This window comes from Pseudomonas sp. AB6 (assembly GCF_034314105.1).
Classification (GTDB): Bacteria; Pseudomonadota; Gammaproteobacteria; order Pseudomonadales; family Pseudomonadaceae; genus Aquipseudomonas.
Window position 1 is genome coordinate 2,501 of record NZ_JAVIWJ010000001.1, and the last position, 55,379, is coordinate 57,879.

At 55.4% G+C, this 55,379-nt stretch carries 59 protein-coding genes, 1 tRNA gene, 2 rRNA genes, 1 pseudogene and 1 riboswitch (1 of these 64 cut by a window edge); of the genes and pseudogenes, 23 read left to right on the top strand and 40 right to left on the bottom strand.

The window, feature by feature from the left end; translation table 11 throughout:
* Positions 1-55: 55 nt before the first annotated feature.
* Both RGW60_RS00020 and rrf read left to right on the top strand, forming a co-directional pair.
* A 23S ribosomal RNA gene (locus tag RGW60_RS00020) occupies positions 56-2,946 on the top strand.
* A 144-nt stretch (positions 2,947-3,090) separates the two neighbouring features.
* Positions 3,091-3,206: ribosomal RNA gene (gene rrf, locus RGW60_RS00025) — 5S ribosomal RNA — on the top strand.
* A 192-nt stretch (positions 3,207-3,398) separates the two neighbouring features.
* Here the strand turns inward: rrf and mksF are convergent.
* From mksF to mksB, 3 genes are read right to left on the bottom strand one after another with little or no spacing between them, the layout of a single operon-like run.
* Positions 3,399-6,227, bottom strand: a complete 2,829-nt coding sequence (gene mksF, locus RGW60_RS00030) for an Mks condensin complex protein MksF (protein WP_322200965.1) — start codon at positions 6,225-6,227, stop codon at positions 3,399-3,401.
* Positions 6,224-6,934 (bottom strand): Mks condensin complex protein MksE, encoded by a 711-nt coding sequence (gene mksE, locus RGW60_RS00035; RefSeq protein ID WP_322200967.1) that lies wholly within the window; start codon positions 6,932-6,934, stop codon positions 6,224-6,226. Before mksE ends, mksF begins: the two co-directional genes overlap by 4 nt.
* Complete coding sequence (gene mksB, locus RGW60_RS00040; RefSeq protein WP_322200969.1) at positions 6,924-8,204, bottom strand: Mks condensin complex protein MksB; 1,281 nt, start codon at positions 8,202-8,204, stop codon at positions 6,924-6,926. The genes mksE and mksB overlap by 11 nt, the downstream gene beginning before the upstream one ends.
* 144 nt (positions 8,205-8,348) lie before the next feature.
* On the opposite strand from mksB, the gene RGW60_RS00045 reads away from it, so the two are divergent.
* Positions 8,349-9,149, top strand: a complete 801-nt coding sequence (locus RGW60_RS00045) for an energy transducer TonB (RefSeq protein WP_322200971.1) — start codon at positions 8,349-8,351, stop codon at positions 9,147-9,149.
* Positions 9,146-9,628 (top strand): ribosomal protein S18-alanine N-acetyltransferase, encoded by a 483-nt coding sequence (gene rimI / locus RGW60_RS00050; protein WP_322200973.1) that lies wholly within the window; start codon positions 9,146-9,148, stop codon positions 9,626-9,628. The genes RGW60_RS00045 and rimI overlap by 4 nt, the downstream gene beginning before the upstream one ends.
* A gap of 3 nt (positions 9,629-9,631) precedes the next feature.
* Here the strand turns inward: rimI and RGW60_RS00055 are convergent, their stop codons facing one another.
* Entirely contained in the window at positions 9,632-10,054 is a 423-nt protein-coding gene (locus RGW60_RS00055; RefSeq protein WP_322200975.1) for a serine kinase/phosphatase, read from the bottom strand.
* 151 nt (positions 10,055-10,205) lie between these two features.
* Here RGW60_RS00055 and can point away from each other — a divergent pair, with 151 nt between their 5' ends.
* Positions 10,206-10,847 (top strand): carbonate dehydratase, encoded by a 642-nt coding sequence (can, locus tag RGW60_RS00060; protein WP_322200977.1) that lies wholly within the window; start codon positions 10,206-10,208, stop codon positions 10,845-10,847.
* 48 nt (positions 10,848-10,895) lie between these two features.
* Here the strand turns inward: can and RGW60_RS00065 are convergent, their stop codons facing one another.
* Complete coding sequence (locus RGW60_RS00065; RefSeq protein WP_322200979.1) at positions 10,896-12,065, bottom strand: hypothetical protein; 1,170 nt, start codon at positions 12,063-12,065, stop codon at positions 10,896-10,898.
* A gap of 309 nt (positions 12,066-12,374) precedes the next feature.
* The gene (locus RGW60_RS00070) at positions 12,375-13,250 is read right to left on the bottom strand and encodes a Kdo hydroxylase family protein (protein ID WP_322200981.1); all 876 of its coding nucleotides are present in this window, start codon (positions 13,248-13,250) and stop codon (positions 12,375-12,377) included.
* 408 nt (positions 13,251-13,658) lie between these two features.
* On the opposite strand from RGW60_RS00070, the gene RGW60_RS00075 reads away from it, so the two are divergent.
* The 5 genes from RGW60_RS00075 (at position 13,659) to RGW60_RS00095 (ending at position 17,913) form a co-directional block, all read left to right on the top strand.
* Positions 13,659-13,967, top strand: coding sequence for a hypothetical protein (locus tag RGW60_RS00075; protein ID WP_322200983.1), 309 nt, complete (start codon positions 13,659-13,661; stop codon positions 13,965-13,967).
* An 83-nt stretch (positions 13,968-14,050) separates the two neighbouring features.
* On the top strand, positions 14,051-14,527 hold the full coding sequence (locus RGW60_RS00080; RefSeq protein WP_322200985.1) for a WbuC family cupin fold metalloprotein: 477 nt from the start codon (positions 14,051-14,053) through the stop codon (positions 14,525-14,527).
* Positions 14,528-14,704: 177 nt separating this feature from the next.
* Positions 14,705-15,739, top strand: coding sequence for an FtsH protease activity modulator HflK (hflK, locus tag RGW60_RS00085; protein ID WP_322200987.1), 1,035 nt, complete (start codon positions 14,705-14,707; stop codon positions 15,737-15,739).
* A complete protein-coding gene (locus tag RGW60_RS00090; RefSeq protein ID WP_322200989.1) occupies positions 15,736-16,620 on the top strand; it encodes a protease modulator HflC in 885 nt (294 codons plus the stop codon). Before hflK ends, RGW60_RS00090 begins: the two co-directional genes overlap by 4 nt.
* 18 nt (positions 16,621-16,638) lie before the next feature.
* Entirely contained in the window at positions 16,639-17,913 is a 1,275-nt protein-coding gene (locus RGW60_RS00095; RefSeq protein WP_322200991.1) for a TerC family protein, read from the top strand.
* A 19-nt stretch (positions 17,914-17,932) separates the two neighbouring features.
* Here RGW60_RS00095 and RGW60_RS00100 read toward each other — a convergent pair whose 3' ends face one another.
* Positions 17,933-19,600 (bottom strand): SulP family inorganic anion transporter, encoded by a 1,668-nt coding sequence (locus RGW60_RS00100; protein WP_322200993.1) that lies wholly within the window; start codon positions 19,598-19,600, stop codon positions 17,933-17,935.
* 247 nt (positions 19,601-19,847) lie between these two features.
* Between RGW60_RS00100 and RGW60_RS00105 the strand changes: the two genes are divergently transcribed.
* The 3 genes from RGW60_RS00105 to ampC all read left to right on the top strand — a co-directional run bounded on the left by RGW60_RS00105 (position 19,848) and on the right by ampC (position 22,571).
* Positions 19,848-20,156, top strand: coding sequence for a DUF1272 domain-containing protein (locus tag RGW60_RS00105; protein ID WP_322200995.1), 309 nt, complete (start codon positions 19,848-19,850; stop codon positions 20,154-20,156).
* A gap of 122 nt (positions 20,157-20,278) precedes the next feature.
* On the top strand, positions 20,279-21,385 hold the full coding sequence (locus RGW60_RS00110; protein WP_322200997.1) for a DUF2817 domain-containing protein: 1,107 nt from the start codon (positions 20,279-20,281) through the stop codon (positions 21,383-21,385).
* 22 nt (positions 21,386-21,407) lie between these two features.
* Positions 21,408-22,571 carry a class C beta-lactamase gene (gene ampC, locus RGW60_RS00115; RefSeq protein ID WP_407074117.1) on the top strand — a complete coding sequence of 388 codons (1,164 nt, stop codon included), beginning with the start codon at positions 21,408-21,410 and terminating at the stop codon, positions 22,569-22,571.
* A gap of 33 nt (positions 22,572-22,604) precedes the next feature.
* Here the strand turns inward: ampC and RGW60_RS00120 are convergent.
* The 5 genes and pseudogenes from RGW60_RS00120 to RGW60_RS00140 form a co-directional block, all read right to left on the bottom strand.
* A pseudogene (locus RGW60_RS00120) lies at positions 22,605-22,928 on the bottom strand (DUF190 domain-containing protein).
* A gap of 11 nt (positions 22,929-22,939) precedes the next feature.
* Complete coding sequence (gene crcB / locus RGW60_RS00125) at positions 22,940-23,323, bottom strand: fluoride efflux transporter CrcB (RefSeq protein ID WP_322201002.1); 384 nt, start codon at positions 23,321-23,323, stop codon at positions 22,940-22,942.
* 136 nt (positions 23,324-23,459) lie between these two features.
* A riboswitch (Fluoride riboswitch) is annotated at positions 23,460-23,520 on the bottom strand.
* An 84-nt stretch (positions 23,521-23,604) separates the two neighbouring features.
* A complete protein-coding gene (locus tag RGW60_RS00130) occupies positions 23,605-23,913 on the bottom strand; it encodes a hypothetical protein (protein ID WP_322201004.1) in 309 nt (102 codons plus the stop codon).
* Positions 23,914-23,925: 12 nt separating this feature from the next.
* The gene (locus RGW60_RS00135) at positions 23,926-24,480 is read right to left on the bottom strand and encodes a sigma-70 family RNA polymerase sigma factor (RefSeq protein WP_322201005.1); all 555 of its coding nucleotides are present in this window, start codon (positions 24,478-24,480) and stop codon (positions 23,926-23,928) included.
* Between the two features lie 519 nt (positions 24,481-24,999).
* Positions 25,000-25,233: a hypothetical protein gene (locus RGW60_RS00140; protein ID WP_322201007.1), complete on the bottom strand. Its 234-nt coding sequence runs from the start codon at positions 25,231-25,233 to the stop codon at positions 25,000-25,002.
* A 344-nt stretch (positions 25,234-25,577) separates the two neighbouring features.
* On the opposite strand from RGW60_RS00140, the gene RGW60_RS00145 reads away from it, so the two are divergent.
* The 3 genes from RGW60_RS00145 (at position 25,578) to RGW60_RS00155 (ending at position 27,391) form a co-directional block, all read left to right on the top strand.
* Entirely contained in the window at positions 25,578-25,904 is a 327-nt protein-coding gene (locus RGW60_RS00145; RefSeq protein ID WP_322201009.1) for a hypothetical protein, read from the top strand.
* A 311-nt stretch (positions 25,905-26,215) separates the two neighbouring features.
* A complete protein-coding gene (gene mobV / locus RGW60_RS00150) occupies positions 26,216-26,803 on the top strand; it encodes a MobV family relaxase (protein WP_322201011.1) in 588 nt (195 codons plus the stop codon).
* Positions 26,804-27,097: 294 nt separating this feature from the next.
* Positions 27,098-27,391, top strand: a complete 294-nt coding sequence (locus tag RGW60_RS00155) for a DUF1652 domain-containing protein (protein WP_322201013.1) — start codon at positions 27,098-27,100, stop codon at positions 27,389-27,391.
* A 92-nt stretch (positions 27,392-27,483) separates the two neighbouring features.
* On the opposite strand, the gene RGW60_RS00160 is transcribed toward RGW60_RS00155, so the two are convergent.
* On the bottom strand, positions 27,484-27,816 hold the full coding sequence (locus RGW60_RS00160; protein ID WP_322201015.1) for a helix-turn-helix transcriptional regulator: 333 nt from the start codon (positions 27,814-27,816) through the stop codon (positions 27,484-27,486).
* 138 nt (positions 27,817-27,954) lie between these two features.
* A complete protein-coding gene (locus RGW60_RS00165) occupies positions 27,955-28,200 on the bottom strand; it encodes a DNA-binding protein (RefSeq protein ID WP_322201017.1) in 246 nt (81 codons plus the stop codon).
* Between the two features lie 189 nt (positions 28,201-28,389).
* On the opposite strand from RGW60_RS00165, the gene RGW60_RS00170 reads away from it, so the two are divergent.
* On the top strand, positions 28,390-28,674 hold the full coding sequence (locus RGW60_RS00170; RefSeq protein WP_322201019.1) for a hypothetical protein: 285 nt from the start codon (positions 28,390-28,392) through the stop codon (positions 28,672-28,674).
* A gap of 371 nt (positions 28,675-29,045) precedes the next feature.
* Here the strand turns inward: RGW60_RS00170 and RGW60_RS00175 are convergent, their stop codons facing one another.
* The 6 genes from RGW60_RS00175 to RGW60_RS00200 all read right to left on the bottom strand — a co-directional run bounded on the left by RGW60_RS00175 (position 29,046) and on the right by RGW60_RS00200 (position 33,312).
* Complete coding sequence (locus tag RGW60_RS00175) at positions 29,046-29,252, bottom strand: helix-turn-helix transcriptional regulator (RefSeq protein WP_322201021.1); 207 nt, start codon at positions 29,250-29,252, stop codon at positions 29,046-29,048.
* 1,041 nt (positions 29,253-30,293) lie between these two features.
* On the bottom strand, positions 30,294-30,884 hold the full coding sequence (locus RGW60_RS00180) for a hypothetical protein (RefSeq protein WP_322201023.1): 591 nt from the start codon (positions 30,882-30,884) through the stop codon (positions 30,294-30,296).
* Positions 30,885-31,027: 143 nt separating this feature from the next.
* Positions 31,028-31,939, bottom strand: coding sequence for a hypothetical protein (locus tag RGW60_RS00185; protein ID WP_322201025.1), 912 nt, complete (start codon positions 31,937-31,939; stop codon positions 31,028-31,030).
* A gap of 156 nt (positions 31,940-32,095) precedes the next feature.
* A complete protein-coding gene (locus tag RGW60_RS00190; RefSeq protein WP_322201027.1) occupies positions 32,096-32,800 on the bottom strand; it encodes a hypothetical protein in 705 nt (234 codons plus the stop codon).
* Positions 32,801-32,850: 50 nt separating this feature from the next.
* On the bottom strand, positions 32,851-33,045 hold the full coding sequence (locus RGW60_RS00195) for a hypothetical protein (RefSeq protein ID WP_322201029.1): 195 nt from the start codon (positions 33,043-33,045) through the stop codon (positions 32,851-32,853).
* A 57-nt stretch (positions 33,046-33,102) separates the two neighbouring features.
* Positions 33,103-33,312, bottom strand: a complete 210-nt coding sequence (locus RGW60_RS00200; RefSeq protein WP_322201031.1) for a hypothetical protein — start codon at positions 33,310-33,312, stop codon at positions 33,103-33,105.
* A 199-nt stretch (positions 33,313-33,511) separates the two neighbouring features.
* On the opposite strand from RGW60_RS00200, the gene RGW60_RS00205 reads away from it, so the two are divergent.
* Positions 33,512-33,973, top strand: coding sequence for a hypothetical protein (locus tag RGW60_RS00205; RefSeq protein WP_322201033.1), 462 nt, complete (start codon positions 33,512-33,514; stop codon positions 33,971-33,973).
* Between the two features lie 1,266 nt (positions 33,974-35,239).
* On the opposite strand, the gene RGW60_RS00210 is transcribed toward RGW60_RS00205, so the two are convergent.
* From RGW60_RS00210 to RGW60_RS00275, 14 genes are all read right to left on the bottom strand, one after another.
* Complete coding sequence (locus tag RGW60_RS00210) at positions 35,240-35,467, bottom strand: helix-turn-helix domain-containing protein (protein WP_322201035.1); 228 nt, start codon at positions 35,465-35,467, stop codon at positions 35,240-35,242.
* A complete protein-coding gene (locus RGW60_RS00215) occupies positions 35,464-35,760 on the bottom strand; it encodes a hypothetical protein (RefSeq protein WP_322201037.1) in 297 nt (98 codons plus the stop codon). Before RGW60_RS00215 ends, RGW60_RS00210 begins: the two co-directional genes overlap by 4 nt.
* Positions 35,757-37,001, bottom strand: coding sequence for an AAA family ATPase (locus tag RGW60_RS00220; RefSeq protein ID WP_322201039.1), 1,245 nt, complete (start codon positions 36,999-37,001; stop codon positions 35,757-35,759). Before RGW60_RS00220 ends, RGW60_RS00215 begins: the two co-directional genes overlap by 4 nt.
* On the bottom strand, positions 36,985-37,869 hold the full coding sequence (locus RGW60_RS00225; protein ID WP_322201041.1) for a toprim domain-containing protein: 885 nt from the start codon (positions 37,867-37,869) through the stop codon (positions 36,985-36,987). Before RGW60_RS00225 ends, RGW60_RS00220 begins: the two co-directional genes overlap by 17 nt.
* On the bottom strand, positions 37,862-38,140 hold the full coding sequence (locus tag RGW60_RS00230; protein WP_322201043.1) for a hypothetical protein: 279 nt from the start codon (positions 38,138-38,140) through the stop codon (positions 37,862-37,864). The genes RGW60_RS00225 and RGW60_RS00230 overlap by 8 nt, the downstream gene beginning before the upstream one ends.
* A gap of 2 nt (positions 38,141-38,142) precedes the next feature.
* Positions 38,143-38,394, bottom strand: coding sequence for a hypothetical protein (locus RGW60_RS00235; RefSeq protein WP_322201045.1), 252 nt, complete (start codon positions 38,392-38,394; stop codon positions 38,143-38,145).
* Positions 38,391-38,627 carry a hypothetical protein gene (locus tag RGW60_RS00240; RefSeq protein ID WP_322201047.1) on the bottom strand — a complete coding sequence of 79 codons (237 nt, stop codon included), beginning with the start codon at positions 38,625-38,627 and terminating at the stop codon, positions 38,391-38,393. The genes RGW60_RS00235 and RGW60_RS00240 overlap by 4 nt, the downstream gene beginning before the upstream one ends.
* Positions 38,624-38,800, bottom strand: a complete 177-nt coding sequence (locus RGW60_RS00245; RefSeq protein WP_322201048.1) for a hypothetical protein — start codon at positions 38,798-38,800, stop codon at positions 38,624-38,626. Before RGW60_RS00245 ends, RGW60_RS00240 begins: the two co-directional genes overlap by 4 nt.
* A gap of 281 nt (positions 38,801-39,081) precedes the next feature.
* Complete coding sequence (locus RGW60_RS00250; RefSeq protein ID WP_322201050.1) at positions 39,082-39,348, bottom strand: helix-turn-helix transcriptional regulator; 267 nt, start codon at positions 39,346-39,348, stop codon at positions 39,082-39,084.
* Between the two features lie 160 nt (positions 39,349-39,508).
* Complete coding sequence (locus RGW60_RS00255; RefSeq protein WP_322201052.1) at positions 39,509-40,246, bottom strand: hypothetical protein; 738 nt, start codon at positions 40,244-40,246, stop codon at positions 39,509-39,511.
* 2 nt (positions 40,247-40,248) lie between these two features.
* On the bottom strand, positions 40,249-41,493 hold the full coding sequence (locus tag RGW60_RS00260; RefSeq protein WP_322201054.1) for a tyrosine-type recombinase/integrase: 1,245 nt from the start codon (positions 41,491-41,493) through the stop codon (positions 40,249-40,251).
* A 167-nt stretch (positions 41,494-41,660) separates the two neighbouring features.
* Positions 41,661-41,737 (bottom strand) — tRNA-Met (locus RGW60_RS00265).
* Between the two features lie 156 nt (positions 41,738-41,893).
* Positions 41,894-43,666 (bottom strand): acyl-CoA dehydrogenase C-terminal domain-containing protein, encoded by a 1,773-nt coding sequence (locus RGW60_RS00270; RefSeq protein ID WP_322201056.1) that lies wholly within the window; start codon positions 43,664-43,666, stop codon positions 41,894-41,896.
* A gap of 22 nt (positions 43,667-43,688) precedes the next feature.
* On the bottom strand, positions 43,689-45,311 hold the full coding sequence (locus RGW60_RS00275) for an acyl-CoA synthetase (RefSeq protein WP_322201058.1): 1,623 nt from the start codon (positions 45,309-45,311) through the stop codon (positions 43,689-43,691).
* Positions 45,312-45,539: 228 nt separating this feature from the next.
* Here RGW60_RS00275 and RGW60_RS00280 point away from each other — a divergent pair, with 228 nt between their 5' ends.
* The 3 genes from RGW60_RS00280 (at position 45,540) to RGW60_RS00290 (ending at position 49,851) form a co-directional block, all read left to right on the top strand.
* Positions 45,540-47,018, top strand: a complete 1,479-nt coding sequence (locus RGW60_RS00280) for a sensor histidine kinase (protein WP_322201060.1) — start codon at positions 45,540-45,542, stop codon at positions 47,016-47,018.
* The gene (locus RGW60_RS00285) at positions 47,015-47,662 is read left to right on the top strand and encodes a response regulator transcription factor (RefSeq protein WP_322201062.1); all 648 of its coding nucleotides are present in this window, start codon (positions 47,015-47,017) and stop codon (positions 47,660-47,662) included. The genes RGW60_RS00280 and RGW60_RS00285 overlap by 4 nt, the downstream gene beginning before the upstream one ends.
* A 131-nt stretch (positions 47,663-47,793) precedes the next feature.
* A complete protein-coding gene (locus tag RGW60_RS00290; protein WP_322201064.1) occupies positions 47,794-49,851 on the top strand; it encodes a methyl-accepting chemotaxis protein in 2,058 nt (685 codons plus the stop codon).
* A 99-nt stretch (positions 49,852-49,950) separates the two neighbouring features.
* On the opposite strand, the gene nhaA is transcribed toward RGW60_RS00290, so the two are convergent.
* The 5 genes from nhaA to RGW60_RS00315 all read right to left on the bottom strand — a co-directional run bounded on the left by nhaA (position 49,951) and on the right by RGW60_RS00315 (position 53,738).
* A complete protein-coding gene (gene nhaA / locus RGW60_RS00295) occupies positions 49,951-51,186 on the bottom strand; it encodes a Na+/H+ antiporter NhaA (RefSeq protein WP_322201066.1) in 1,236 nt (411 codons plus the stop codon).
* 127 nt (positions 51,187-51,313) lie between these two features.
* Entirely contained in the window at positions 51,314-51,787 is a 474-nt protein-coding gene (locus RGW60_RS00300) for a DoxX family protein (RefSeq protein ID WP_322201068.1), read from the bottom strand.
* Positions 51,788-51,830: 43 nt separating this feature from the next.
* On the bottom strand, positions 51,831-52,586 hold the full coding sequence (locus RGW60_RS00305) for a DNA-binding domain-containing protein (RefSeq protein ID WP_322201070.1): 756 nt from the start codon (positions 52,584-52,586) through the stop codon (positions 51,831-51,833).
* The gene (locus tag RGW60_RS00310; protein ID WP_322201072.1) at positions 52,583-53,437 is read right to left on the bottom strand and encodes a DUF692 domain-containing protein; all 855 of its coding nucleotides are present in this window, start codon (positions 53,435-53,437) and stop codon (positions 52,583-52,585) included. The genes RGW60_RS00305 and RGW60_RS00310 overlap by 4 nt, the downstream gene beginning before the upstream one ends.
* A gap of 28 nt (positions 53,438-53,465) precedes the next feature.
* Complete coding sequence (locus RGW60_RS00315) at positions 53,466-53,738, bottom strand: DUF2282 domain-containing protein (protein WP_322201074.1); 273 nt, start codon at positions 53,736-53,738, stop codon at positions 53,466-53,468.
* Positions 53,739-53,988: 250 nt separating this feature from the next.
* Here RGW60_RS00315 and RGW60_RS00320 point away from each other — a divergent pair, with 250 nt between their 5' ends.
* Together RGW60_RS00320 and RGW60_RS00325 are read left to right on the top strand one after the other, a co-directional pair.
* Complete coding sequence (locus RGW60_RS00320; RefSeq protein ID WP_322201076.1) at positions 53,989-54,561, top strand: sigma-70 family RNA polymerase sigma factor; 573 nt, start codon at positions 53,989-53,991, stop codon at positions 54,559-54,561.
* Positions 54,558-55,199: a DUF1109 domain-containing protein gene (locus tag RGW60_RS00325; protein WP_322201078.1), complete on the top strand. Its 642-nt coding sequence runs from the start codon at positions 54,558-54,560 to the stop codon at positions 55,197-55,199. The genes RGW60_RS00320 and RGW60_RS00325 overlap by 4 nt, the downstream gene beginning before the upstream one ends.
* Positions 55,200-55,277: 78 nt before the next feature.
* Here RGW60_RS00325 and ychF read toward each other — a convergent pair whose 3' ends face one another.
* Positions 55,278-55,379: the final stretch of a redox-regulated ATPase YchF gene (ychF, locus tag RGW60_RS00330; RefSeq protein WP_322201080.1), read on the bottom strand. It continues 999 nt past the right edge of the window; the window shows 102 of its 1,101 coding nt (coding positions 1,000-1,101); its start codon lies beyond the right edge, outside the window; its stop codon occupies positions 55,278-55,280.

Genomic DNA, 55,379 nt, shown 5'->3' on the forward strand with positions numbered 1-55,379 from the left:
CGAATTTTCGGCGAATGTCGTCTTCATAGTATAACCAGATTGCTTGGGGTTATATGGTCAAGTGAAGAAGCGCATACGGTGGATGCCTTGGCAGTCAGAGGCGATGAAAGACGTGGTAGCCTGCGAAAAGCTTCGGGGAGTCGGCAAACAGACTGTGATCCGGAGATGTCTGAATGGGGGAACCCAGCTGTCATAAGACAGTTACCTTACACTGAATACATAGGTGTATGGAGCGAACCAGGGGAACTGAAACATCTAAGTACCCTGAGGAAAAGAAATCAACCGAGATTCCCTTAGTAGTGGCGAGCGAACGGGGACCAGCCCTTAAGTTGCATTGAGATTAGCGGAACACTCTGGAAAGGGTGGCCATAGTGGGTGATAGCCCTGTACGCGAAAATCCCTTTGCAATGAAATCGAGTAGGACGGGGCACGAGAAACCTTGTCTGAATATGGGGGGACCATCCTCCAAGGCTAAATACTACTGACTGACCGATAGTGAACTAGTACCGTGAGGGAAAGGCGAAAAGAACCCCGGAGAGGGGAGTGAAATAGATCCTGAAACCGTATGCGTACAAGCAGTGGGAGCCCACATTGTTGGGTGACTGCGTACCTTTTGTATAATGGGTCAGCGACTTATTTTCAGTGGCGAGCTTAACCGAATAGGGGAGGCGTAGCGAAAGCGAGTCTTAATAGGGCGTCTAGTCGCTGGGAATAGACCCGAAACCGGGCGATCTATCCATGGGCAGGTTGAAGGTTGGGTAACACTAACTGGAGGACCGAACCGACTACCGTTGAAAAGTTAGCGGATGACCTGTGGATCGGAGTGAAAGGCTAATCAAGCTCGGAGATAGCTGGTTCTCCTCGAAAGCTATTTAGGTAGCGCCTCATGTATCACTGTAGGGGGTAGAGCACTGTTTCGGCTAGGGGATCATCCCGATTTACCAACCCGATGCAAACTCCGAATACCTACAAGTGCCGAGCATGGGAGACACACGGCGGGTGCTAACGTCCGTCGTGAAAAGGGAAACAACCCAGACCGTCAGCTAAGGTCCCAAAGTCATGGTTAAGTGGGAAACGATGTGGGAAGGCTTAGACAGCTAGGAGGTTGGCTTAGAAGCAGCCACCCTTTAAAGAAAGCGTAATAGCTCACTAGTCGAGTCGGCCTGCGCGGAAGATGTAACGGGGCTCAAACCATGCACCGAAGCTACGGGTATCACTTAGGTGATGCGGTAGAGGAGCGTTCTGTAAGCCTGTGAAGGTGAGTTGAGAAGCTTGCTGGAGGTATCAGAAGTGCGAATGCTGACATGAGTAACGATAATGGGTGTGAAAAACACCCACGCCGAAAGACCAAGGTTTCCTGCGCAACGTTAATCGACGCAGGGTTAGTCGGTCCCTAAGGCGAGGCTGAAAAGCGTAGTCGATGGAAAACAGGTTAATATTCCTGTACTTCTGGTTATTGCGATGGAGGGACGGAGAAGGCTAGGCCAGCTTGGCGTTGGTAGTCCAAGTTTAAGGTGGTAGGCTGGAATCTTAGGTAAATCCGGGATTCTAAGGCCGAGAGCTGATGACGAGTGTGCTTAGGCACATGAAGTGGTTGATGCCATGCTTCCAAGAAAAGCTTCTAAGCTTCAGGTAACCAGGAACCGTACCCCAAACCGACACAGGTGGTTGGGTAGAGAATACCAAGGCGCTTGAGAGAACTCGGGTGAAGGAACTAGGCAAAATGGCACCGTAACTTCGGGAGAAGGTGCGCCGGTGAGGGTGAAGCATTTACTGCGTAAGCCCACGCCGGTCGAAGATACCAGGCCGCTGCGACTGTTTATTAAAAACACAGCACTCTGCAAACACGAAAGTGGACGTATAGGGTGTGACGCCTGCCCGGTGCCGGAAGGTTAATTGATGGGGTTAGCTAACGCGAAGCTCTTGATCGAAGCCCCGGTAAACGGCGGCCGTAACTATAACGGTCCTAAGGTAGCGAAATTCCTTGTCGGGTAAGTTCCGACCTGCACGAATGGCGTAACGATGGCGGCGCTGTCTCCACCCGAGACTCAGTGAAATTGAAATCGCTGTGAAGATGCAGTGTATCCGCGGCTAGACGGAAAGACCCCGTGAACCTTTACTATAGCTTTGCACTGGACTTTGAATTTGCTTGTGTAGGATAGGTGGGAGGCTTTGAAGCGTGGACGCCAGTCTGCGTGGAGCCAACCTTGAAATACCACCCTGGCAACTTTGAGGTTCTAACTCAGGTCCGTTATCCGGATCGAGGACAGTGTATGGTGGGTAGTTTGACTGGGGCGGTCTCCTCCTAAAGAGTAACGGAGGAGTACGAAGGTGCGCTCAGACCGGTCGGAAATCGGTCGTAGAGTATAAAGGCAAAAGCGCGCTTGACTGCGAGACAGACACGTCGAGCAGGTACGAAAGTAGGTCTTAGTGATCCGGTGGTTCTGTATGGAAGGGCCATCGCTCAACGGATAAAAGGTACTCCGGGGATAACAGGCTGATACCGCCCAAGAGTTCATATCGACGGCGGTGTTTGGCACCTCGATGTCGGCTCATCACATCCTGGGGCTGAAGCCGGTCCCAAGGGTATGGCTGTTCGCCATTTAAAGTGGTACGCGAGCTGGGTTTAGAACGTCGTGAGACAGTTCGGTCCCTATCTGCCGTGGACGTTTGAGATTTGAGAGGGGCTGCTCCTAGTACGAGAGGACCGGAGTGGACGAACCTCTGGTGTTCCGGTTGTCACGCCAGTGGCATTGCCGGGTAGCTATGTTCGGAATAGATAACCGCTGAAAGCATCTAAGCGGGAAACTAGCCTCAAGATGAGATCTCACTGGGACCTTGAGTCCCCTGAAGGGCCGTCGAAGACTACGACGTTGATAGGTGGGGTGTGTAAGTGCTGTGAGGCATTGAGCTAACCCATACTAATTGCCCGTGAGGCTTGACCATATAACACCCAAGCAATTTGCGATGAAGCAGATTGAGGTGTGTGAAGACGACACAACCGAAAATTGGCAAACCCACAGATCTATCACATCCCCATTCGCTGAACCGGGCGTCCTGAAAGGGATACGCGGGTCGGCTACTGAATTTCTTGACGACCATAGAGCATTGGAACCACCTGATCCCATCCCGAACTCAGTAGTGAAACGATGCATCGCCGATGGTAGTGTGGGGTTTCCCCATGTGAGAGTAGGTCATCGTCAAGATTAAATTCCAGAACCCCTGATCGCTTACGCGTTCAGGGGTTTTGTCTGTGCGCAGGAAAAACCTGCCAAGCTAATTCGCAGGCATTGATCACATACCGTATATACGCTGTAGGAGCGAAGGTGTTCGCGAGGCGGCATACCTGACACCCCGCGCTTGGTTATTCGCCAACAAGTTGGCCATCTACAGAGAAATCAAGCCAGCTCCGGTTCTGAATCAACGACTGCGTTAACAACGTCATCATGCCGACGTATGTACTTCCAATCTGCTTCATCAATGTAGATCCCGTTAGGTCCGCTACCGCCTTCAAGGTCGATGGCGATATGCGCCGAGACCTGTGGTTTTACGCTGGCCAGGATCGGTACAAAGCCAAGTTGCAAACTGGTTTCCAGCAAGGCGGCCTGATTCTTCTCATCGATGTCTGCCGCTTCGTCCAGGTAGTACGGAAGACTAATGCGTCCGGCCTGATCGCGGTCCATCAAATGCAGCAACAGGTACATATTGGTCAGTGCCTTGATCGTCATCGTCGTGCCGTTAGACGCTGCTCCGTCGATGTCGGTATGGATCACCGGGGGGCCGTTGACCTTGGTGATCTCGAACGCCAGCTCGAACAAATCCTTCAAACCCAACTGGTTGTGGTTCGCTGCCACCAACCGCGCCAGATACTCCTTGGCTTCTTCATTCTTATTGTCCTGATCGGCACTTTGGCTCAGGTCGAACACTGACAACGTCTCGCCTTCTTCATATTGCCCAGCGCTGTGGATGATCTGATCTATGTGTTTCAGCGCCTCTTTGTTTGGTGCAAGAACGATACGGAAGCTCGCGAGGTTGGATACCTGCCGTTTGTTTATCTCGCGGTTAAACAGTGCCAACTGGTGTTCCAGGCTGTCGTAGTCGCTACGGATATTACGTAACGTCCGGGCGATGTCGGTCACGGCGGCTCGGCGGGCTTTGCCGAGGGTGAGCGCTTCGTCCTGGCGATGTGCATAGGCGTTAACAAGCAAGTGCAGCCGCCGCTCCATGTCGTCTTCACTGTCGAACTTAGCAACGCCCTTCAACCGAATCTGAGCGTACAGCGCTTCAATCTGATTATCGGTGCGCTGCAGACTTTGCCAGCTGTCCTGATAGTCGTTGAGCAGGGGCAGCAAGTTTTCCAGCGAGTCATCTACCGCTTCCATAAACGGCGTACCAAAAGGCATGTCCGCAGGCAGCAACTGACGGCGACGTAGCGCGTCGTCCAGGGTTCGCTGTTTGGTTTCCATGTCGCCGATCTGTCGACCCACCAATTGCAGCTTGGCGGACAGTTGCTGGACGCGTTCGGTGAAGGCGTCGCTTGAGCGTTTCAATTCATCCTGGGCAGCTTCCATTTGCGCCAGTTGCTCAAGCTTCTCCGATTCTTCGGCGCTCAGGGTTTGGCTGCGGCGGAAATCTTCCAGCGCTTTCTGTGCATCAAGTACCTGTTGATACAACGCCTCGGCCTGTGTCTTGCTCGCAGCACGGTCAGAAGCGACCGCCTGCTGAGCCTTCAGCTGCTTGAGTTCTTTTTCAAGACGCTGTTTTTGATCACGTAACGCCGCACGATCAGCCAGGGCCTGTAACGCAGGAGGCTCAATGTGTGACAGATTGATCGTAAGGCCCGGCACTTCGAAGCGCTCGCCTTTGAAGCTGTCGAGTATCCGTTCCAGTGACTTGACCCACACGTCGCCATCATCCAGCGCAATGCCTTGTTCGCCCAGCGGCAGGCTGAACAACGTACTGTTGAACAGGCGCATTAAGCGCTCGACGTCCGGTTGCGAGAACTCTTCGCGCAGGCGTGCATAGCTATTGTTATCCGCGTGATCGAGCTGTTGCTTCACCGCCTTCAGGCGTTTTTCCAGATCGCGTAAACGCTCTTCCAGATCCTCGGTGCTGAACTGTCGAGACTGGGCCAGCGCGCCAGCCAATTCATCGTGGGCGTCTTTAGCCGCCAGCAGTTGTTGTTCCAGTATCTTGACGTCGTTAACCAATGCAAAGCGGTTCTTGAGCACGGACAGCTCGCCCACCCAGCGTTGTATTGCGCTGATCTCACGTTCAAGGCGCATCAGCTCTTGGGTGCCGCCGCGCTGATCGTTCTGCAGTGAATCTTGCTCATTGCGGTAATGCTCGGCGTGAATTACCAGCTCGTCTTTGCGCGCGCTGGAATATTCTTGCCAAGTGCCTAGCAGTGAATCGAGAAGCGGCGAAATACGGTGCAATTTCCCGCGCAATACTTCCCGCTGTTTAACCCCCGCAGATAACGATTCAACCAACGAACCCGCCAGCACCAGCGCGTTGTAATCCTGTTCCATTCGGCGCACGTCGCGGAAGGCTTCTTCGCACGCCGCGATGTAATCGACGCTGCCTGAGCGCAAGCTATGTTCGAAGGCGTCCAAAAACAGCTGCTTGAGTTTCGCTGCCGTAATTTCGCGCATGTGCAGCAGGTTGATAAACAGTGCCCGGAAAGTTTTCAAGCTCTGCTCGCTGGTGGAGCGTAAGGGGATCAGGGTCAAGTCCAGCGGGATCGAGGTATGGCCGCCCACCAGCAAACGGCGCAGCTCATCGGGCTTCAATTCGTAGGCTTTCAGGCCCAGGCTTTCCAGATTACTGAACAGCTCCTTGTGCCGCAGGCAGGTGTCATTCTTTTGGTAATGGGCCAGATCCAGCTTGCCGGCGTAAGCGAAGAACTGATGGCCGAAGCCTCCGCCCGGGCCGCGACCGACCACGCCAATCACGTGTGGGCCATGGGGAAGCGCGATTTCAGCCAGAATGTAACTGGTGTCGGTAGCGAAGTAAAAACGTCGAGATTGTTCGAGGCTGTACTTGCCGAAGCTCATGTCCGACATGCGTGCCAGAATCGGGAATTGCAGGGCGTTGATTGAGGCACTTTTCCCTAAATTATTCGCGCCATACACCGACAGAGGGTGTTCCAGCGGGAACAAGCCGAGGCTGTAACCGGCCGTGTTCAGCAGGGCAAAGCGGCGTATGCCGTAGCGTTCCTGGCTCATGCGTCCAACTCCTGCTGCTCGGCGGCAATGGCTCGCGCCAAGGCTTGAGATTCGGTTTCTTCCGGCTTGTCGAATTCGGTGAGGTCCAGCGGATCTTCTGGTTCGAGGAGGGCTTCGTCGCTTTCGTCGTCGATCAAGACTGGAGTCGGCAGTGGCAAGACGCTGTGCAGGCTGGCCGCCAGATCGCGGTCTTGTTGGACTGACAAACAGACATCAAGAAAGCGATGCATAGGCGGCAGGAAACGGTAGATGCCGTTTTCTTCACTCGCGAACCCGAGCTGGGTCATGCGGCGCATGATCTTTTCTTCCAACTCTTCTTGGGTCTGTACTTCGGCCTGGACAAACAGATCGCGGTACTTCTCTAGCAGCGAGGGCAACTCATCCCGGCCCAGGCTGCCACCGTCCAGCACGGCCACCGGGTCACGACCCTGATCAGCCAAGTGCTCGACGATGATGAACGTGAACAATGCCAAGCGCTGCGCCGTCTTGTTGACCTGCGCCGCTGCGAGGTCGGGAACGAAGTAATAAAAGCCGCGCGTGTCGCAGACAAGTTCGTAGCCCAGGGCTTTAAACAGCGTGCGGTATTGGTCCTGACTATTAGACAGTTGTGCATACAGTTCAGGGTCGCGACGACTGACGTGATAGCCCTTCAACAGCTCACGGAAGATCGGCGCCAACTGGGACATTTCAGACAGATCAAGATGCATGAGGGGGGCTCGCAGAATTCTCTAGGTGCTCATCTCGGCTAGAGAGCAGGGCGAAAGAGCGCAGGCTGACCTGGTGCTCCTGGGTGTGATAGTCGCGCCGCTCCAGGCGTTCGCGGCTGAAGCGTTTGTCCCGCGACAGGCGCGAGAACCAGTACAGCAATTCGTCAGTTGGGCCGTTCGGCTCCTGCTCCAGCAACCAGACCATCAGGTCTGGCATTGGCAAGGCGTCTTCACAGCGCTCCAGCATTTCTTTGACCGTGCGCGGCGCCCGTGGCGGCTCACCCTTGCGGCTGCTGACATTGGCCTTGGGAAACTTCGCGGGTTTGGGTTCAAAGCGGGCCAAGGCATAGACATAGGCTTCAACCTGGCTGGCACTGCCGAGAAATGTGCTCTGCGGCCGCGTGAACATCGGCATGACCGCGTGAGGCAATGCATCAATGCCGCGCTTACGGATCGCCGACAACGCCAGCGCCGCGCCACGGGTCACTGCGTTATGCCGACGGGCTTCTTCGCGCAGCGGCAGTAGCAGCTCTCGAGCATGGCGCAAGGTCAACTGAGCGCTGGTCTGCATTTCAAGAATGCGTGCATGAGTGCGCAGCAGCCTGTCGTCATCAACCAGATGGCCAAGCCGTTGCTGCTCAGTGAGCAAGCGCAGCAAGACATTTTCCACCTTGCGTACGCCTTGTTCGAACGCGCCATCGGCATTCACCAACTGGATCATGGGCTCGATGTATTCATCCCACGTCGCCAATACCTCGGCGTAGCGCTGACGCAAGGGAATCTGTCGGTCGCTTGTCTTGGCCCGCTCGGCCACCGCGATCAACGCCTGTTCATCATTCGCGAGCTTTTTCAAAACATCACGAACGCGCATGTCGAGTAGGCGAAGTTGGCGTGCGAGATCACTGGCGTCACGAATATCGAAAGCATCCTGGATATAACCCGCCAGGCGCTCCAGGTGGCGCAGATAGGCTTCGATTTCCAGGCACAGACCCAAGCGATGCTCGCGCCGCAGGTAAGACAGGAAGTCGTGAATTTGAGCATTGAGTTCAAAACGATTCGGACTTTTGGCCACCGGAACCAAAATGTCCAGACGTATCCACACGTCCAGGAGGTAGGTGATGTCCTGCGGTGTGCTGTCCAGTTGCTGAGTCGCCAATTGCAGGCGCAGCTCGCTCAGACTCAATGTGCCCTGGTCGAAGTGTTCGCACAGTGGCTCTAATAAAGCCCAGTGCTCGGCAAGGGCGCGCAAGACGCGCTTAGGTTCGATCATTGGAAGGCCGACTGTTGGCAAATAAAAGCAGCAATTGTACTGCATCGACCGGGCAACATTTCACCCCCCAAGCGATCAACTGCGGCGGGAATTGGCGAAGAGCGGTAGAATCCTGGTCTTTACTTATCCATAGATGGCCGACCTTTGCTTAATGAGTCCCGTCGCCGCGCTTATCTGACTGCAATGCAGGTGGTCAATTGGCTGCCGCGCACAGCGCTTCCGTTTGCTGCACCTTCGCGCCCGGAGTTACTGGCGCCTTTGCCGCTGCCTGTCGAACCGAGCATCAATGTCCCGGCGCCCACTGCAGCCGTAATAGTTACTCCTGAAGCCGTTGTGCCGACAGTCCAAGCAGTCATCGAACGGCCAAGGCGAGACATATCACGCCCATCCTTGGCCAGCACGCGAAGTCATGCCGTGGTCGACGTTGCAGATCAAGCGTCCGCGCCGACCAAGGCAGCGGTTGTTGCACCGCCACGTTTTGCTTTGCAGTTACTCCGCGCTGGACGCTGCTTGCTACTGGTCGAACTACCCACAGGCGATCCGTTTCAAAGTCGCGACCCGGCGTACCTGTTGCTCAAGGACATGCTGCGTGCGGCGGGTCTACCGGATAGCCCACAGATCATTGGCGAACCGGTGCGTTGGCCGCTGTTGGTACGGGGCCATTTGGACCAAGGGCCTGAGTCAGCGCGTGATTTTGTCCAAGGCTTCGTTAGCGCTCGTTTGGAAGATGAGCCCTGCGCTTGCCTATGGCTCATTGGTTTGCCGTCGATCAGGTTTGCCGGCGAAGCCAACGCCGAATCTTACAACCGTGAACTGCAGGTCGAAGGGCTTGGCAGCGCCTGGGCCTTGCCAGGCCTGGAACTATTAATGGACGAGCCGCACCGCAAAGCTGATGTCTGGCTAACCATGCGTCGGCTGATGACACGCTGGAACACGACTGAATGACAGACGTTTCGAAAAAAACCGTCAAAACCGCCGATTCGGTTACGTTTCGGCGAATGACTGAGGCTGATCTGGATGCAGTATTAAAAATCGAATACGCAGCGTTCACTCACCCGTGGACTCGGGGTATTTTCCTCGACGCGCTCAAGTCTTATGAAATATGGCTGATGTTCGAAGGTGCTCAGCAAGTCGGCCATGGCGTGATTAACGTCATCATCGACGAAGCACACCTGCTGAACATCACTGTCAAGCCCGAAAGCCAAGGCCGGGGTCTGGGACTGCGCTTGCTGGAGAGATTGATGTCCCGCGCCTACGAACTTAATGGGCGCGAATGCTTCCTTGAACTTAGAGCCAGCAACCTGTCGGCCTATCGTTTGTATGAGAGTTTCGGTTTCAATGAAATAGGCCGTCGCCGCGACTACTACCCGGCAGCGGGTGGCCACGAAGATGCGTTGGTGATGGCCTGTACCTTATTCGAGTAACCGTTACTCAGGCTTACGATGTTCTGGTTTCCCGTCCAGCGGATCGAGATCCGCCAGCTCGGCCTCGTCCAAACCATCGCCGCCGCCAATGTCATTTGCGCCGACGATACTCAGCTCCCAATCCGCCGGAGTGTCCTCGCCTAGCTCGTACGGCGAGCGCGCTCCATCCTCGTCGATCAGGGTTTCTGGACTCATGTCGTCATCGGTTGAATGGTGATCCGAAGTCGAGGCACCCGTCATTCCCGCTTCGCGGACACGTTCGTCGGAAATCTCGTGGGCTAATTCTTCTTCCGGTATCAGATCGCCGATGCGGGCGGCGGGCTTGTCTTCGTCGAAGTGTAGCTCGTCCATGGAACCCATCCTGTCTTCGTTATCGTCAATCGGTTCCGGCTGTGGTGAGCCATAGGGGCGACGTGATTCAGTCATGGCATTTCCTCATGTTTTGGGGCCTTATTAACGTTGACCGATCACAACCATGAAGATTCCTTTTGTTCTTTGAACCAGCTTTGGCACATCAGCGTGACCTGAGCCGCCGGGCGCCAGTCAAAGCTGGGCATCATCTTCGAGGCATAAACTGATGAAAGAACTACAAGACCTGATTGACAACAATGAACGCTGGGCCGATGCAATCAAGGATAAAGACCCGGAGTTTTTCGCCAAACTGGCTCGCCAGCAAACGCCGGAATACCTGTGGATTGGTTGCTCGGATGCACGCGTGCCAGCCAACGAAATTGTCGGCATGTTGCCGGGCGATCTGTTCGTACACCGCAACGTCGCTAACGTCGTGCTGCACACTGACCTCAATTGCCTGTCGGTGATTCAATACGCAGTGGACGTGCTCAAGGTTAAACACATCCTGGTGACCGGCCACTATGGTTGCGGCGGCGTGCGCGCGTCGATGCAAGACCGCCAGCTGGGCCTGATTGATGGTTGGCTGCGCTCGATTCGCGACCTGTATTACGAAAATCGTGCACCCTTGGCCGCGCTGCCGACCGAAGAAGAGCGTGTCGACCGGCTGTGTGAGTTGAACGTGATTCAGCAGGTGACCAACGTTGGTCACACCAGCATTGTGCAAAACGCTTGGCACCGTGGGCAGAAGTTGTCTATCCATGGCTGTATCTACGGGATCAAGGACGGGCGCTTCAAAAGCTTGAACGCTACGATCACTGGTTTTGAGCAGTTGCCGGCGCAGTACCGATTGCGTCCGTTAGGCGAGTAGTGGCCAAGGCGACTCGGTCCGCGAGTCGCCTCGGTTAACCTTTGGGATTTATAAATACGGCGGAGCAAACTGCGGGCTAATTGGCTGCAGCAACTGCTCAAGCGCGGTTGATACGTCGCTGGCAGTGCATTTAGTCTTGGCCTGATCGGCTGTCAGGAGGCGGATTGAGGTGTAGAAAAGTTCGCAGGTCTGCGCTCTGTTGGTGACCTGCCATTGCTGAGTGCATTGACCGAGCATCGCTTGAGCGTCAGTGCCAGGTGTTTTGCCCATTCCGGCTTGCCAGCACGCCGCGCTGAGGTCTTGGCCCATGACCTTCAGGCCTGCCACATCGGCTCTGTGTTGATCGCCGCCGTTACTCGCCAACCCAGCGGCGTACCAGATATAACTAGGGTGGTTGGAACCCAGCACGGCGACGCTCTTTCCCGTACCCATATCGAGACTGGCCAGGCCCAACACCGGCACCGTAACGCCGTATTGTTGCTGGAGCCAGTTTCGAACCGGAGTGCCGAATGCGACCATCGGCAGCGATTTGCCATCGGGAGCTAGGGTGAGTTGTTTGATCATCGTGGTTTGATAATCGGTGAAATAGCTGTAGGTTCCCACCAGATCGTTGCCAGCAGACGCGGGCGCGGCAATCGGTGCAATGTCGATGATGGTCTGATAACTGGGTGTCTGATCGGGTGCAATGCCGTTATCAATCAACAGATCAGACCAGCGATTGGTGGTGGCGGAGTTTAAGTAGTCCTGATATTGCGTCAACGCGGTATCCGGTGGGAAATGCAGCAGCTCTACACTCTTGCGGTTTTCCAGCGCCATCCCCAGCGGAAGGAACAAGTACCAGTTGAATTTCCATTGGCCATCGGCGTTAAGTTTTTTAGCGTCTTTGTAGGCCAAGTCACCGGCATTCAACAGCGCGCTCAGCGACTCACCGTAGCCGTCAGGCACACCGCTAATTGTCGCGACAATTTCATGATGTTTTTGGTTAACCTCTACTTTGGCCGCACTGTAACCATCGCGAACCACGCTTTGCGCCACGTAATTTTCGACCGTTTCCTCCAGCGTCCATTTTTTGAAACAGATGACGCCGCAGTTATTGGGGTAAGCGAAGAGATGCGTGACGCGTTCCTTGCTGCCGAGCCTGACCTGAACATCCGCGTAAGCAGTGAAGCTAAGCGTCAGTGCGGCAAGCGCGGTGGCGATAGTTACTCGTTTTAACATTGTCGTTCCTTGTCTGCGTTGTTAGCCCGACGGGCTTGCGGTAGCACAGACACTGAAACAGGACTCGGAGGATTAAGAAAGTTAAAACTAAGGCTTTTTGATATCGCCGTATTCAAAGCCTCACCAAGGGAGATTCGCTGTCGCGCGGGGGTGTGGCAGGGTGTGGCAAGCCCCGATAAGCGTCCTTGTTATGCGGCGCATATTTTCTTCGGTGGAGTGAAGCTAATTCGGTGGAGTGAAGCTGATAAGCGCATCACGAGAACACCCGCACCGTAATCGGTTGCGGGTACTGACGATGGTGCCAAAGGATTAAGACAGCCCGCGGCCCGTCAAACGTTCAAGCACACGAAGCGGCGCTTGGGCGGGATGCTGCATGTACTCAACCGGCAGTAAAAATGTTTGCTCTAGAACAAATTGACCGCTCATTGCTGCATGGGGCACCTGATCCGTGAAGACCATCCAAGTCGTGCCTGCGGCAAACCGATGTTCTTGATGCGACGGTCGGTTTTGGTATTCCTGATCGGCTTTCATATGGTCATGCAGACGCAGCATGTAGTGGTCGTAGGCACTGCGCGGGGTTTTAGTGATACCCAGCGCGTTCATTACTGTGCTGGCGCCCCATAGCGGTTTTGGCAGCGACGCCAAATAATGCTGTGCAACCGCCTCGAACTGATTGCCCAGCCGCCATACTCGAGGTTGATTCTGCGGATTGATGTTGCTAAAGACGCGCAAAATGCGTTTGCCAGATGTAGGTGACGACGGGAAATTATCGACGTGCAACCGGGTATCGTCTTTACGCCAAGAGCTAGGGCGCCCGGAGATTTCAACTGGTCGAAAGCTGGCGCGCGCTTGTTGTAAGCCGTCTTGGTAATGGCTAAGCAGGTTGTTGGCTAAGGTTTTGGTCGAGCTCGCGAAGCGCGTCATCATCGCTTGTAGCTGGCGCTGTTCGGCTTCTGTGCCCTTGCTACCTTTAAACATACCGTTGGCGGGTGTAAGGCTTACGTTCTTAATGCCGCGAATCACAGTGGATTCGAGCAGCGGACGTTCATCTTCCCGAACAATAAATGGCAACTGAGGCAAAAGAACGACATTGCCTGACTCCAGCGCCTCGAGGGCCACTGTCTGGTCGACACCGCTGATGACTTGGTCCCACGACGTGATTGGTAGACTGACAATTGCAGTCATATTACTTGCCTCCGGAGTGACGCTTGTGATCGCGCAGTCCAGGGAAAGGCTTTCGCGGGAGTGCGTCAAAAAGTTGCCATGGCCGCTTGGCGGGAATGTAACAAGCCGTGTATCAATGGGTATAGCCTACAAATTAGTAATGAAAAGGGCAATTGATTTGGCGCAAACCTTCGTACGACTCCTCAAAGGTCTTAGGCGAACAGGCCATGCAGGCGTGGCATTCGTTCGCCAAAATAGCGATTGGTAGCTCCCTCTAAAACCCGAAAAAAATGTGCTAAAGACGCTCTAAGTAAGGCGTATTACGCCAGAAGTTCTATCCTGTATCCTGTACGGTAATGTAAGTAGTGTCTGATAGTTGTATCAGACGGATTACTGGCAATTAGAGTGATTAGTCGGGGAGTGTGGTGAATGATTGGAAGTGGACTGATCAGAGACCTGCTTCATCTAAGCTTGTATTTGATAACCATCGTTATCTGGATGCACCTTTGGCTTATTTGCGTGTTCAACGCCAAAGGTCCGTTAAAACGTTTTTTTGGTGCCCATGCGTTGATAATCTGCGCTTTGGGCGTTCCCGCACTGGCCGCGCTGCTATTCGGTTGCGCATACAGCCTCTTTGGTCGTGAGGGCATGATTGCTAGCTTGATCATTGGTGGCTTGGGTTTCCCGGCAGCTACCCTCCTATTATTGCGCAGACAGGCTCAACGCGGCCGTTCGTGAATGCATGTTTATGGTGTGCAGTTCTTTGTATGCGCAGGCGGGCTGAGCCATAATTGCGCCTTTCATCCGTATCGGTAGTCCTAATGAAGCAGATCACCCCCGCCGACCTAAAGGCGCTTGCCGCTCAGGCCCAGCAATCAACTCGCCTGCGAGCTAACCGCAACCTTCACGTTGAGCTGACCGATCCAATCCAGCGTTTGGCAATTGCCATGGAACCTGGCACGTATGTGCGTGCGCAACGCCACCCACATACGTGGGAATTGCTCTACCCACTCAGCGGTCGTTTTGTTGTCTTGAATTTCGACGAGGCTGGTACTGTGATCCAGCGCACCGTGCTGGGCGAAGACTGCGCAGTCCTTGAGATTGCAGCTGGTTGTTGGCACGCCGTACTTTCGTTGGATGTCGGTGGGGTGATTTTCGAAGTAAAACACGGCCCTTATATGCCTGTTGCCGAGGAAGACTTTGCTGCTTGGTCCGGTGCTGAAGGTAGCCCCTTGGCAAGTATGCTTCTGGACTGGTACACGACGGCGCAGATCGGCCAGTCTTTTCCGAGCGTTTAGCCCTCAGAGTCACTGATGCATAGAATCGACTCTGCTATTTTTCACTCGTATAGAGTCCGGTTTTTAACATGATCCATATCAGTGACGACCGTCAGCGGTTGAGTTATTCTGCGCGGCTTCGGCGACCCCACCACTTGCGGTAAGGGTCCCACGTCCTTAATGGACAGGAGCAACTGCATGACCCGTAGCCCAGCGCCCGTTCCGGTCCAAGCCACCCATTCGGCGGCGAGCCTGCGCGAGCGGATCAATTACAGCATCGCGGTTCTGGACCTTAAAGGCCGCGGCTTGTTGTTGATCGGGGGGCTCATCCTGTTGGCGTGGATTGCTTCAGGTATCTACAAAGTCCAGCCTGACGAGCAAGGCGTTGTCCTGCGCTTTGGGCGGTGGGCGGACACCACCGACTCTGGCCTGCATTACCACCTCCCTTTTCCCGTAGAAACGGTGCTCTTGCCAAAGGTGACTCAGGTCAACCAATTGCAACTGGGCACTGTCAGTACTGCGTTGACCACAGGCAACAGCGGTTCGCGAGACAAGCAGATGCTTACGGGTGATGAAAACATCGTCGAAGCCGATTGCACGGTGTTCTGGCGGATAAAAGACGCTGGGCTGTATCTTTTTAAAATCAGCGAACCTGAACGCTCGGTAAAAGTTGCTGCCGAAAGCGCCCTGCGTGAAGTCATCGGTCGTACCCCGATTCAAGCCGCTATGTCTGACAAGCGTGCGCAAATCGCCGATGAAACCCGGAATTTGCTGCAACAGTTGCTGGATAGCGAGCAGGCCGGGATTTTGATCACTCAGGTTCAGTTACAACGGGTTGACCCGCCACCGCAGGTTATCGACGCTTTCAACGATGTGCAGCGTGCACGTGCCGACCAAGAGCGCGCACGTAACGAAGCAGAAGCCTACGCCAACGATGTCATTCCCCGGGCGCGTGGCGACGCGGCGCGAATTACCCAAGACGCCGAAGCCTACAAATCACAAGTTGGCAATCTGGCTGAAGGCGAGGCGAAGCGCTTCCTGTCGGTCTACTACAGCTATGTGCAATCGAAGGACGTCACGGCCTGGCGTTTGTACATGGAAAGCATGGACGAAGTGCTGAAGAAAGCCTCCAAAGTCATTATCGATTCCTCAGGCAAAGGGATGTCTGGCGTAGTGCCGTACATGCCGCTTTCTGACCCAGGCAAGACCGTGCAAAAGGACGCCAAATCGTGAATTCGACGCTGAAGTGGCTTCTAGCGGGCTTGGGAATCGTCTTCGTTTGGACGTTAGGTTCGTCGGTGTACGTGGTCGATGAAACCCAGCAAGCACTGGTCATTCGATTTGGCGCACCCATGGGCGTGGCCGGCGCGCCAGGGCTGAAGTTCAAGATTCCTTTCAGCGACTCATTGGTGTTCTACGACAGCCGTTTGCAAATGCTCACCTCGCCTGCCGAACAGGTCATTCTTGGTGACCAAAAACGTGTTGAAGTGGTCACCTACACGCGCTTTCGGATCAGCGACCCGCTGCGTTTCTACCAAGCGGTGGGCACGTTGGACCAGGCTAATGCCCAACTGACGCAAATGGTCAGCTCATCGTTGCGCCGGGAACTGGGTCAGGTGTCGCTGCGGTCATTGCTATCGGACGAACGTCGGCCGGAAGTAGCAATTATTCAGAAGGACGTAGCCGAAAAGGCGCGCGGGCTCGGCGTCGACGTCACTGAAGTGCGATTGCACCGTGCCGATTTACCCTTCGAGGCCAGCCAGGCGATCTACGACCGGATGAAGTCCGAACGTAACCGTGAAGCGAAAGAGCTGCGAGCCCAAGGCTTCGAGTGGGCGCAGCAGATTCAGGGCAAGGCCGACCGGGACCGGACTGTGTTGTTGTCAGAGGTGCAGCGTAAATCGGCAATCACCCACGGCGAAGCCGACGCCGAAGCTAACCAGGTGTTGTCGGCGGCGTTCAGCAAAGACCCCGATTTCTACAAGTTGTACCGCTCGTTGCAGACGTACCGGCAAGCGTTGGCTGATAGCCAACCCATGTTGGTGTTAACCCCGGACGCCGAGTTCCTCAAGCAGTTCCGTTCCGGACCTGCAACGACGCCCCACAAGCAATGACGCGAGTGATCAAGCTCCATGATGTTTGAAGGTTTACTGCACGCGCTTGGCATGATCTTCCAGATTGGTTTGTTGGACCTGATTTTATCTGGAGACAACGCGCTGGTGATTGCGCTGGCTTGCCGTGGGCTACCGGCCGAACAGGTCAAAAAAGCAGTAGTAATCGGCACCAGTGGTGCGATTGTGCTGCGCGTCTTACTGACCACCCTGGCCGGGTGGTTGCTGTTGGTTCCCTATTTGAAAATAGTCGGCGCTGGGTTGCTGATTTTCATCGCTATCAAGCTGTTGATTGAAGAGCGCATGGACAACGAAGGCGGCCCCGTTGAAACCGTGACGACCACCTTATCCGGTGCTGTCGCGACCGTGCTGATCGCCGACTTGGTCATGAGCATGGACAACGTTGTAGGCCTTGCCGCTGTCGCGCAAGGCAGCGTCTTTTATCTGGTGTTGGGGCTGATTTTAAGTGTGCCGCTGCTTATGTTTGGCAGTATTCAAATTGTTCGAGTGCTTCAGCTCAACCCAATGTTGGTTTTGGTTGGCGGCGCGTTGCTGGGGTATATCGCGGGGGATATTGCCGTCTCCGATCCGGCAATAGTGGGCTGGGTCAACAGCCAGTCTCCAGCATTGAACGTCATTGTGCCGCTGCTGTGCGCGGTATTTGTAGTCCTGCAAGCGCGCATTATCCGCGTACGGCGCACTCAGATTCCGAGGCCAGCGCCACGGCTCCGAGCCATGACACTGGTACTTGAGCCAGCGGCGCCAAGGGTGATATCTGAATCGCCAGTCGACACCGTAATGACTGTCGCTGTGGTGTCTGCAGTCGAAGTCGAAGCCATTGAACCGCTGCAGATCGAGGCGCCCGAGGAGCCGATCATCCTATTGGCGGATGCTTCAACTCTGGCAACCGAATCTCCACGTCGAACCCTCAGCGGCCCGGTCCGCATTCTATTGAGCCTCTGCGCAATCTTTATGGTGAGCTGGTTGGTGTACAGCTTTATCGGCAGTGTCGCAAACGGCTTACTGCCCAAGCCCATGGTGGATAGCGCCTACATCTGCCCCGGTTCGATTGCCACTATTTACTACCGCCCGGGTGGCAGCTCAATTCGCATCGTGACTGGCAATGGCGAAGCGTCCGGCTACGTAAGCCTGCAAAAAATACTGTGGGAAAATCCAACGGCGGCGGTCAGGGATCTTCATCTCTCACCGCCCACCGAGTTAGAGAAAACCAATAACAACGTGGTGACGGTCAGCGGCGGAAGCTTCTCGCAGATCCAGTGTATTCGCGCTCACTAACCGCAAAGCGGCAGCCGGGTCAGGGATAAAGGCGTTGCGCGACGTTAACGGCGTCGTCGACGCTCAGGGCGCATAACGTCTCTACCGGCAATCCAGGAATGGCTGCTCGAAGTAGCACTTGTTGTACGGGTGGTTTCAAACGTGCAAACAGCAAGTGCTTATCCTCACTGATGAGCGCCGTGCAGAACTCCGTTAACGCTTCCACGCTGGAGCTGTCCAGGTCCGGCGACTCCTCCAGGCTGATAATCAACGTATGCACCGTGTCCCCGGCGGCGGCGACGTAGTTGCGTATCTGGGCTAAAACGCGTTCGGCATTGGCAAAAAACAGTGCCGTGTCGGGGCGTAAAATTAAAATGTGATTGACCGCCTGCGCGTCCGGATGCAGGGCCCGGCTGACGAAGTCATGACCATGATTGAGCTGGCCCAGGATCGTGACCGATGATTCCGACATCCTCCGCAACATCATCACTAAACTGACCGCAATGGCCGCAAGCAAGCCGTCCATGACCCCCAAGATCAATACCGCTAGCACCGCAGCGATGACCACCAGTCGATCACGGTGCAGGATAAAGTTGGGTCGGAACACCGCAGGCCGCAGCGTGTGGCTGACGGCTTGCACGACAATCGCTGCCAATACCGGCTCCGGCAGCAGCGCGATACGTGGCAACAACGTCAATACCACAATCAGCAAAATTAACGCGGCACACCAGCCTGCTAGGCGAGACGACGCGCCCGCTGCCTCGTTCGCCGATGTTGCCGAATAGCCCGCGCCAACCGGCATGCCATGGAACAGACCTGACAGCAGATTGGCGGCGCCCAATGCCAGCAAATCACGGTTGGGCGAAACATTGTCGCCATGCTTCATTGCAAAGCTACGGATTGAGCCATAAGACTCCGCGTACAGAATCAGTACCATGGCGACGCTCAGCTCACCGATGCGCAGCCATTGCGCGTATGACAGTGACGGCAGCGTCGGCGCGGTCAGTTGTAAGTCGATAGTGCCCACCAAGCCGACACCATATTGCGCCAGATTCAACCATTGACCGGCGGCAATGCCGATGACGATCACCAACAGGCCGCCGGGTAAACGCGGTATCCGAGCGAACAGCAACAGAAGCCCCCACGCCATCAGCGCCACCGCCCCAGCAGCCCAATTCCAATGGGCTATTTCGCTAAATAATTCCGTCAGGAAACGCACCAGGTCACTGTGTTGCGGGTGAACACCCACCACGCTGGCTACTTGTTTGAAAATGATCACAATGGCCAGGCCGAAGGCAAAACCGCGCAGCACCGGCTTAGCGATAAACGCCGACATGCTGCCTGCTCGTGCAAGGCCGGCAAAGGTAAAAAACAATCCCGTCACAAGAACCAGCGCAACCGCTATCACCAGCCTCAGGCCGTTGTCCGGACCAGCCATTGTCGCTGAAGCGGCCGCCAGCACCGCTGCTGAAGACGAGGTGGCCGACACGATAGCAAAGCGACTAGTGCCCATTAAGCCGTAGCACACTAAACCGGCGAACAGCGCAATGACCCCGGCCTGCGGCGACAAGTTGGCGATACTTGAATACGCCACCGCTTCTGGCAGTAACAAGCCCGCCAGCGACAGCCCTGCAATGATATCGGGCCATGACACACGGTCGAACAGGCTGGTTTTACCGGGATTTGAAAGGGGGGCGGGTGTTGACATCAGTGTCGCCTCGATCGCGCCATGCCGGTCGGCAAAATAGGGTGCTCATTATGAGCCACGCTGGGCCAGCATGAACGGCTAAGTTACGCAATAAGTGGCCTGTTTTGAAGCCTATGCGGGGATGCCCCTAAAGTCTCCGAAAACCCAGTCGGTTTCGGCTCGAACATACCTGTAAGGTAGCGACAATCGACGCCATTGCCGAGCCAGCCCGAAGGTGGCAGTTACTTTCTAACGTTTGGAGAGCGTCATGCTTGAACTAAGACCGAGCTGCGAACACTGCAATATTGCGTTACCGGCCGACAGTATTCACGCGATGATTTGCTCGTATGAGTGCACTTTTTGCGCAGACTGCGTAGATAAGGTGTTGGGCAATGTGTGCCCCAATTGTGGTGGCGGCTTCGCTCCGCGCCCGGTTCGTCCGTCCCATGTCGATGTCGGCGGCAGTACGCTGGCCCAGAACCCCATGAGTGCCGTGGTTCGGCATCGTCCGGTCGATTCGCCCAGGCAAGCCCAGTTGATCGCAACCATTGGCGCCATCGCTGCAGAACATCGATGACTCAGAACGGCCAGCCGCTTATCGACGTGTTATTCGTCCTACATACCTTTGTTGGGTGTTCTGGACATGTAGTATCCGACGACCGATCAAATAGACCCGCTCGCAGACCATAAGGGGCCGACATGCGCACCGACTTTCCGACACGCGTCAGTTACCGCGCTCAACGTGAGCAATTTTTAGTTGCGGCGACGGCTGCGGGCGCAAGTCTTACCCAATATTCGCACCCGCTTCCAGGCCCCTTCGGCGAGCCTTTAAGCACTGACGTAGCCGTACTCGGCGACCCTAGTGCTTCTCGCTTGTTAGTCGCAATCAGTGGGACGCACGGTGTCGAAGGTTTCTACGGGTCCAATTGCCAGGCTCAATGGCTGCAACTGCTGAGCGGGCGCCTGCTGCCCGCTGACACCGCCATCGTGATGATCCACTTGATCAATCCATGGGGCACCGCTTGGTTGCGCCGCGTCAACGAAGACAATATCGACCTGAACCGAAACCACCTCGACTTCAATCGTCCACTACCAGACAACCAGGCGTACGCCGCACTTCATTACATCTACGCGTGCACTGAATTGCGCGGGCCGCTGCGAGAGCGCGCGGATGCGCTGCTCGATGAACAAGTCCAGAACCACGGCTGGCCGAGGGTGATGTCGATTGTCGAGGGCGGCCAGCACAGTCATCCAGATGGACTGTTTTACGGCGGCCTGTCGCCCAGTTGGTCCAATACAACCCTGCACGCCATTATCCAAAATCATCTTTCAAACGCTAAAACAGTCATGTGTTTTGACCTGCATACCGGCGCGGGTGCTTACGGTCATCCGATGTTATTAACCATCGCCGAGCGGGCCTACTCCGCATTAGCCGACGCCCAGGCGGCCTACGATCCTTGGCTCTACACCCTGCTCACCGGTGCCGAACACTTGAGTGAAACCGGAATCGCCGCCACGGCAACCGGTTACACCTCGCAAGCCTTGATCGATGCGTTACCACAGGTTCGTTTGATGCCCTTCGTCATCGAATGTGGCACCTATCCGGGCAACGCTGTTCATCGCCATCTGCGCGACGATCAATGGTTGCATCTGCACGGCAATCCGCTTGATAGCGTGGGGCGGGAAATCAAGCTCGGTCTGTTGGAACAGTTTTATCCGTCGGATAAAGACTGGCAGGAACTTGTTTGGGTCAGGACTCGGCAGATATGGGAGCGTGGGTTGCTGAAATTGAGCGTGATTAAATAACCACGAAGCAAGGATCATTGGAATGCGCTTTATTGGAAAGCTTCTTACTCTTTGTCTGTTATCAAGCAGCTGCCTCTTTTTCGGTAATGTTGCTGTGGCGAATGCCGAACCGCGCAACATCGATGCCGTTGTGCAAGATGCCGCTCACTCCGTCATGAGTCATTACAACGTCGCGGGCTTAGCCATCGCGATCACCGTGGATGGCAAGCCGCGTTTCTACAACTACGGAGTGGCCTCCAGAGAAACGCAGCAGCCGGTCAACAACGGCACGCTGTTCGAGATAGGCTCGGTCAGCAAGACCTTCACGGCGACCCTGGCGACCTACGCCCAAGCCAGCGGCAAGCTACTGCTCACTGATCGCCCAAGCGCCTATGTGCCTGAACTCAAGGGCAGCCCGTTCGACAACGTGACACTGATCAATCTGGCGACCCACACGGCTGGCGGCTTCCCATTGCAGTTTCCTGATGACATACGGAACGCCACGCAGATGATGGCGTACTTCAAGGCATGGCAACCGACGTTTGCCCCCGGCACCTACAGAACCTATGCCAACCCAAGCGTCGGAATGCTCGGAATGACTGCCGCCAAGAGCATGGGAATGCCTTTCGACCAAGCCTTGGAGCATCGGCTGTTTCCCGAACTCGGCATGCCCAACAGCTTCATCACCCTTCCGGCGAACAAGTTGGCCGCCTACGCTCAAGGCTACGACAAGAACGACAAGCCCGTCAGACTCAGTCTTGGCGTGCTCGGCGCCGAAGCCTACGGGGTGAAAACGACTTCCAAAGACTTGATTCGGTTCGTCGAAGCCAACATGGGCCTCACAGACACGAGTCCATTGCTCAAGCGCGCGATGGCCGACACCCACACCGGTTACTTTCAGTTGAGGGCCATGACGCAGGACCTGATCTGGGAGCAATACCGCTATCCAGTCTCACTGGACGCATTATTGGAAGGCAACTCGAACAAGATGGCGTACGAGAGCAACGCCGTCACAGCCTTAAATCCGCCTCTGCCACCGCAGCAATCTGTCTGGATAAACAAGACCGGATCAACCAACGGATTTGGTGCGTATGTGGCGTTTGTGCCAGCGAAAAAGCTCGGCATCGTGATGCTCGCGAACAAGAACTTTCCCAATGAAGCCCGGGTTCGTCTGGCTTACCGCATCCTGACTGAACTTCAACCCTGACGGTAATTAGATGGACTCGCCCACGCCGAGGCGTCAATGCGCCACGGCTTTACCGACAAAGCCCAGTTCAATGGGCATCTTGATATAAACAAGGCGACGTCTTCGATGGCCAAACGCTCAAATAGCCGCTGGTCTTCCTCGTCAGTCATTGCCAGCCGTATTTCCATCGGTTGATCGGCCAGCCCGAAAAAGTGAGCTGAATGGCTCTTGCCTGTGTGCCCAAATCCCTCGATGCCAGACACCCTTGTTGCGCCGCACAGACCCAGTTCTTTTGTCAGGTCGACAATCCATTCCCTGAGCATTTCCCCTCATGGCGATGGTTTGCGGGGTGTAGAAAATCACTTGAAAGCCATTCATGAGGCCTTCCTTCAGCGTCCGCTGATGAATTGAAAGGTCAGCAATCCTAGTGCGGTCATCGCAAGGGAGCCGAGTACATGCACTGCGATCGAACTGAGCGCCCAGAGCAGGCGCCCTTGTTGAATCAAAATCATGGTCTCGGCCGAAAAAGTAGAAAACGTGGTCAGACCACCGCAGAAACCGGTGATGACCAGCAGTCTCCACTCGGCGCTAAGGGTCGGTGTTGCCGCAAAGAATGCCACCGCCAGACCGATGATGTAGCCACCGACCATGTTGGCGACCACCGTACCGGGGGGAAGCGTCGGAAACACCGAGTTGAGCTTCATGCCTAATTGCCAGCGCATCAACGCGCCTACGGACGCTCCGAAAGCGATGGCGAAAATTGACTTCAGCATAGGCGTAACGCTCCCGACCATCGGAGAGCAGGCTGATGCCAAGGGGGCGAGGTTTTATCGAAGGGGTGCTGATAGGTCGTATTCAAGGGCCTGTTCTCATAAGGAACAAGGCGCACACCTACGCGCCTTGTTCAGGATTCACGTAGGCATCATCAGCACAAGGCGGTTAGAGGAGGAATGCCATCTCCTGCGTGCATCCTATAGCACGGCGGGGAAATGTATCAAGGTATTAGCCGGAAGCCCTCCCGGCTTTGTTGCTGGCACTCGATGATCCGTCGCGATTAACCCTCGGAACGCTTGTGTCGCCCGGAGAACATGGTCTGTTTGAACTGCTCGCGTTCTTCGGCCGTCATCGCTTCCCATTTGCGCCAGTCCCGACGACCGTGCCAGCCACCGCGCCCACGGAATCCGCCAAACAGGATCCGGCTAAGCAACAGCAACCCTAACGCATGCCCATAGTCGATCACTCGCCCGCCTGTGAATAACTCTGGAATCACCCAGTTCCACAGCGCCATGACCACCCAGCCCAGCACGGCCACCGCCACGATCCCCAACAGCACCCGTGCCGCAATTCTCAGTCGATATTTCATGTGTGCTCTCCGTTACGTATCAAGTTCGTCATAAACCGTTTGTAGCCGACTGCGCAAATGCAAGACTGCATAGCGCTTTCGTGCCAATAAAGTGTTCACCGCAACGCCGCTTTGCGCCGCTATTTCCTTGAAGCTGTTACCCGCGATTTCATGGGCAATAAACACCTCGCGCTGATTCTCCGGCAGTTCGTCCAACGCATCCTGCAGCGCGTTAAGTACGGCTGAGCGGGCGAAAATAGCGTCCGGCCCGGCGTCCATCGACGGCAGCGCGAGGTCTAGCCGATACACCTCATCGTCATCGTCGGTGCTTTCGTTCATCCCGCCGATGGGTTGTTCTTTCTTCTTGCGAAACCGGTCAATGATCCAATTTCGCGCTACCCGGAAAAGCCATGCACTGGCCTGCTCAATCGTTGCCGGAAGGCGATAGGCTTGAACGAATTCATAAAACACGTCCTGCAAAATGTCTTCGGCCTCAGTCGAGTCACGTACCCTGCGCCGAATGAAATTCCCCAGCTTGGTGCGTTCGCGCAAGACAGTCGCGGTGATGTCGCTGTTTCGGTCTGTCATCAAGTTCCGGCTGTGCGAGGGGTCCATGGAGATGAAGACGTTTTAACGGCAGAAATATTGTGTGGGGTGATGTTTTTATTTTGTGCGGATGCTGGCCAGTAGGTAGCTCACGAAGCCTAGCGCCCGCGTCGGTATGCCAGCCTCAAAAGGACGCGTCGCGGATGGCTGCGCACGTTATCAACGTGAATCCGATGTGCGACGACTTGATGGAAAGAGGCAAGTCGCTATGCTTTATCAGGATCGCATCCCTAAGATTTCCGTCCCCTCTCCCATGCGGGTGGGGATGCTGGGGGCTATAAGGCTATAAAAGGAGAGATGCCCAGACACAAGAAAGCCCGCACTAGGCGGGCTTCTTGAGGTGGTTTATAGACTGCTGTAGACATCTGTAAACCGGTACTTGGTGGTACACAGTAACTTGAACTGACAACTTATATCGTTGAATTTGAAGTAATTTTTAGTTGTTAATTTTCACAGGCATACATGCAGGCATACAAGCTGAGTAGCGCTGGGCTCAGCGGATCACACCTTCTTCCCATCGATCCGCACGCTGACCTTCCCGCTGTTTGAGTTCGGAATCCACAGTTCAACCACTTTGCCCAGCTCGGTAGTGACCGTGATCACCACGCTACTTGGCGGCGGGCGCAAGTCATCACCACAGATCAGCTCAACGATCAGCTCACAGGACACTCCCTCATCGAACGGGTCCCATAAATCGCCATTTACAAGTGGTGCAGATACCTTGATGTTCGACATTCCATATCTCCGGGCTGGTTAGGTTGCAGCGCTGACGTTACCTGATGTGCCAGCAACATTCCCGCCTCATACTGAGACGCCCAGAGACGTTAGATGCACAACTCCTCGGGATAACCCCCAAATCGGTTTTGCATCGCTTGTCGACTTCCCCATAGCGCAGTGCCATTACCCCCTGGCGCCAACCCCAGTCGACAACTTAGCAGGGTGTTGACACACATCATTGAGTGTTGTTTTGCAGATCAGGTTATTTAATGCATTCGAGCGTAGTTCATTGTTTCATTTGACTTGAATTAGTGGCATGTTGCCGGTATCAACGAGGACCACTCACCGCAAGGAGCGTCTGAATGTCGTACCCGAAAGCAGATATAGTCATATTCAACGGGTCAGGAGAGCCGATTAAGCTTTCTGCCATTCCATTCCATTACACCCCTGGCGAACGAACTCTTGTCCATGGAGGCTTCGTCCAGCGTGCAGGCAAGCTTGGGCTGCTTACTGAGGCATTCGCGAACTGGACCGGAACCCATGTAATCGACCTAACCGGCTTAAGTGGCCGAGACGGCGACTACACCTTTGAGGTCAAGAACAGTCTTAACCCGCCGAGGTTGGAAGGCGATTGGATGTGGTTCGATGTAATGCCAAACGGTGTGCAGCCTTACAGCGATAACCACTAACTTAAGGCTGGGCAAATGGGCGCGCGGTGCTGTGAGGAGTCCGCTTAATAATTGCACCTATATTGCCCAGCATTTCGATGCTCCTAGGCCGCTACCTGTCCGTTTCGCATCTGTACCGCAACGCGTGTCTTGAACGCTACGCTGGCACTTTCGTCGACGCGTATCGCGGAGGAGAACCTGGCGGGTTAAAACGCTTTCTTGGCCGAATTGGCCTTCTAAACTCACGCCAAATCTGCGCCAATCTTGGAGGCATTCCTTCCAGCGGAAGCGAGCGACAAACGAAGTTGGTGTAGTGAGTACACAAGCTGGGCTTGGGGTATTTGCACGTCGGGGGCGCGTCGAGTGCTGCCGCGCTTGCCAATGCGGTGTTGGCCAAGCTGCCGGAAAGAAGGCGCAAGGGTGCGGTGCTCTGCATTGAATACTTGATCACAGCGAGTCCTGAGGCATTCGCCAGGCATGGCGGGACGATGCCCGACACCGGTGGTTACTTTGATCGAGCCATAGCTTGGCTGAAGGCTCGACACGGTGGCGCGAACATTGTCTGTGCCGAGATTCACCTGGATGAGACCACGCCTCACCTTGTCGCGTATGTCGTGCCGCTGACCAAGGACGGGAGGCTGTCGGTACGTGACTTCCTCGGTGGTGCCGCCAAGCTGCGCAAGATGCAGACCGATTTCCATCATTGGAGCGAGAAGCCGTTCGGGCTGTCTCGTGGCATTGAGCGAGCGACAGCCACTTTGCATAAGGTCGGGCAGTATTACCATGCGCTCGCCGCCACTGCGCCAGTCAGTAAACGATCAGACTTGGCCGCTGCCGCCTGGGCATGCAGACGTCAAACTATAAGGCGCAGTTTCTGGAGTCTGTTTCGTCATACAGAGCTCTCAACGCCGCCCTGGTAATCCCACCACCTTCCAGATGAGCGGTACTCAACTGGCGTCTCGATTGTGGCGGTTTCACCACAATAGCTCGCTGGTGCCGATGACTTCCTCTGAATCGTGGAAGGCGTAGTGGACGAACTCATATGGATTGCGACCTAAATTAATCCAATGCTTTTGGATGATTAGCCTACACTGGCTTGTGAGCGCCGGGCCAGATTTACCTTAGGCAAGCTCATCAAGTCGTAAATAATTACGGCTTCCTTATCATCTGAGGCGAGAGTCATTTGGGCTGACTTTTGTTAGGATTATTTTAAAATGATTTCGACACTGGAACTACGACATATTGTGGAACAAAGCTTTCTGCCAAACCGCTGTGAATGCACTCTCTCGGCCGATTCGTCTTTGACCGTGCGCGTTTTTCAAGAAGGTGGAGATAGGGAGAGTCTGGTTGTCACCGGAATCACCACTGCGTCGCTCAATACCAGTCGTACTATTTCAAGTTTCATTGCGGAACTTCAGCAAGACCTTGAAAACGCTAGCTCCTCTCATAACCATCTTGAACCAATAGGCACAGGCTATTCGGTTGCGGCACCCTACTTGGTGAAGTGAAATCCTTCGACGGATACTCCCCTGTCATTCCTCTCACTGCCATGCGCTATCTATATCAACCTCACTGACGAAGGAATAAGTGAGGTTGCGGCCTATTCCTGTGTATCTTGCTCGAAAAGTGTCGAAATCAATTTTTTGATGTCGTCTTGTACGTCCTTCGGCAGGCCTTCCAGCTCATGCAATACCTTAGTGTCCATAATGGTCATGCTATCCGTTGGCCGCACTTTCTTGACTCCCGTCACCACAAATAAAATATCCACACCTGCTTTTGCAACTGAAGACAGATAGGTGGCATTCGGAAACCGCGCACCTCGCTCGTACATGCCCTGAGCGTTTGGTTCTATGTCACCGATAGTCGCTAATGCTTGCTGCGAAAGTCCGAGGCGTTTTCGCTCTTCCTTCAATCTAGCGCTCATATCCTGCATGGGAATTCCTTCTAGCTCGTCTAGGTATTCTATCAGTGTACGAGCGATTGGCTAGTGTGTGAACCGCGCAACTGTCTATCACAAACTTAACATCTGTCCACTTTGTATATAGCTTCCTAGTCTAAAGGGAGGAGTGCGCTAAATATCATCCGAGAGATCTCGACTTACTAACGATTCGTCAGGTCGTGACTCAGGCTCTACGCAAAGCTTCATCCCAAGCGCAACCGCAGACCTATGAGACTTACCCCGAAACCCTTTCTTGATTCCGTACAGCACCTGATAAGTCGTAGAAGGATCAAGGCCATGGGTTCGAGCAAAGTCCGAAACGCTAATTCCCTGCGCTCGAAGCCAACTCCGTGCCTCTTCAGGCGTCCGAATCGTCATAGTTTTCAGTCCCAATCAGCATAATTTTGCCCAGCCTGGTAAAAGGATTTTTTCAATGCCTGTGAACGGGTTGACCGGTGGACATCAGAGGAATTCAAAGCGTTTTGGATGAAATGACATTCTATTTGACGTCTATGATGAGGATGACATCGACTTTTTGTCCGTACGAAATAACAGGGAGATTTTCCGATGTCCAGTTCAGAACATGCTTACTGGTTAGCTTCAGCTATGAGCGACAGCACCGACCTTGGGGATCGGCTGATCGGCTGGAACGGGCGGTGGTTGATGATGGGTAATCTTGTCGTCTGTTATACCTGCCTGGCATCGCAACCCGCGTCCCATGCAGGCAGACAATTCGAGCATCAATCAGGCTGCGTCGCAGAGGATAGCTATCCTTACCCATGGCGCGAACTGGCAGAAATTCTGTCCCACCTGCCTCCAATGACGGTGGACAAAGCGCCCGCTAGAGAATGAAAGCATTAAGCCCGACTTTGGCGGGCTAAAGCATAGAACGGTAATTTGACTGTAGGCGTCGTTTAAGACGGAGGACTTAGGTATGGGCGATCAATTCACAGAGTGGGGAAAGCGCTGGAATTTATATGGGAGGAATATAAGTTGCGTGGAATGCATGATGACGCAAAATTTAGACGACGCTGGACAGTCATTTCTCCACGGCGTGTGCTGTACAAAAAAAAGTGAGGACCATCAGTACCCTTGGAAAGAACTGGCCGAAATTCTAAGATGCTTGCCGGGTCACAAACGCTGACTCTGCATGACGAAAACGATACTTAGCAAACAGCGTAACAGCGGATATGGATACGATTTCAGCATACGAGACTTAAACCTCAACGCTCTGGTTTTCCAGTTAAAACATACAAAATATCCATGCCCGTACTCGAGATTTTAGCAAAATAATCAGCTCGGGGAATACTGATTCCTTTCTCGTACGAGCGCTGCGTTTTCGATCCTACCCCGCCGACTTTACCAAGCTCCTGCTGAGTCAATCCAATCCGGATGCGTTCTTGTAGTAAGCGCAAAGCTATCTCATTCATGTTCCGTTAGCCATGTCGCGACATAAGGTGAGTTTTATTTATCATTTTAGAAATCCAAGTCCGTACATCACACGACAGTTAACCTTTCTCCTCGATTGCACGCGGGTGACGAGCGGTAGCGCGGGTATGGTTCGAAATGACCGCAATAAAACCAATATGTTGAGTTAATCTGGACCGCCACTAATACCCCAAGAACACCACAGGTTTTTTTCCCCCGCTGGGCCACTCCGGAGCAAGTTCTGCCTACTAGGGGAGTGTAAAAATATTGCATACCTACCCCAGCAACTTGATGCACCAGGGCCAAACCGGCAATTCGACAGTTTGGATGATGTGCCGGAAATATCCCCTCCTGCCGGGTCTATGGAAAACTCCGCACACCCACCGAGGTGTCCAGAAAACTTTGGACACCTACCGAGGTGTGATTTCCCTACCTTGCTACCCGTTCTGCCAATTCTGTCCCCGAGACAGGCTATCTCTGGCCAGGCCAAAACAGCGAAATCCTCAGTTTAGTCCAAACCTGCGATTTGCCGGTTTCTACATATGGAGAAATCACACATGTTCAAAGCTTGGACGCATTTCAACCGCGACCACGTTCACGCCATGAAACAGGGGGTATCAAAACCGAAGCGAGTCATCGCCAGTGAGCGCGTCCCAAACCCTGATGCGCCTGGCCAAGGCGACGTTTCCCGCTGTTTTGACGGGCCAGTTTGTGCCGACGAATCCCGTCGCCGCAAAACGCATGCAGTGGCCATGGTGACAGGCCACGTTTCAAGCGGCGGCAGTGGCCAGCTTTCATTGCAGGCTGGGTTTATCCGTTTCAAGCGCCGAAATACCAGCCGGAATTGCCGGACTGACAACTTACGCCATCGCGGGCGGGGTAACGATCTGTTAGGGCATGGGCTAACTAATGCAATCTCCAGCCTTGGGACACCTGCCGCTTTGAAGGGGTGAGCATTTCCCTCACCCCTAACACGGGAAGCGCTCACAAGCTCTAGGGCTCCCCACGCGAGTGAGCAGCCTGGGGGTGTCGTGCTACTGATGTTAAGAAAACTCGACCTCATTCTCTGGCTGGCCAAGCTGTTGCAGGTGTTGATGGACGTAGTTGGTCAACGTGTCGACAATCCGATCAGCTTCAAGGCCCAAGTCAGCAGCCACCAGTGGCCCGATTCGGGTGGGCCAGTTGAGCCAGGCATCGCGTGATGCCCGCGCCTGATCGAACAGGATCGTCTCGGCCACCGCCAGCTCCACCAGCTCGCCGGACTTACGTTCGTAATCCAATTGATGGAGCAACGCCAGGTAGTTTTCCTTCACGCGGCGAGCCTCGTCGAGCGTCATGCTCGCGCCTTGAGCACTCATGATTCTGGTCGCGGTTTTCTCCGCCGATTCGTCATCGATCGCGCTGGGTAACACGCTGAGTTGATCATTGGGTAACAACTTATTTCTGTTACCCAAACCGTTACCCAGGTAACTTTTTTCCGGTTGGGTAACAGACTTCCGATAGCGCTCAAGCTGGGCGTTTGACGCATCGACATCGATAACCCCTCGCGCTGAAACCACCCAACCACGGGCCTTCCAGCTTGTTACGGTTTTTCTTGAGACATTGTGCAGCTTGGCAAAATCTGACTGATTCATCTGTCTAGTCTCGTTACCTGTTACCCAAATTTGAAAATTTCTTAGCTAGAGTTGCACCGGGGCGCGCAATGCCCTCGATGTCAGAAGGGCGGGGAAGGACCCAGACACCCCCCCACCCCTAGGGGTAGTTCCTGAGCCGCCGCTCACCCGATCAGGTTGTCCATGACCCGCTCAAGATCCTTACGCGAGTCGCCACGGTCGCCGCTGATCATGTACCGCAGCACGGCCTTGGCTTCCTCCTTGGTGCGTGGGCGGATCTCTGCCAGCATCTCGAATACAAACCAGTCACGGGCCGACGCTTCGTGAGCCGAGTCGCTTCCATCCCGATCAACCGAATTTCGAAGCCAGTACAGGTCGCGCCAATAGGCCAACTCAGACAGGCAGTCGCTCAACGTGTTGGGCATCAGGTCAGGCCTTGATTTGAATCTGGCGGCTACCTCGGCATTGTCGAAACTACCGATGTCGACCGGCTCAAGGCCGTCCAGCGCTGACACACAGAACACCTCGGCATCAGTCAGGCTGAATAACCTGTCGCCAAACCGCGCCCTAGCCTCTGTCTGCCGTTTCAGCTTCTCCACAGAGGACTTGGCCAGGTTCTCAAGGTTGCCCAGGTCGAACGATGACAGGGCGGCGAACAGGCTGTTCGGATGCGCAACCCGCAGCCAGTCCCGGTACTGCTCTTCTAATTGTTTGAATGGCGTCTTGATGCGCGTGGCCGCGTCCATCGCTGCCTCAATGTGTCCAGGGTGGCCGGTGCCGATCACCTCCCTCAGCCAGAGCAAAGCGTCAACGTCACGGTCTCCCGTTATGGACTGTTGCGGCGGGAGTTTCTGTACGGCTGGAGACGTTCCAGCGCTTACCTGCATCGGTGGCAGACAGAACAACGCCCGGTGTGCCTCATTGTCTCGAAACGCTCCTGAGCGGCTGGCGATGGTCTTCACCGTTCCGATGGCCAGGCCGGTAAGTTCTGCCACCACCGTGAATGAATGCCGGCGGCGCAGATCGATGACCTGTTGCCGCTGCTGATCTGAAACCCCCTGTTTCAAGTTGTTCAAGCTACCCCCTGTTTCGATGCCGGTAAGCAAGCGCAACGCAAGAAAGCTCGCTTACGTCGTGTTGTCTCTGTAACGCGTCACGTTGTGCTAAAAACCTCAAAGCGCCCGGTGGACAGAAGTCACCAGTTACGCCCTGAGAAAAGTGATGCGGCCGTGCTATTCGATGGCCAGTTCCAGCCCGGCGCCGCGAAGTGTTTCGAGCATCTTGGTGGCTTCCGTCGCGCCCAACTCGTTGTCTCGCAGCCATGTAAACGGCAGGTCGTAGACTGGGCTGGTTCCCGGATGATTTGCCCGCTCAACCATGTTGCCGAATGGCACTGGCAGGCCGTCATGGCGAAGCTGTTTCCAGATCCAATGGCCCACGCCATCGTGAATGCCCAGCGCGGACAGCAACGTGTCTATGCCCTTCGCTTCGCCCACCGGCTGGCCGATTTCAGCCAGGACGGCGATGTATCGTTTGATGGCCTGTTCTCGGCGATCTAACAGCCACGCGACGGCGGTCTGTTGACGTAAGCCGACCACCTCGTTCAGTTCAGCTTGTGTCGTGTTGATTTGTTCCTCAAGCATGCCGATAGCGATTTCCGCCGCCGTACCATCCTCGACTGCTTGGCGGCTTGCCCGCTCCAGGGTCTTTTCTTGCTTATCGAGTTCGGTCGTGTCGGCGACAGCTTTGGCAACAAACGCCACCGCCTTGAGTTCGGCCCGCTTGCGGCTGATCACAGCGAGTTCGCCGGTTATCTTTTCGGCCTCCAGTGTCGCGGCGGTGGCGCGCAAAATATCGGCGCGGTGCTGATCAATCTTTGATTGACCTACGGTGAGGATGGCGCTGAATTCAGTAATTTTTTGCAGTGCGGTTTTCATGAGCGGATCTCTTGGGTGAGTTTTTTGAAATTGCGGTGGGTCGGGAAAATTCATTTCAGCGCCAGCTCACGGACGATGTTGGCCTGAGACTCACCGCGATCCAATGCGCGCTGGGCATCACGAACCATTGCTTTAATGGCCTGATCCTCGAAACGGCGCGCCAGGGCGTCGGCCTTGCGAGCGATCATCGCGGCTAGATCGCGCGGAAACGGAGCACGCTCTGGACGGCTGTAGTCTGTTGTCATGGGGTTCTCGTGGCATCGGGACAGGGATGGCGAATCTGCGAGTAGGTGCCGCACTTATTAATCCGCTTCTGAAACCGGGGGTTTCATCGGTGGCACGCTCTCGGTGCCGATGGCTAGCACGGCAGGTAACGGGTACAGATCGGCAAGGGAAATCAGAAGTGCGTTAGCACGTAGGTCGCCAGCCTCGGCGGCTTCCCGAATCCGTGACCAAGCGCTGGTTAGTTCGATTTTCGTAGGGCGGTACTGGCGCCCTCGCGTTTTCAGCATGCCCATACACCGATTCCCCTTTGCTCTAATTTGATCAATTCAGGGCAGATTAGGGCTGATTCGACGCGTTAAACAGGGTGAAAACTGACCGCTTCCTACTTGAAATAGAACCAGACGCTATGGGACTCTTGAGCAAAATCTAGCCGATGAACGGTAGGAAGAACGCTCGGACGCGATGCCAAACAAACGGAGTGGAATGATGGACGGACACGGTGAATTTGTGATTTACAGCGACTTTCGCGAGGGCTATTTGACTCAAACGAACCCGAGTGTCTGGCACTACAGCGAGGAGTCTGCAATTCGCTTTGAGACGGAGAAGGAAGCGAGGACGGCAGCGGCTCGGCGTCATGGAGACGATGCCCAAGCTGGGCGATTAGTTCGGGTCGACGGTACCGTCGAATTTGAAGCGCTCCGTAAAATCGAAAGGGCGCTGCCAGGTAGTTGGATTGTTACGATAACCGACGCCCAATCGCCTGGCAGACCCTATTACCTTATGAACGGAGGACAGGTCGTAAAGATGGCAACGCCCATCGATGACGCTAAGGGATACCGATTCGAGCGTGATGCGATGAAGGCTGTCGACTCGATAAACAAAGGGGGCGCACTCACGGCGCAGACTCACCAGAAAACAGCTCAAATACTGAGTTTTCCTGTCGCGTGATCGTCGTTGAGTCGCATGCATTGGGTGTGGCAATACTCCATTTTTAAAAAAGGATTACCAAGTTGGAACGATACGGAAATTTGGGTGGGGATTCGGGTGTGGTTGGCTTTGAAATAGGTCAAGGATTTATCATTGTTTTGTTCAAAGACGGGTGGAAATACCTGTACGACGGGGCGAGGCCGGGCGCCGCGGTCGTGGCTCAGTTGCAGCAATTGGCACGCTCTGGTCATGGGCTCAATAGCTACCTTACCCGTGTTGTGAAGGGCAGGTGGGCCAAGAAGTACAGGTAGACATCCAAACCTATTTCCGACATCTCATTGGCTTGAATGAGATGTCGGAAATCCCTCCGGTATCTACAAGGGGGTCGGGAAACGCGACCCCGGTTAACGTTAGAGCTCGGTGCGTTAACGGTGCCCTAACAATCCGTTACCTCATCCACCAGTGGGGAGAGTTAACTTCCTGCAATGAAGGGAGTTGCAACTTCCTCAATCTGAGGGAGTTAACTGTCACTGACGTTGTAAGTTGTCTGGGTGTCCTTGAACCTTAGGAGACCCCAAGCCTGCGTTGCAGGTTGGCCACTGGCGCCGTTTAAAACGGAACCTGTCCCTAGGACAGAATTGATCGACGTAGGAATCGGATTTCCACCCTCCACTCCAGTAAGCCTGGGCGAGCCAGATTTGAAATCCATGTGGCAAGGGTCAGATCTGAAATCGACCCCTTGGGTGTGCAATTTTCTGCAGCCCCCCCCCCTGACCTGAGAATTCAACGGGGTAGATCAGCGGAGTTTTCCGCCTATGTCTAAACAACGCCGGACGTCGCTTTGACCAAAAGTACGAATTTCGTTACAACAACTGGCAACGAATCGCGTCGGAAGTTACTGCAAAAGTTTTTAGTGCCGATCTTGATCAGATTTCAAATCGGGCCAAGTTGAAAAGTCTCGAACCACGATGTTACGAAGGTTTCGTAGTAACCCACTTGATCGCGTTTGAAACGCGGCCAAGCTGGGATTGATTGAACATGCGTGATTTTCCGTATCTCAAACCGGCAAATTGCAGGTTTGAATACCCGGTATTACGGGTATTTCCCGGATTACTGTGTCCCGGAGACACATTTGATCTGGCCCGCTGTTCTGGCGGGGTAGATGCCCAAAGATTTCTGGGTATCTCGGTACGTACCCGGAATTACGGTGATGTAGGTGGGTGTGCGGAATTTTCCGTACACCCCCAGTATGTGCCGGGAATGTTTCCATCACATCAGCGCAACGGATCACAAGCTGTGCTGCGCTAACCCCCGAATCCACACCTCCAGATCGGTCACCAGAATTAACCGCCGTCGCCCCGACTTGAACGCTCGAAGCTCACCCGAACCGATTGCGTCATAGATCGTGGAGCGGGTGGTGCCTGTCATGGTTGCCGCTATTTCAGGGCCGACGGCCAGAGGGGCGAATGTCACGGTCGCCGACCCTGACGTGCTCCTGCCAAAGTTGCCGGTCATGCCACATCTCCATCAGGCCAGCGCCACCTGACAATTTCCAAAGCTTCGTCTCTGGTCATCGGCTCAGGACTGATCATTGGGAACGGTTGGAGACCAGGAAGAAGCACCGACCAGGAACAGTGGCGGGCCAGCCCATCGTTGGCGGCTAGTTCGGCCAGCAGTTCGAGACGGTGCGCGCGGATGTATTTCTGTAGGTCGTCCGTGACCAGCGCCCGTGGCGATACCACCACCCGGTTTCCCTTCTTGCGGGTCGACAAACCGAACTGCGCCAGGTAGTCGATGGCGGTGCTCATATCGCCACCTCATCCTCGCCAACCTCAGCTTCTTCGGCGCCCGCGATGACCGCTCCATTTATCCATTCGTGCCCTTTTTCGTCATTCGTGCCCACGTTATTTACTGGGCACGAATGGGAATCTGAGGGCACGAATGGAAGAAAGGGCACGAATGGGCCTTCTGCTTGTGGCAGTGACCAGAGTGTTTTTATCTCTTTGCCGAAGCCTTCCCGCACGGTCACAACGGACAGCTTTTCGCGTGCGGAGCGGGTCTGTTTTTGGCTGTACCCGTTCTCAGTCATCAATTGCTTAACCTCTTTTCCGGTCAGCGCTCCTGAGCTCAGAATCCGGCGCAATGCTTCTGATGGGTCATCGTTATCAGAGTGTCCTTCGTCGCCTGTCGCCTCAACGTCACCAAGGATCTCTCGGGCGCTCCCTGTGATGGCATCGCCCCACATCACGCAAGTGGTTTCGATGCCGCCATCAATCGTGACCGGCTCAATGGTGTAAGAGACACCACCCTCATCGGTGCCGATGTTGGACTTTGCCCGCGCCAGCACTCGCATATCGGAGTCTTCTTGCTTTGCGGCAACTAACACCGTCCTGGCCAGCGCCGAGAATGCTTGTGAGCCAATTACCCGATCCGCCGGCGATGATCCTGCGCCACCCTTGGCAAAGTGGCTGATACCGATCACCGCACACATGTTCTGCTCGGCGAAGTCCACCACACCCTGCAGGCCTCTACGCACGTCATTGGCCTTGTGCATATCGCCCTTTACAGCGCTAACCACCGGGTCAAGCATCAGCAATGCGACACCTCCGATTTCCTGTGTGGTGGTTTTCAGCAACCCAATGTCGTTGGCTGGGTCGAACGGATCGACTTCCCCTTGGGCATTGATGCGACCTTGGATGATGTAAACGCGGCTCATATCGGCGCCCGCTGCGATCAGCCGCGGCACCAGGGTGTCCGAGGGATCATCCTCGCTCGACCAAATCAGAGCGTTCCCGGCTTCTCGGCACCTTTCGCCATCAGGCCAGCGCCCCGCCGTTGTGATCGTGGCGATCAGCCCCAGAAGCAAAGTGGTTTTCCCGGTACCGCCAGCACCCGCCAGAATATGGAGCTTCCCTTGGGCGAGCCAGCCAGGCCAAAGCCAGCGAATGGCTACAGGCTTAATGCTTGATGCCTTCACGGCGTTTACCTTCCATACCGCCTTGGCGTCTGGAATGATCGGCGTCGTCATGAGTTCATTGGCAGGCTTCATGGTCTGCCCTCCAGTTGACCAGATCATTGAAGTCCGTCAGTTCCGGTGGTGCTTCTTCCGGCCAAATTGGAAAACAGACCTTTACCATCGCCTTGATAGCCGCTCCCACCGCAAACCGGCGTCCGGGATTACCCTCAGTCATGCGGTCATCATCGCCAGCAATAATGATTTCGTGAGCTGAATATTTAGCTTTAAGCGCCAGCGCCACCGGCGCCAGATTCCCCGAATTCATGGCGGCCACGACTGGTGAACCGGATAGTTTGTGCAGGGTCAACGCGGTGGCCAAGCCTTCGGCGATGTAGACTTTCTGGCTTCGGGATACATCGCCCAGTACGTAGTAAGCGCCGGTTACCTGTCCGCCGAATAGGAAGCGCTTTTCGCCATCCGCGCTGATGCGCTGGATGTTGACCAATGCTCCATCCGCATACATAGGCACCAGCAACACGTCATCGATCTGACGGAGGTTATTGGCGTGGACGCGTTTCTTGCTCAGGTATGGGTGTTCGGGGTCGGCTGGGCGACTCGTCCCCCATAGGCGCTGTGCGTACTTGGCAGCGGCTTGCTGGCGACGTTGCTGCCCGGCTTCGCGCTGGCGCCGGGCCTGATCGATGCGTTGTCGAATCTGCTCGGCCTCGCGGGTGTCCAGCGGCTCACGACTACACCAGCTCATTGCGCCACCGGTTTTCCAACTACCAAACGCGCCGGAAGCGATGCCGTCCAGATAAAGGACGTACCAACCATTCACACTGCCGGACTTATCTCCGGGGACATGGAACCGGTGAATATCGCCGTCTGGTTCAGGTAGCCAATCCAGTGGGCCGTAGATCGATTGCAGGGTTTCACGGAAAAGAACCGGTGCATCAGTCATGGTGATCACCGTTGCCCGCAAAGGCTCGGCAGATAGCCCCATTATTGACGCCGTGCCAGCGGGTCAATTCATCTATGGAATCGACAAGAGAGGACGTCACTACTGCGTCGGCACTTCGCATGATAATGCGGCCGCACTCGGCGTCGTCCTCCGTCAAGAATGGCCCCATTAGAGCCTTCGGCGCTCGCGGATGAGTGATGAAAAATAGCTCGATAACTTTCTTCGGGCCGAACGAGTCCGCCGACGCTGATGCGTCTTTTTGAATCTTCATGGTTAGACCCTCAGGTCGATGTTATCGAGGCGCTCGTTAAAGCTCTTGATGTCAGATTCAAGAAGGCTTTGATAATCACCAGCCAGGTATTGAAGGGCACCGGCCAAGCATTCAGCGTGGTGGTGATGACCAGCCTTAAGTGTGGTGCTGATCGCCCAGCTCAAAGAGTCAAACCAGTCCAGATATTCCTTGGCAACCTTGAGTTGATCGAGAGCTTCGTTGGCAACGTTGGTGACTTCTGTAGAGGTAATCATTTCCGCACCTCCGATTCAGCCTTGCCGCAAAGGTCAAACCCCGCGTCACGAACCAAGGCGGCGATAGAGCTCACCGCGCAGGTCAAGCCATACGCCTGGGAGTCACTGAGGCCATGTTCGCTACCGTCAAGGCCTAGCAGATTGGCAAGCGTTTCGAGCGCCAAGCCGGCAGTGGCCAAGCGGTTGCCGTGGTCATCGGCAGCGTGGGCGAGTGTTCCGAGTTGGAAAGTCATTTCGCCACCGCCTGAGCTTCGAGGCTGCGTGCGGTTTGCATGTGGGCGTTGTAACGTTTTAGACGAACTGAGAGGCTGGAGTTTGCGTGAAGTGCGGCCAAAGCCATTGCGCGGTGGGCACCGGCTTTGCCGATGAGAACAGACGGATCTTGGATAGGTGTGGAGAACTGCATTGGTGACGCTCCTGGAGTTGAGGAACCGCCACCGTTTGCGACCAAGCAAGCTAAGGTGGCGGCTGTACGTAGGTTGGTCGACCGGTACTCTAGGAAACCGGCACACCCGAAGGTGTCCTGCGCACAGCCACCATAATTCGAAATTACGGGCACAAAAAAAGCGCCTGTTTTTGGAACTTGGACGCTGTTGCGTCTAGAGATAGTCCGGCGACCAAACCGGGTCGCTGAATTTGCAGCGACGGCAGAACGATACAGCTGGAGATGTGAATAGACAAGGGCTTTCATGCAGCACCACGCATTGCCATACGCTGACGAACCCAAGTTTGTACTTCGCCAAGAATCCAGCCAACCGGCGCGCCCCTCGACTTGCTATCGCTCAGTGGCACTGGTTTGGGGAATGTCGGATCGTCCTTAAGACGCTTGTAGACGGTGGGCCGCTTGATGCCGGTAATGGCCTCAAGTTCGTCCATGCGAATGATGGTGGTGGAGGGGTCGTAAGTAGAGCGCACGTCAGCGCTGACCGGTGTTACTGGGGTAATGTTGCTCATATCTGTTTCCTGATGTGGATGAAGACAGAAACAGGTTGGCAGTTGGCGACGGGTGGTAATCAACCCTGCTTGGGTGTGCAGTGCCTGGCACACGAGGGAGAGCTAGAGTGCCCGCCCAGATCGTCCGGTCGGGTGAGCACCATAGTCGAAACCCCCGGTTTCACTCGTCTCCTCGGGTGAGCACCTTGCGGTTTCTCAGGTGTGCAGTCCTTAAGTTGAAGGGCCGTAGGATGATGTCAACCGCCTCTGACATGCGACCAGATGCACCCTTGGTCGTTAGAAACTTGAGGATGTCTTCCTTTGATGGCGCGGTGCTAATGTCGTCCTCGTCGTAGGTTGCCCAGAAGTGCTTGATGGTCTCCTGTACCAGATCTAAACCTTCTGACGAGTGACCGTATGGAGGCAAGGCAAGCGGAGCCGGTTGTGGTACGGCCGGTTCGATCGCCCTAGCGATGGTTTGCACTGCTATGGTTTTGGTGACGGGCTTCGGTGGCCTTGTAACCTGCACCTTCTCGCTTTCGATCCATGCCACTAATGAGGCGCGGGTGATGATTGTGTCGGGCAAGCTAATTTCAACCTCGCGTTCAGCGGGGCGCGCAACTCTTAGAATTCTCTCCATTGTCGGGTTTCCGTTCCAGTCGTTAGTTTCGACATAGATGTGGCCCATGCACACAACTGGAGAAATCAAACCTTGCCTAATAGCGGAGACAATGCCTAGGGCGTGCCCGTGTGCGTTTTTCCAGCGGGGTACATTTTGCCGTTTTGCTCTGTCCAGGGTGTCGTAGTCGAACGGATCAATCATTGCGAGTAGTAGTGCAGCCTGTTCTACGCTGAATTCCATTACTGACTTCCAGTGTCCCAGGTCTGGCAGGTCGTCAAAGTCGTCAAAGCTCTGCATGTTTAAGCGCTCCTGATTGCTATTACATTGCCCGCTGCTAACTTGTCCAAGTAGTCGGCGTACCACTGCATCATGCTTTTACGTTGTTCTAAATATTGAGCCTTGTTGTATATCCCGCGAACACCTTGGGGCTTGTGGCTTAGCTGCGCCTCGATGTGGTCGGCGATGAATCCGTGTTCGTTGAGAGTGGTACTCGCTATGTGCCGGAATCCGTGGCCAGTCTGGCGTCCTTCGTAGCCGATCCTGCGCAGCGCCATCAGGAACACGGTATCGCTACGTGGCTTGGTTCGATCACTCCGTCCGGGGAAGAGCAGTGGATACGCTCCGGTGATCGGGTACAGTTCCTTGAGCAGCTCGATAGCCTGACGACAGAGCGGTACCAGGTGTTCACGACCCTTCTTACGGCCTTTACGCTCGACAGGGATTGTCCAGAGCTTTTTGGCCAGGTCGAACTCAGACCAATGCGCTTCACGCAGCTCGCTAGGACGCACTGCCAACAGCGTGAGGAGACGTAAGCCCAACTGCACATCCTTAGCGTGCGGGTACAACTGAATGGCGCGCAGAAGGGCGGGCAGCTCCTCGGCTGAAACATGAGCGTAGTTTTCGGCTTTGCCGGTAGATAGGAACTTGTGGACGCCTTCTAGGGGATTATTTACGGCGCGGCCAGTAACTCGGGCCAGATCGTAAACGTCCTTGCAGTAGGCGCGTACCCGGCTCATCTGCTCCAAGATGCCTTGCTGCTCCAGTCCACGTAACAATTCCATCCACTCCATTGAGGAAATGTTGTTGTACGAGCGCTTTCCGAAAGTAGGGAACACATGACGCTCCAGTGCGCCGATGATTCGCTTGGCTGTGCCTGCATCCCAGTTGGCAAGCCGTGACGAGTACCATTCCCGCGCCATGATCTCGAACGTATCGTTGGCAGCCTCAATCTCAGCAGCCTTGCGCGCCTGTTTGGTAACTATCGGGTTATTGCCCTGGGCGGCGTCAGAACGCAGCTCCTCAGACTTGATTCGAGCCTGAGCGCCCAAATACTGACCTTCGCCGGTTCCATATCCGCCCACGCCCAGCCAGGACCATTTGCCGTCTAGCTTCTTGTAGCGCAGCTCCCACGACTTGCTCCCATTGGGTTTGACCCTGAAATACAGGCCGGAACCATCGATTTCGCGGTAGGCGGTGGCTTCGGGTTCGAGGCTGGACAGGGTGGTGTCCGCCATCGGCCGACGCTTGATATCTGAGCGCTTCATCCCTTGTATGCCTCCAGTTCAATTATTTTGAAAGCATACACGTAGGCATACAAGGTTGGTAGAGATAGGGGTAGATAGGGATAAACAGCCAGAAACAAGAAAACCCGCACTAGGCGGGCTTCTTGAGGTGGTTTATAGACTGCTGTAGACATCTGTAAACCGGTACTTGGTGGCTACACAGGGACTTGAACCCCGGACCCCAGCATTATGAATGCTATGCTCTAACCAACTGAGCTATGTAGCCAAGTGGCGCGCATTATTCGCGGATACGGGAAATGTGTCAAGCGTTGTTCTTGAGAATTTATCCGTGCGATCAAGCGGTTAGCCCTCGATACGGTCAGACCCGACATTTCCCCAAGCGCTCAGCGAGCAATCCCGTAACCTCTATCCATTCAATGCTTTAAAACTGCTCAGCGGTTAACCCGTATAACGACTCGCTTCCGGCACGGATGCTGTGTTCCAGGCTGATTATTCGTGGGAGCATCCGGCTAAAGTAAAAATGGGCGGTGGCGATTTTTGCGCCGTAGAAGGCCACATCTTCAGCTCTTTTGCCCTCGGCGACGTGAGACATGCGTGCCCACAGGTAGGCGTAGGCGACGTAGCCGAACAGGTGCAGATACTCGACCGAGGCGGCGCCGATTTCGTTGCGGTTGCTGTCGGCCTGTTCTTGTACCCAGTCGCTCAGGTTTTCCAAGCGCTGCACCGCGTCGAGCAATGGCGCCGAGTAGGTCACTCCCGGCTGGTCCGCGAAGGTTCGAATTTCGGCGGTGAACTGACGCAGCGCGACGCCCTTGTCCATCACCACTTTGCGTCCGATCAGGTCCAGTGCCTGGATGCCATTGGTGCCTTCGTAGATCTGCGCAATGCGTACGTCGCGTACCAGTTGTTCCTGGCCCCATTCGCGAATGTAGCCGTGGCCGCCCAGCACTTGCTGGCCGTTGATGCAGCTCTCCAACCCAGTATCGGTGAAAAATGCTTTGGCGACCGGGGTTAGCAGGGCGACCAACGATTGAGCGTCTTGCCGCTCTTGAGCATCGTCAGAGAACTTCGCAAGGTCCAGTTGTTGCCCAACGTAGCTGGCAAATGCGCGGCCGCCTTCGGTCATGGACTTCATGCTGAGCAGCATGCGACGCACGTCGGGGTGGACGATGATCGGGTCGGCGATTTTGTCCTTGGCCACGGCGCCGGTTGGCGCGCGACTTTGGATGCGTTCGCGGGCGTAGGCGACGGCGCTTTGGTAGGAGGCTTGGGCGCAACCGATGCCCTGAATCCCGATGGACAAGCGTTCGTAATTCATCATGGTGAACATCGCCGCCAGGCCTTTATGCGCCTCCCCGATCAACCAGCCGCTGGCGCCGTCAAAGTTCATCACACAAGTGGCCGAGGCCTTGATGCCCATCTTGTGTTCAATCGAACCACAGGTCACCGCGTTGGGCTCCGCCAGTGAGCCGTCAGCGTTGACCCGTATTTTTGGCACCAGAAACAGTGAAATTCCTTTAGGGCCAGCCGGCGCGTCGGGCAATTTGGCCAACACCAAATGGATGATGTTCTCCGTAAGATCCTGCTCGCCACCAGTAATGAATATCTTGCTGCCGCTGATACTGAAACTGCCATCGGACTGGGGTTCTGCGCGGCTACGGATGATGCCCAGGTCGGTGCCAGCATGGGCTTCGGTCAAGCACATGGACCCAGCCCAGCGGCCTTGGTACATCGGTGGCAAGTACAGGCTTTTCAGAGCTTCGCTGGCGTGGGCGTCAATGGCCAGGCACGCGCCGGAACTGAGAGCCGAGTACAGCGCGAAACTGGAGTTCGCGCCGTAGAGCATTTCTTCAAATTGCACGGCGAGCATTTTCGGCATGCCCATGCCGCCGAACTGATCGTTGCCGGACAGGCCGACCCAGCCACCTTCTATATAGGTGGCGTAGGCCTGCTTAAAGCCTGTGGGCGTGCTGACTTGGCCTGTGTGCCATTGCGCACCTTCTTCGTCACCGCTGCGGTTCAGTGGGGCGATCAGCTGTCCAGTGACTTTGGCCGCTTCTTCAAGAATGGCGTCTGCGGTGGCGGCGTCGACGATTTCGGCCAAGGCGGGCAAGCGTGCCCACAGCGCCGGGGCGTCAAATACTTCGTGCAGAACAAAGCGCATGTCCCGCACGGGAGCGTTGAATTCAGGCATCAGGTGAACCTCGTTTAAACAGTTAAAGGTTCTTGGCTGTTTCGCGCAGCACGAACTTTTGAATTTTGCCGGTGGAGGTTTTCGGCAACAGGCTGAACACCACCGTGCGCGGTACCTTGAAGCCCGCCAAGTGTTCGCGGCAGAAGCTGATGATATCGGCTTCGCGAACGTGCCCGTGATCCGCTTTGAGGGTAACAAACGCGCAGGGCGTTTCGCCCCATTTCTCGTCGGGGCGGGCAACCACAGCGGCTTCGAGTACTGCTGGGTGGCGATACAGCACGCCTTCGAGTTCGATGGTGGAGATGTTTTCGCCGCCGGAAATGATGATGTCTTTGAGCCGGTCCTTGATCTCGACATAACCGTCGGGGTGACACACAGCCAGGTCGCCGGTGTGAAACCAGTCGCCTTCGAACGCTTCGGCGGTGGCGCTCGGGTTCTTCAAGTAGCCCTTCATGATCGTATTGCCACGCATGAATATTTCGCCGATGGTCTCGCCGTCGCGCGGGGTGGGCTCCAGGGTTTTCGGATCGGCGACCATCAGCCCTTCCAGGGTCGAGTAGCGCACGCCCTGGCGAGATTTGACTTGAGCGCGCTCATCCAGCGACAACTCATCCCATTCGCTGTGCCAAGCACAAATCGTGACCGGGCCGTAGCTCTCGGTGAGGCCATACACGTGGGTAACTTTGATGCCCATTTCTTCTACTGCGCCAATCACTTTGGCGGGCGGCGCTGCGCCCGCGACCATGGCGTTCACCGGGTGATCGATGGCTGCTTTGGCTGAATCCGGCATGTTGATCAACGCGTTCAGTACGATAGGCGCGCCACAGAAGTGGGTGATCTGGTGTTCGTGAATCAGGGTAAGGATTTTCTGTGGATCTACGCGGCGCAAAAACACATGCACGCCAGCCATGGCGGTAATCGTCCACGGGTAGCACCAGCCGTTGCAGTGAAACATCGGCAACGTCCAGAGGAAAATCGGGTGATTGCCCATGCTCCAGGTCATTTGGTTGCCCAACGAACTCAAGTAAGCGCCGCGATGGTGGTAAACCACGCCCTTAGGGTTGCCGGTAGTGCCAGAGGTGTAGCTCAACGAAATCGCTTGCCACTCATCCGCAGGCCACTGCCAATCAAAGTGTGGATCGCCTTCCGCCAGTAACGCCTCGTAATCCAGCGTGCTGACGGCTTGACCTTCGCCGTACTCGGGGTCATCCACGTCAATTACCAGTGGCGGATGTTCCAGCATGCTGAGCGCAGTGCGGACGACGTCATAAAATTCGCGGTCAGTGATCAACACTTTGGCTTCGCCATGCCCCAGCATAAAGGCAATTGCCTCGGCATCCAGGCGCACGTTGAGCGGATTTAATACGGCACCGATCATTGGTACTGCAAAGTGTGCTTCGAGCATCGCCGGGATATTGGGCAACATTAGCGCTACGGTATCGTTCTTACCGATGCCTCGACCTTGCAGGGCTGAGGCCAGGCGTCGGCAGCGGGCATAGGTTTGCGCCCAGGTGCGACGGATCGAACCATGGATAACGGCAGGGTAGTTAGGGTAAACGTAAGCAGTGCGCTCAATGAAGCTGAGCGGAGACAACGCGATATGATTGACCGCCGCAGGGGCAAGCCCTTGCTCGAAGATCGACATGTAGAGGTACTCGGTTGGCTGATTGTTAGCTCTATCGCTGACCCTACAGGCATTGCCATATGGGGTAGCTTTAAGTCCGGCGTGTTTTATATATCAATCACGGGCAAGTATGGAAGTAATACCTTAATCATATAGTAGATATACTATATATATCGTTCGCTACCGTTTGGCTGACTTCGCATCGAATGAGGTAGCCCCCCGCGTACTCATTTCACGACAGGGCATCTGATGACTTCCCCCCGGATTTTCCCCTCGCACGTCTCGGTGCTGTTGAGTCACGACCCGCAACCTAGCCTGTTGCTCGATGATCAGGCGCGTGCGATTGAACTCAACCTGGCGCTGCTGAACGTACTCGCGCAGTGGCCCTCTACCGACGTAACAGCACTGTTACCGGTGAATCAATCTGCGCTGGTTCGCGCTTGCCTAGAACAGCAACGGCCGATCGAAGAGGTTGAAGCCTGCTGGGAACAACGGATTTTTTTGTGGACTTTCATCCCTGTTCCCCAGGAAAACCAGGTACTGGCACGCTGTCGAGAGGCCACCGAGCAGATTGTGGCCGAGAGAGAAGCGGCCAAAGCAAGGCGGCTGTACCGATTGATCACCGAAAACACCACGGATCTGATTTCCCGTCACACGCCTGAAGGTCACTTTATTGATGCGTCACCCGCTGCCTGGACGTTGCTGGGTTATTGGCCCGGGGAGTTGCAAGGTTTATTGGCGCAAGGTTTGTTTCATGGTCAGGGCTTGGCGGGACTGATCAACCGTGCCCGCGATGCGCTTACCCAAGAGGGTTATCACACGATGACTTACCGAATCCGCCACCGTGATGGGCACTATCTGTGGTTCGAAACAGCCAGCCGGGCAATTCGCGAAACCTACACCGGCGCCGTGGTCGAAGTTATCAGCGTGTCTCGGGACGTGACCGCCCGGGTCCAGGCGGACGAGCGTCACCGGCGTCTTGAAGATGAGTTGGCGCACACGGCGCGGCTTGTAACCTTGGGTGAGATGGCGTCGGGCATTGCCCACGAAATCAATCAACCGCTGGCTGCGATCGTCAACTATGCCAGCGCCAGCCAGCGTTACTTGCAGGCGTTGGGCACTCACCCTCAGGCGGCCGAGCGTGTGGCGCAGGGCCTTGAGCACATCACCGACCATGCCAATCGCGCGTCTGAAGTGATTAAGCGGCTACGCGCTTTTCTGCGTAAAGGGCGACGGCAGATGCAGGCTTTGGACACCAGCGAAGTGGCCCGCGGAGTGGTTGGTCTGTGTGCGTGGGAAGCTAACGATTGCCAAGTGACGATAAAAGAGCGGTTACCGGATAATCTTCCGCCGATCTACGCCGATAGAGTGTTACTGGAACAGGTACTGCTCAACGTGTTACGCAATGCCATCGACGCCAACCGCGAGGCGCATCCTGGTCGTTCATCGACGATTGTGTTGGCGGCTGAGCTTGCCGTTGATGGGCGCATCGAGCTGAGTGTCCAGGACCAAGGGCCGGGAGTGAGCGAGTCGGAACTTGAAAAAATCTTCACACCTTTTTACACCAGTAAAGTCGAGGGTTTGGGCCTGGGCTTGTCCATGAGTCGAAATATCATCGAAGGGCTGGGTGGCGAGCTAAAAGCCCGACGCCTGCCGGTTGGCTTAATGCTGTTGTGTTATTTGCCACGCGTGGGTCCGTCTAAAACCGCATCAGGAGTGAACGAATGACCCGCGTTGCGGAGCAAGTGGTGTATGTGGTCGATGATGACCAGGGCATGCTCGATTCGACCGTCTGGTTGCTGGAGTCGGTGGGCCTCAAAGCGCTGCCGTTTACCAGTGGGCGCTCTTTTCTTGAGGCGTGCGATGCCCAGCTCAATGCATGCGTGTTACTAGACGTGCGGATGCCCGGCATGGGTGGCCTGAATGTGCAGGAAGAGATGCGTGCCCGGGATCTTCATTTGCCAGTGATTTTCGTTAGCGGCCATGCTGACGTGCCCATTGTAGTGCGGGCTTTCAAGGCGGGGGCCCACGACTTCATTGAAAAGCCTTACAACCAACAGTTGTTGTTGGACAGCGTGCAGCAAGCGCTGCAAAGCGTTGGTGCAAACCCGTCGGATGACCACGGTCACGCGGCATTGCAAGCGCGCCTACTCACCTTGACCCCCCGCGAGCGCGACGTATTGCTGCCGCTGGTGCAGGGCTATACGACCCGCGAAATTGCTGCGCAACTGGAAATTAGTGCAAAAACCGTTGATCTCTATCGGTCGCGGGTGATGAAGCGCATGCAGGCTGAGCATTTGCCAGCTTTGGTAGGTATGGCAATAGCGGTGGGGATGGTCAACCCGCTGGCGCTGCGCTCAGGTGGTAATTAAGGGCTAACCGTTATGTATTAACGGTCTGGTTCTTGCTTCCAATCGAATACAACGGCGATCTGCCGGGTCTTTGCAACTAGCGCCCTCCAGGGCCACAAGCGAAGGAAGGGCGTAAAGATGAGAGGTTTCAAATGCTGACACTTTTGTCCCCGGGGATTCGCCTGTTAGGGCGTTTCGGATTTGCTCGAAAGTTTCAGCTGCTTTTCCTGTTGTTCATGCTGCCGTTAGTGGGCAGCTTATGGATGATCGGGCAGGATTATCACGACAAGCTGGCTCTGATATCTGGCGAGCGCGCGGGGGTGCGCCAGTTGTCGGCACTGGATTCGCTGGATAATCTGTTGGCGGCACAACGCGATCGGGCGGCGCGCTGGAAAGCGGCCGATATTCTTCACGAACCGACGCCAGCGGCACGTGAAGCGATGGCTGGCCTGGATGCAGCAACCCCTGTCGTCGTCCAGGAGCTCGCGAAATTGGGCACTGAGTTGCACAGCAGCGGTGCCCAAGCCGACACACTGAATCGTTACCAGACGCTACAAAGTGCCACCACGGGTTTGGATTCTGCGGCCCTGCGCACGGTAGGGTGGTGGCCAGACGGCTACGAGCGTTTCACCGCAGCACTGACCGCGCTGCAAAATCTGCGCGAACAAATCGCGTTGGACAGCGGCCTGAATATCGACCCTTGGCGTGAAACCTATGTGTTGATGCAAATATCCACCCAGCAAGCACCGGACCTCATCGAACGGGTAGGTCGATTGGCCAGCGTCGGACAAACGTCGATCTCGTCCGGTCAATTCACCATGCAAAGCCGTTTGCAGATGCGCGACCTGCGTGGACGTCTGGGCGACGCGCGTGATCAACTGAGCAAAACCGGTGCTTCGCTGGAAGCCAGGTTGCCGCGAGAAATGCAGCCTTGGGCCGATCAGTACCGTAAAAGCCAGCAACGGTTGGACAGCGAATTAAAAGTGTTGGATGAAGGCGTGTTTGGCGGGAGCATCAGCCTCAAAACTGATGGTTTTGAGCGTAGCATTGATGTGTTGCTGAGCGATTTGGCCGCGTTGCGTCACCAATCGCTGGTGTCATTGGACGATCGTCTGGGCTATTACCATGATCAATCCATTAGGCAGTTAATTCCGGTCGCCGCTGTGTTTGGTTTGTTGCTACTGGCAGCGCTGTATCTATTTGTGTGTTTGCAGGCGTCGATCCGGCGCAGCGCCAGTGGCATCACCACCCTGGCGCAGTCGCTGCGTGACGGTAATCTCTGCGTTCAAGTACCAGTGGAAGGGCGCGACGAGCTGGCAGCAATCAGTACCGCACTCAACGTCGCGGTAGTGCAGTTGCGTACCAGCTTGCTAGGTGTTGATCACGAAACGCTGCAATTGAGTGGCGCAGTGCAAACGCTCAATAGCCAGTCCAGCCGCACCCTGAATGAGGTTGAGGACCAACAGCTGCAGATCAGCCAGATCGCAACCGCTGCCACCCAACTGGCGGCGACCTCCCAAGGTGTAGCGAAAAGTTGTGAGCAGGCGTCCGCCAGTGCACAGCACACCCGACATGTCGCAGAAGAGAGTAGCCGCGACAGCCTTCGAACTACCGAAAGTATTCAGCAACTTAACCAACGCCTGACTGACACCGCCGCAGCGCTGGGGCGAGTCAGTGAGCAAGGGCAGCAGATTCAATCTGTGGTGGATGCGATTCGTGGCATCGCCGAACAGACCAACCTGTTGGCACTCAATGCGGCTATCGAAGCGGCGCGCGCGGGCGAGCAGGGCAGGGGTTTCGCAGTGGTCGCCGATGAAGTGCGCAGTCTTTCACAACGTACGCAGGCGTCGACCGCGCAAATTGCCGGGACGGTCGACAGCCTGCGCACCACCGTGAGTCAAGCGGTCGGTCTGATGGATGCAGCGTGTGGTCAGGCCGTCAATGACGCTGCTGCGGTGACGGGGTTGGGCCAGCGTTTGGGAGAAATCGCCACAGCGGTGCAGGGTGTAACCGACACCTTGGCGCAGATCTCCACGGCGGTCGAAGAGCAAGCGAGCACGGCTGATGAAGTCAGTAGCAACATTCAACAGGTTGATCAGGCTGCTGGTCGATTACTGGAGGGTGCACGGGCCGTCAATCAAGCGGCAGACATGCTCAGCAAAGGTAGTCGGGCACTGAGTGACAATACTGCACGCTTCCAATTGAACTGATCGCTCAAGCGTCGGGATTGAACAGAGCGCCCTCATTGATCAAAGACCTAGCGGTCGTCGGGCGCATTGACGCGCCACGACGAGCCACTAGATACACTGTCATTCAGCTTTCCGCTGAGAGGTGGGTTGGCAACCTGGCGTGTATCTTCCAGCCCGCAACAGGACGATCACCCCAAAAATAGCGGAAAGGATGGAGCCCAAGAGTACTCCCACCTTCACCTCGTCTACGAGATGCGGAGTACTTGAGAATGCCAGCGCCCCGATGAAAAGGCTCATCGTGAATCCGATACCACACAAAAGGGCGATCCCATACAGCTGTAACCAGCTACAGTTTTCGGGAAGTTTTGCCAACCCTAAGCGAATGGCCAACGCCGCCAAACCGAAGACCCCAAGCTGCTTTCCTACCAACAGCCCTAATGTCACCCCCAGTGGTACCGGGTCAATTAAGTTATTTGGCGAAATACCAACAAGGGATACACCGGCGTTGGCGAAGCCAAAGATAGGGACCACGGCGAAAGCGACCCATGGATGCACTTTCTCTTCGAGGTAAAGAAGGGGTGACTTACGCTCGCTATTTGGATCGCCCAGCGGAATGCAAAGTGCAAGAATCACCCCGGCCAAGGTTGCATGGATGCCCGATTGAAGCATGAAAAACCATAGCAGGGCGCCGGCTACCAAATAGGGAAGCAGTCTTTTCACGCCGCAGCGGTTGAGTATCACTAGAAAAACGATAACCGCCAGTGACGCCAGCAGCATGCTAATGGACAGGCCGCTGGTGTAGAACACGGCAATGATCAGCACGGCACCGAGGTCATCAAGTATCGCGAGTGCGGACAAAAATATTTTCAGAGAAATGGGAACGCGCTTGCCCAGCAGTGACAGTACACCTAATGCAAACGCGATGTCGGTAGCCGCAGGAATGGCCCAGCCGCCCATGGTTTGCGTGTTGCCCCAGTTGACGGCGAGGTAGATCAACGCAGGAAACAGCATGCCGCCAAGTGCAGCGAAACCTGGAAGAGCGCGCTGGCTCCAACTCGATAGCTGGCCGGCCAGCATTTCACGCTTGATCTCAAGACCCACCAACATGAAAAAGACGGCCATTAGGCCATCGTTTACCCAGTGCTCAATCGACAGCCCCACTATTTTGATGTGCAGAGTCGAAAAGTAGACGGCAGACCAGGGAGAGTTCGCCACGATGAGCGCCGCCAGAGCAGCGGCCATCAGGATCAAGCCACCGGCTGATTCTGCAGCGAAAAATCGAGAGATAAATGCCAGAGCGGAAGGCGATTGACGAGGCTCTCGGGTGTTACGAACACGCGAAGGATCAGGACTCATAGGCACGGCAACTCCGCGTGGCGGCCCGACCTACGCAAAATTAAACCTGCCTACCGCGATTTTGCGGCGACACCCGGGCAGCATTCTACACGAGAGTCCTCCTGTCGGGTTTCTCCGTAACGACGGACTATCGAATGCCCAGTCGTCTATCCAGTGATAATGACCCTGCTCCACGCGCGACTATGAGAAGCAGCAGACCCGCCCAGGAAAGATGCGTCGGCCAGGCGTCAGGGTACACAAACACCTCAATGACAAGCGTCATGCCCAATAGCGCCAATGCTGACAGTCGGGAAAACAATCCCAGCACCAGAAGCACCGGAAACAAGTGCTCGCTGTAGGCAGAAAGGTGAGCTGCCAGTTCTGGAGAGATCAAAGGCAAGGCATATTCCGTGCGGAACAGTTCGTAGGTACTCGGTGTAATCGTCAGAAAGCCACTGACCTTGGTTCGCCCGGACATAAAGAAAATTGCGGCGATTGAGAGACGAGCCACCAGCGCTAGCAGAGAATCGCCAATCAGTGTTTCCAGTCGGCATGCAACGCGGTTCCAGTGTTTACGCAGAGATCTATCGTTGCCGGATGAGTGAGTTTGAATAACGTCCATCAAGTGCTCCATCAGTTAGGTGGGCATTACGTTTTTAGAATAATTAACCTTGGCTCGCCGCCACGAATGCCTCAGCGGTCACCAAACGGATAATGAGGTTTTCCAAGTCCACGGCAGGCTCGACTGCGATAGCTCGGTCTGCGGCTTGGTCCAGAGGCAGACCGGCCGCACAAGCGGCGAGAAAGGCACAGTCAGCAGCACTGGCAGCCTGCCAGTGCACTTTTTCCGCCTTTCGCGTTAGAAGCGCGCCTTCGCCCTGCCAATCGAGGTCGTCGGGCATTTCTAGCTGTTCGCGATTGACACGCCAGATCGTGTAGGCCGGAGAGTCAGGCAACCAAGCCCAGCGGCAAGCAGCCCGAGGTGTAAGCTGGCTCTTGGCCAAGTCCGTCGGTGAAAGCCGCGCTAAGGTGCTTATCTCAAAGACAGGTTCATCTTCGGCGCAATGCACCTGTGTCCAGAGCAGGTCCAAAAGGGCGACGTCGCCCAGATAGGGCATTTCTTGTGCGTGCTCAAAGCCGTCGAGAAAACGCGGAAATTCGGCCCCGTAGTGCAGCAACCGGGCGTCCGTGGGCGGCGACATTCGGGCATGGAGTGTGGCCGCGCTTCGGAGCCAGTCGGTGCCCACGAGTCGCTCTATGGTTGGGAAGTTGGCGAGCAACGCGTCGGTTGCACCTTTGAGCACCGTATTGCGATAAACCGCAAAGCCGGGCTGCTGGGTCAGCGACTTCATCTCGGAGGATTCGGCATCGTAGAGTGCTTCTATGAACGAATCTTGAAACTGCTCAAGGGATGGCTTCATATCGCCAACCCATGTTGCGAACTCTGCCCAAAATTCAGCCGTGATTGCGCTCTGTCACGTTCAGCGAGCAGGGCCTCGAAAGCGGGGATGTGGTCGTCACGTTCGATCAATGTCGGACGCATACCGATTCGTCCAATCAAGCGCTCATACAAAGACCAGACGTCTTCAGCGATAGGTGCGTCGTGAGTATCAATGAGTAATGTCGAATTTCCCGGATCCTCCGCGTGGCCAGCTAGATGTATCTCCATGATCGCCAGGGCCGGAAAGGCATCCAGATAGGTTGCCGCATCGAAGCCTAAGTTGTGCGCGCTGATGTGCACATTATTCACATCCAGCAGCAAGCCACAGCCTGTCCTCTCGCCGAGCTCGGTCAGAAAGTCCAGTTCGCTATAGTCATGGCCATCAATGTGCAAATAGTGGGTCGGGTTTTCAATCGCGATACGACGCCCAAGGGCATCTTGTGTGCAATTCACATTACTGGCGATGCGCCGCAATGCCTCGCCGGTGCGGGGAAATGGCAGCAGGTCAGGATGGTATTGGCCGCGCCAGGCAGACCAAGCCAAGTGCTCGGAGATCAAGCCGGGTTGAATGCGATCCGCAAGATTTTTCAGGCGCTTTAAATGCTCTGCATCCGGCGGACGATCGGCCGCCAGCGAGAGTGATACGCCGTGCAATGACAGTGGATGTCGAGTGCCAATGGCCTCAAGCCACGCCAAGCGGGGGCCACCGCCGACCATGTAGTTTTCCGGATGAACTTCGAACCAGAGGCCCTCGGCTGTGCAGTCGAAGGCGTCCTGATAGTGGACCGGTTTGAGGCCGAGTCCGGCCCCCATCTGGAACTGATTCTTCATGATTGGCGTGTGCCCCGTGGTGCAGAAGTTACATAGGTGTCAGAGTGCCCATGCCTTTTGGGGTCTTGATGCTGGTGCACGTACCCGCTGGAACGTTTTTCCAGGAGTTAGCCTGGTAGTCCATTTTGGCGGTGCCTGCACAGGTGGTGCCTGCGCCGGCTTTGCAATCGTTGTGACCGGCCATTGAAACGCCGTAGCATTTTTCCATGGCGCCTGCCGCTGCTGGGGTTTCTGCAGCTATGGCACCGGCTGCGAAGGAAGAGAAAGCAACGGCGAGGGCGGCAAGTTTCAGAGTGTTCATGGTTATTTCTCCGGATGAAAATAAGAGGTCGTCTCGTCAGTGCAGAAGTGCGCTGTGCTTGCGATCCGAAAGGTAGTTCGCTGATTTTTCGTATCCGGTTACAGCAATCGCAAAATATTTTTTGGATATGCGAAATAAACCCGCTGGTTGCCTTCCGCCGTTGAACACAAGCATGATCGCCTGCCCGTTATTGGCATTGCCGTTATGCAGGTACGAAATATTTTTATCCTTCGTGTAACCAGGGCGGACGATGGAACGAATTACACATAACGACACGTTGCGCAGCAGAGAACTCCATCTTCAACGCTTGTTCCTCGACGGTTTAAACGGAGACGAATGGGCTTATCGGGAGTTTCTGTCTGAATTAAGCGGTCATGTGCGCGGCTTTTTGCGAGCGAAACTTCAACGGCAACCCGAAGAATCCGAGGACTTGTTGCAAGAGGTCTTACTCGCCGTTCATAACGGGCGCCATACGTACCGAGTGGATCAACCTCTGACCGCTTGGGTCTTTGCTATTGCGCGCTACAAGCTTACTGATTTTTTTCGAGGCAGGTCACGCCGTGAGGTGTTTAACGACTGTCTCGACGATGTGTCCGAGCTGTTTGCCGAGCCCGAGCTAGAACCTGCGCAGGCCAGTCGCGACCTACGCAAGTTGTTGGCGCAGCTGCCTGAACGTCAGCGTCTACCCATCGTGCATGTGAAGCTTGAAGGATTGACGGTAACGGAAACTGCGCACATGACGGGATTATCGGAGTCGGCTGTGAAGATAGGCATACATCGCGGGCTTAAGGCGTTGGCGGCGAGAATTATAGGTGCACGATGAAAACTGACGATTTTATTACCATGCTCGCGTCGGGCGTTACCCCGGTTGACCGCAATGCCCTGCCCAAACGCTTTGGTGTCGCCGTGTTGGTGGGACTAATGGCTGCCACCTTGTTGGTGGCGACTGTACTGGGCATTCGTCCAGACCTGGCTAAAATTGCGGCAACGCCAATTTTTTGGGCGAAGATCGGTTTTCCTCTATGCCTGATGATGGGTGCGCTCCGTTCGGTTTCGCGGCTGGCAAGACCCGGCACAACCCTTGGCTCCGGAAAACTCCTGATCGTTGCGGCAGTTGCGGCGGTATGGGCCGGCACCCTTTATGTCCTCATGAGCGCAGCACCCGATGCGCGCGTTGCGATTATCCTCGGCAAGACGTGGCGGGTGTGTGCGTTGAACATTACCTTGCTGTCGATTCCAGGATTCATTGCCGTTTTCTGGGCCCTACGTGGACTTGCGCCCACGCGACTGGTACTAGCAGGTGCCTGTGGCGGATTGATGGCCGGTGCGATGGCTACGCTTGCATACAGCTTGCATTGCCCAGAAATGGAAGTTCCATTTTGGGGCGCCTGGTACTTACTGGGCATGCTGGTTCCAGCAGCCATCGGTGCGTTGCTCGGGCCGCGATGGCTTCGTTGGTAACAAACAAAACCCCCGTATCGGCTAGCGGTTACGAGGGTTTTGAGGTTTACCAAACGCTGTGAAACTCCACGGAATTCGTCAGACGTTAAAGCGGAAGTGCATTACGTCGCCGTCTTTGACAATGTATTCCTTGCCTTCCAGGCGCCATTTACCGGCTTCTTTAGCACCGGCTTCGCCCTT

Bases quoted from the DNA above. Each gene is read 5' to 3' on its own strand.
- mksF (WP_322200965.1), bottom strand. From the start codon at position 6,227: ATGAGCCAGGAACGCTACGGCATACGCCGCTTTGCCCTGCTGAACACG.
- mksE (WP_322200967.1), bottom strand. From the start codon at position 6,934: ATGCATCTTGATCTGTCTGAAATGTCCCAGTTGGCGCCGATCTTCCGT.
- mksB (WP_322200969.1), bottom strand. From the start codon at position 8,204: ATGATCGAACCTAAGCGCGTCTTGCGCGCCCTTGCCGAGCACTGGGCT.
- rimI (WP_322200973.1), top strand. From the start codon at position 9,146: ATGACAGACGTTTCGAAAAAAACCGTCAAAACCGCCGATTCGGTTACG.
- RGW60_RS00055 (WP_322200975.1), bottom strand. From the start codon at position 10,054: ATGACTGAATCACGTCGCCCCTATGGCTCACCACAGCCGGAACCGATT.
- can (WP_322200977.1), top strand. From the start codon at position 10,206: ATGAAAGAACTACAAGACCTGATTGACAACAATGAACGCTGGGCCGAT.
- RGW60_RS00065 (WP_322200979.1), bottom strand. From the start codon at position 12,065: ATGTTAAAACGAGTAACTATCGCCACCGCGCTTGCCGCACTGACGCTT.
- RGW60_RS00070 (WP_322200981.1), bottom strand. From the start codon at position 13,250: ATGACTGCAATTGTCAGTCTACCAATCACGTCGTGGGACCAAGTCATC.
- RGW60_RS00075 (WP_322200983.1), top strand. From the start codon at position 13,659: ATGATTGGAAGTGGACTGATCAGAGACCTGCTTCATCTAAGCTTGTAT.
- RGW60_RS00080 (WP_322200985.1), top strand. From the start codon at position 14,051: ATGAAGCAGATCACCCCCGCCGACCTAAAGGCGCTTGCCGCTCAGGCC.
- hflK (WP_322200987.1), top strand. From the start codon at position 14,705: ATGACCCGTAGCCCAGCGCCCGTTCCGGTCCAAGCCACCCATTCGGCG.
- RGW60_RS00095 (WP_322200991.1), top strand. From the start codon at position 16,639: ATGATGTTTGAAGGTTTACTGCACGCGCTTGGCATGATCTTCCAGATT.
- RGW60_RS00100 (WP_322200993.1), bottom strand. From the start codon at position 19,600: ATGTCAACACCCGCCCCCCTTTCAAATCCCGGTAAAACCAGCCTGTTC.
- RGW60_RS00105 (WP_322200995.1), top strand. From the start codon at position 19,848: ATGCTTGAACTAAGACCGAGCTGCGAACACTGCAATATTGCGTTACCG.
- RGW60_RS00110 (WP_322200997.1), top strand. From the start codon at position 20,279: ATGCGCACCGACTTTCCGACACGCGTCAGTTACCGCGCTCAACGTGAG.
- ampC (WP_407074117.1), top strand. From the start codon at position 21,408: ATGCGCTTTATTGGAAAGCTTCTTACTCTTTGTCTGTTATCAAGCAGC.
- crcB (WP_322201002.1), bottom strand. From the start codon at position 23,323: ATGCTGAAGTCAATTTTCGCCATCGCTTTCGGAGCGTCCGTAGGCGCG.
- RGW60_RS00130 (WP_322201004.1), bottom strand. From the start codon at position 23,913: ATGAAATATCGACTGAGAATTGCGGCACGGGTGCTGTTGGGGATCGTG.
- RGW60_RS00135 (WP_322201005.1), bottom strand. From the start codon at position 24,480: ATGACAGACCGAAACAGCGACATCACCGCGACTGTCTTGCGCGAACGC.
- RGW60_RS00140 (WP_322201007.1), bottom strand. From the start codon at position 25,233: ATGTCGAACATCAAGGTATCTGCACCACTTGTAAATGGCGATTTATGG.
- RGW60_RS00145 (WP_322201009.1), top strand. From the start codon at position 25,578: ATGTCGTACCCGAAAGCAGATATAGTCATATTCAACGGGTCAGGAGAG.
- RGW60_RS00155 (WP_322201013.1), top strand. From the start codon at position 27,098: ATGATTTCGACACTGGAACTACGACATATTGTGGAACAAAGCTTTCTG.
- RGW60_RS00160 (WP_322201015.1), bottom strand. From the start codon at position 27,816: ATGCAGGATATGAGCGCTAGATTGAAGGAAGAGCGAAAACGCCTCGGA.
- RGW60_RS00165 (WP_322201017.1), bottom strand. From the start codon at position 28,200: ATGACGATTCGGACGCCTGAAGAGGCACGGAGTTGGCTTCGAGCGCAG.
- RGW60_RS00170 (WP_322201019.1), top strand. From the start codon at position 28,390: ATGTCCAGTTCAGAACATGCTTACTGGTTAGCTTCAGCTATGAGCGAC.
- RGW60_RS00175 (WP_322201021.1), bottom strand. From the start codon at position 29,252: ATGAATGAGATAGCTTTGCGCTTACTACAAGAACGCATCCGGATTGGA.
- RGW60_RS00180 (WP_322201023.1), bottom strand. From the start codon at position 30,884: ATGAATCAGTCAGATTTTGCCAAGCTGCACAATGTCTCAAGAAAAACC.
- RGW60_RS00190 (WP_322201027.1), bottom strand. From the start codon at position 32,800: ATGAAAACCGCACTGCAAAAAATTACTGAATTCAGCGCCATCCTCACC.
- RGW60_RS00195 (WP_322201029.1), bottom strand. From the start codon at position 33,045: ATGACAACAGACTACAGCCGTCCAGAGCGTGCTCCGTTTCCGCGCGAT.
- RGW60_RS00200 (WP_322201031.1), bottom strand. From the start codon at position 33,312: ATGCTGAAAACGCGAGGGCGCCAGTACCGCCCTACGAAAATCGAACTA.
- RGW60_RS00205 (WP_322201033.1), top strand. From the start codon at position 33,512: ATGGACGGACACGGTGAATTTGTGATTTACAGCGACTTTCGCGAGGGC.
- RGW60_RS00210 (WP_322201035.1), bottom strand. From the start codon at position 35,467: ATGACCGGCAACTTTGGCAGGAGCACGTCAGGGTCGGCGACCGTGACA.
- RGW60_RS00215 (WP_322201037.1), bottom strand. From the start codon at position 35,760: ATGAGCACCGCCATCGACTACCTGGCGCAGTTCGGTTTGTCGACCCGC.
- RGW60_RS00220 (WP_322201039.1), bottom strand. From the start codon at position 37,001: ATGAAGCCTGCCAATGAACTCATGACGACGCCGATCATTCCAGACGCC.
- RGW60_RS00225 (WP_322201041.1), bottom strand. From the start codon at position 37,869: ATGACTGATGCACCGGTTCTTTTCCGTGAAACCCTGCAATCGATCTAC.
- RGW60_RS00230 (WP_322201043.1), bottom strand. From the start codon at position 38,140: ATGAAGATTCAAAAAGACGCATCAGCGTCGGCGGACTCGTTCGGCCCG.
- RGW60_RS00235 (WP_322201045.1), bottom strand. From the start codon at position 38,394: ATGATTACCTCTACAGAAGTCACCAACGTTGCCAACGAAGCTCTCGAT.
- RGW60_RS00240 (WP_322201047.1), bottom strand. From the start codon at position 38,627: ATGACTTTCCAACTCGGAACACTCGCCCACGCTGCCGATGACCACGGC.
- RGW60_RS00245 (WP_322201048.1), bottom strand. From the start codon at position 38,800: ATGCAGTTCTCCACACCTATCCAAGATCCGTCTGTTCTCATCGGCAAA.
- RGW60_RS00250 (WP_322201050.1), bottom strand. From the start codon at position 39,348: ATGAGCAACATTACCCCAGTAACACCGGTCAGCGCTGACGTGCGCTCT.
- RGW60_RS00255 (WP_322201052.1), bottom strand. From the start codon at position 40,246: ATGCAGAGCTTTGACGACTTTGACGACCTGCCAGACCTGGGACACTGG.
- RGW60_RS00260 (WP_322201054.1), bottom strand. From the start codon at position 41,493: ATGAAGCGCTCAGATATCAAGCGTCGGCCGATGGCGGACACCACCCTG.
- RGW60_RS00270 (WP_322201056.1), bottom strand. From the start codon at position 43,666: ATGCCTGAATTCAACGCTCCCGTGCGGGACATGCGCTTTGTTCTGCAC.
- RGW60_RS00275 (WP_322201058.1), bottom strand. From the start codon at position 45,311: ATGTCGATCTTCGAGCAAGGGCTTGCCCCTGCGGCGGTCAATCATATC.
- RGW60_RS00280 (WP_322201060.1), top strand. From the start codon at position 45,540: ATGACTTCCCCCCGGATTTTCCCCTCGCACGTCTCGGTGCTGTTGAGT.
- RGW60_RS00285 (WP_322201062.1), top strand. From the start codon at position 47,015: ATGACCCGCGTTGCGGAGCAAGTGGTGTATGTGGTCGATGATGACCAG.
- RGW60_RS00290 (WP_322201064.1), top strand. From the start codon at position 47,794: ATGCTGACACTTTTGTCCCCGGGGATTCGCCTGTTAGGGCGTTTCGGA.
- nhaA (WP_322201066.1), bottom strand. From the start codon at position 51,186: ATGAGTCCTGATCCTTCGCGTGTTCGTAACACCCGAGAGCCTCGTCAA.
- RGW60_RS00300 (WP_322201068.1), bottom strand. From the start codon at position 51,787: ATGGACGTTATTCAAACTCACTCATCCGGCAACGATAGATCTCTGCGT.
- RGW60_RS00305 (WP_322201070.1), bottom strand. From the start codon at position 52,586: ATGAAGCCATCCCTTGAGCAGTTTCAAGATTCGTTCATAGAAGCACTC.
- RGW60_RS00310 (WP_322201072.1), bottom strand. From the start codon at position 53,437: ATGAAGAATCAGTTCCAGATGGGGGCCGGACTCGGCCTCAAACCGGTC.
- RGW60_RS00315 (WP_322201074.1), bottom strand. From the start codon at position 53,738: ATGAACACTCTGAAACTTGCCGCCCTCGCCGTTGCTTTCTCTTCCTTC.
- RGW60_RS00320 (WP_322201076.1), top strand. From the start codon at position 53,989: ATGGAACGAATTACACATAACGACACGTTGCGCAGCAGAGAACTCCAT.
- RGW60_RS00325 (WP_322201078.1), top strand. From the start codon at position 54,558: ATGAAAACTGACGATTTTATTACCATGCTCGCGTCGGGCGTTACCCCG.